The sequence below is a fragment of the Halomonas sp. GFAJ-1 genome (assembly GCF_000236625.2).
GTDB lineage: Bacteria > Pseudomonadota > Gammaproteobacteria > Pseudomonadales > Halomonadaceae > Vreelandella.
This window is the reverse complement of sequence record NZ_AHBC01000039.1, coordinates 57,405-115,075: the sequence shown is the minus strand read 5'-3', so window position 1 is coordinate 115,075 and position 57,671 is coordinate 57,405. Positions and strand designations below refer to the sequence as shown.

Below are 57,671 nucleotides of genomic sequence, written 5' to 3'. Positions count from 1 at the left end.
CTCCATGGCCGGGCGCTCGCTGGTTAGCCACTGCGAGGTGGCGTTGGCGAACGCTTTGTCCGCCAGCAGCGGCGCCACCAATTCAGCCGCAAGGTGGTTAACGCTCCAGGGCGGCTGGTGAATCGCTGCCGTTTGAATCGTCGCCTCACTTCCCAACAAGTAGCCCAGCCGCAGGCCCGGCAAGGTATAAAACTTAGTCATGGAGTGCAGCAGCATCACATGCGGATAGCGCGCCAGCAAGGGTGCCAGGGAAGCCTGTTGTGTGCTGTCGCCTGCCATATCGACAAACGCCTCATCGACCACTACATGACACCCCATTGGCACCGTGCGCTCCAGTAAGGCTTCCATTGCCGAACTCTCAATAAGCGTGGCGGTAGGGTTGTTCGGGCGGCATAAAAACAGCACTTCGATGCCGTCCAGCCCTGCCATTAGCGCGTCTACCTCAAGCGTAAAGTGCGGCGGGCGCAGCGCGATTTCGCTGACGGTAAGCCGGTGGGCGCGGCAGGCGCGGGCATATTCGCCAAAGCTTGGAGTAACAATCGCCGCATGTTTGCCCGCATGCAGCGCGGCGGCCAGAAAAATAGCCTCTGCACCTCCGTTGGTTAGCAATACCTGGTCAGGCTGAAGCTGATGATGGGCGGCGATAGCCTGCCGGGCAGTGGCGTAGTCCGGCGCGGGGTAGCGCTCAAGGCCGTCCAGCTGCTTTGTTAGCCAGCCTCGCACCCAAGCGGGTGGGCCTAGTGGATTGAGGTTGGCGCTAAAGTCTTCCACCGGGTGGTCTGCGGGCAAACCAAAATGCGCTAGCAATGTTTCAGCCTGACCGCCATGCGCGGGCCATGGCGAGCTGATAGATGAAGAGTTGGCCCATGCAAGACCAGGCGCACTCATAACAGCCCTCGAAGAGTAAGCACCAGCACAGTGACGCCAACCGCTAGCAGCATAAACAGCAGCCATGCGCCGTGCATTAAACGTACGGTGGCAGTGATATGCGCTAAGCGCAGCGGCTCAAGGGGTTCACCTAGCGTGGCGCGGTGGGACGCCACGCCCTGGTAGAAATTGGTGCCACCTAACCGCACGCCGAGCAAACGGGCCACCATGGCTTCTGGCCAACCGGCATTGGGGCTTGGGTGGCGCGGCGCATCGCGGCGGGTGCCCTGCATCGCACCCTTCCAGCGTAGGGGTAAAACACCCGAAATACTCAATAGCAGGCCAGCGACCCATAGGCACAACGCGGTTAAGCGCGCGGGAATCCAGTTAGCCACATCGTCCAGCTTGGCAGAGGCAAAGCCAAAATCGCCATAGCGTTGGTTTTTGTAGCCGACCATTGAATCCAGGGTATTCACCGCCTTGTACGCCAGCGCCAGCGGTGCCCCACCGATAAGCGCAAAAAACAGCGGCGCGGTGATGCCATCGACGGTATTTTCCGCCACGGTTTCCACTGTTCCCCGGGTGATTTCCGCTTCATCTAAGCTTTGGGTATCGCGCCCTACAATCATTCCCAGTGCTTGGCCTGCAGCGGGCAAGTCGCCTTTGCTAAGCGGCTCTACCACTGCGCGGGCCGCATCTCCCAGGCCTTTAATCGCCAGCGTCGTGGAAAGCAGCCAAAGTTCGGCAAGCAACGCCAACCCAGGGTGCAGCCTGGCTAACAATACGAGAAGTAACCAGCTAGAAAACCATACACCGCCGACCATCGAAACGGTTAAGAAGGCGCCGCTTAACCTGCGCTGCTGCGCCGTGCCTCGGTTCCAAAGCCGCTCATACCAGCTGATCGCCCGCCCCATCAGCACCACCGGGTGCGGCAACGTGCGCGGGTCGCCAACGATCAAGTCAATAACAATCGCAATGGCAACCAGCCCAACGGTTGAGAGTAATAACAGCGTTAGCACGCTGACGCCCTCTTTTGTGAAAGTGACAGCGACCCCAACGTTGCTTGGTAAACCGCCTGGCCCAGCGCTCGCCCAAGCGGGGTGCCAGATCCGGCATAAGGAGTGGCGTCGCCACGCTGGGTTGCCGCAATGGAGATGCAATCGGTAGAAGTGCCGGTAGCGGGCGTACCGCTGTAAGGATCTGTTACCCCGACCTGCCGGAGCGCCTGCACTTTTGCTTCCGTTACCGACAAACAAGCGTTGACTAACGCGCCATCGGTTAACTGAGCATCTAAGAACGCAAATGTATTGATGGTGCCAACCTTTGGCGCGGCGCGTAGCGCCAAGCGGGGGTCGTCTTGGCTTGGAACGCTAATATCAACGGCATTGCCCACCCCCGCCGTCACCAGCGCCATCACGCCATGGGGTAAGTTACCCAGCGGCAAACTAACTATACAGGCACTGTTTAGCTGAACGGCAGTCATCATGGCTACCGATGTTAGCGGTAAGCCTTGGGCCAATAACCACTGCGCTAAATCTTCGTTTGGCGAGTGGCCATCGTAGTGCTTATCAACGTGGAAATTCGCAAAATGACGCACCCTGCCAAAGCCCTCTCCCACTAACGCACTGCTAAGCACACGCAGCGGCATCGCAGAGGTGATCGCTAGGCAGTGCTCGCTGCGGGCAAGCAATAAAGGCTGGCCAAACGGCAGCGTTTCCAAACGGCTCACTGCGCCGCTTTGTTGCTAACGCCCGCATCGGCAAAAGAGGCCATTTCGCTGAGCATGGCGGCTGCCGCCTGCAGTAGCGGAAAAGCCAGCGCCGCGCCGCTCCCTTCACCAAGGCGCATGCCTAGTGAGAGCAGTGGTTTAGCGTCAAGTGCTTCTAGCGCTGTGGCGTGGCCTGGCTCGTGTGAACGGTGACCAAAGATCAGGTAATCGCGCACTAATGGGCAGAGGCGGCAAGCCGTGAGTGCTGCCACCGTGGCAATAAAGCCATCCACAATCGCGGGGGTGCGATGCGCTGCTGAGGCGAGGTAAGCGCCTGTCATTGCGGCAATCTCAAGGCCGCCCAATTTGGCGAGTACGTCTAGAGGGTCGTCGGCGTTGGCTTGGCGGGCGCTTAGCGCGCGCTCAATCACCGCGACTTTATGCGCTAACTGAGCGCTATTAATGCCGCTGCCGGCCCCGACCACGTGGGCAACGGGTGCGCCGGTCAAGGCCGATAGCATGGCACTACTGGCAGTGGTATTGGCAATCCCCATTTCGCCCACAATCATGCAGCGTGCCCCTGCCTTTTTTGCGCGCTCAACGGCCGCTATGCCATGCTCAATCGCCGCTAAGGCCTGATCGGCGTGCATGGCATCTTCCACCACCATGTTAGCCGTGCCCGCCCGCACTTTCGCCTGGGTAATGCCAGACAGCGTTAACGTAGATGCGACGCCCACATCGACGATTTCCACATCAGCGCCAATTTGTCGCGCAAATACATTAATGGCAGCGCCCCCCTGGGTAAAGTTGGCCACCATTTGCGCGGTGACTTCCTGGGGAAAGGCTGAAACACCCTCGCTGGCCACCCCGTGGTCGGCGGCAAACACCACAATGCGCGGCGGCGTCACGCTGGGTTTAGCCATGCCGGTGATGGCGCTCAATTGAATCGCCAAGGCTTCTAGCTCACCTAAGCTGCCAGGAGGCTTGGTCAGCGTATCTAGGTATGCGCGCGTGTGTTCAGCAGCATCACGGTTAATGGGTTCTATTTGCTTAACGATGGGGTGCATAGCGGCTCCAGAACAACAAAACGGCCCCAGTTACCAAAGAGTAAAAGATCAGCCGTTTAAGGACGCCGAATAGTAACAAAACTGAACCATTTTGGTGGTTTGATTGTTGAGCCTTACTGGTCGGCCTGCCATCCACCCCCTAGCGTTTTAAATAGTGTGGCTGCCGCGGCTAACTGCTCACGCCTTACATCGGCTTGTTCCAGGCGCGCGGAAAGCAAGTTACGCTCGGCATCTAAGCGTTCAAGCTGACTCACCTGGCCCTGCTCATACATCAATACGGCAAGGTCACGGGCGCGCTGTACTGCGCCCATCTGTTCTTCCACCGCTGTGGCCCGTTGGGAGGTAAACTCATAGCTGTATAGAGCGTCACGCACTTCATTAAAGGCCGTCAATACGGTTAGGCGATACTGCCCTTCAGCCTGTTCAACCCGAGCTTCAGCGCCTTCAACACCCGCACGGGTGCGGCCAAAATCAAACAGCGGGCCCATAACAGAAGCACCGCCCCCCCAAGTTCGCGCTGCATCGCTAAATAGATCACCACCACTTGCCGCACTTGTGCCAATAAAAGAGGTTAAGTTAAGCGATGGCAGGCGGTTTGCTTCAGCGACACCTACCTGGGCCGTTGCTGCGATGAGCGACGCTTCAGCCGAGCGAATATCGGGCCGACGCTGAAGTAGCTCAGAGGGCATCACTTGGGGAATTCTTTCCGGATGGGCGATTTCCGCAAGCTGGGTATCACCAGTATCCAGCGCGCTGATTAGTTCTTGGGGCGACATGCCCACTAAAACGCCTAACGCCCCGCGCAACGCCTCCACTTGCCTGGCTAATGCGGGCCGCTCTACGCGCAGTCCCTGTAGCTCGGCTTCTGCTCGCCGAACGTCCAGCTCGCTAATATCGCCATGCTCAAAACGCAGGCGCTGTAAACGATAGGTCTCTTCATAAGAGGCGATGGTTTCATCGAGTAGCTGGCGCTGCGCCTCAGCGCTCTTTAGATTGAAATACGTCGTCACCACATCGCCAATGACACCTATTTCTGCCGCATCTCGGGCAAACTGGCTTTGTTGAAGGGCTGCGGTGGCCGCCTCTCGCTCGTTAGCTAAACGCCCCCACAAATCAATCTCGTACTCTAGGCTAGCGGCTAGCGAGTATTGATTGTTAGTGGAGGTAATTAAATCTTGAATAGGTTCAAAATCAATGGGGAATGCTGCCCCAGGCGTGCGCTCTCGTGTAGCTTCCGCTTGAAAGCCTACGGTCGGAAACTGATCCGCATCTGCAAACCCTAACTGGGCGCGGGCTTCTTGAATGCGCGCCAATTGGATGGTGAGCTCTAGATTATCGTGTGTGGCCCGCGACACTAACTGGTTCAGCGCCGGGTCGTTAAACTGGCGCCACCAGTTGCGCCAATCATCCCGCTCCGTTTGGCTTAAGGTGATGTGCTCAGGCCAGGTATCGGGTAGCGCGATCTCCGGTGCCTGATACTCAGGCCCGAGCGCGCAGCCGCTTAGAATCAGCGCTAACGCCACCCCTAACCAACTGCGCTTTTGGCTACCCTTGCTGGGTGTCGCTTTTGAGATACGTTTTTGCATACTCCGCTGCACGCTCGCCATCCTTAGTGTTAATCATCGTTTTTTTGCATTGGGCTAGTTTAAACTGTGCCGTTTTCAGCGGTCACGTACAGCAAAAAACCAAACGTCTGTTCGAATGTGTTAAGAGTACCTATTATAGTGGGTAGTTTAAACAAGCCGTGGGCTGAAGACCCAGATATCATTAACCCACATTACGACATACCAATGATTAATCGCCTGCAGGGAGGCATTGAATGAGGCCCAACGTATTATGGATAGTATTAATAGCAGCGGTACTGCTTGTCGGCTGCTCCAACGATGAAGCGCCTCCAGAGCCTCCCGTGCAAGTCATTAAGCTGCTTGAAACCGATCAACAGGACTTTTTCCCTAGTCGGCGTTTTATTGGGCGCGTAGAAGCCAAAAGCACCGTTAACCTCGCCTTCCGTGTCGGCGGTCGGATAGAAACCTTTCCTGCCGTCCAAGGAACGACAATTCCCCGCGGTGAACTCATTGCTCAGCTAGACCCTACCGACTACGCATTGCAAGTACGCAGCGCTGAGGCAGAAGTGGAACAAGCGCGTAAGCACCTTAATCGACAGCGCAACCTGTATTCGCACAATGCGGTGTCTGAAACAGTGCTGGACGCAGCACGTGCCGATGCGGAGTTAGCCGAAACGCAGCTGGAAAATGCTAAGCAACAGCTGGCCTACACCACGCTAAATGCGCCTTTTGATGCGCTAGTTACTCGACGCCTGGTAGAAAACCACACGACCGTGCCACCCAACGCAGAGGTGGTACGTATTCAGGACATTTCCGAGCTACGTGTCCGTATCAATGTGCCTGAAGCGCTAATGCAGCACTTGGAGTCAGGTAGCGCCTTCAATATCGAAGCAGAAATTGCCACCTTGCCAGGCGAGCGGATTCCGCTGGTTTATCGTGAACACGTCACTGAACCTGATGTGGTCGCACAAACTTATCAAGTTGAGTTTGCCCCTGCTGACGGCGTTTCACCTATCGCTCTTCCGGGCACCACCGCCACTGTTATTATTGAGTTAGAGGAGGCGCTAACGACCTCCGTGGTCGCAGTACCGAGCAGCGCGCTGGACCACACCGAAGAGGGCGTCTTTAGAGTCTGGGTATATGATCCAGAGACAGGTACAGTTTCCCCCCAGCAAGTCGTCGTGGGTGAAGTTACCAATGACCTTGTGATTATTGTTGCAGGCCTTGCGCCGGGCGTGCCAATAGCAGCCACTGGTGTGCAGTTACTGCGCGACGGCATGCGTGTAAAACCGCTCGAAGCTGCGCTTTAGGAGGCCTTATGAATATCGCTAAGCTGTCCATTGAACGGCCTTTAAACACGTGGCTTATCGTCTTAATTTGCTTTTTTGGTGGCCTGTGGGGCTATAACACCGTCGGCAAACTCGAAGACCCCTCCTTTACCATCCCTAACGCTATTATTAATACGCCCTATCCTGGCGCTACCGCCGCCGAAGTGGAAGATGAGGTTACCGAGCGCCTTGAACGAGCTATCCAGGAAATGGAGCAGATTGACATTATCGAGTCGAAGTCACTGCCTGGACGCTCGGAAATCAAAGTAGAAGTGCACTCTAGCTACCATAGCAATCAGCTACCGCAAATTTGGGATGAGCTGCGTAATAAGATCAACGACGCCCAAGCTGACCTCCCAAGCGGTGTGCTCGGCTCACAAATAAATGACGATTTTGGTGAGGTTTACGGGCTATTTTATGCGGTAACTGCTGATGGTTTTACTACCCGCGAAATTCGCGATATATCAACCTTTTTACAGCGAGAACTGCTAGCTGTACCCGGCGTTGCTAGAGTCACCACCGCTGGCGAGCGTGAAGAAACGATTTACATCGATATATCAAATGAACGCCTCAACACCCTTGGCATTCCAATTGAACAGGTGATCAATACGATTCAAACGGAAAACTCCGTAGAACATGCAGGAAGCCTACGCATTGGCGACCGCCAAGTGCGCTTGGTGGCGCGCAGTGATATTGATAGCACCGCGTTAATGGAAGCCATACGCATAGGCCGCCCTGGTACAACAGAGCAAATCTCGTTAGTCGATATTGCCGACATTTATCGCCAACCAAGCGAACTGCCCAGGCACCTCATTCGCTACAACGGCCAAAGCGCGTTCACTATCGGCATTGCAGGTCTGGCCAACGCAAACATTATTGAAGTAGGTGAAGCCGTTGAAGCTCGCATGGAGGAGCTTAAGAGCAGAATCCCGCTTGGTGTAGAGCTTCACCCCCTTTACGAGCAGCATCATGTGGTTAACGATGCCATTAACGACTTCTTGCTCAACCTGTTGATGTCGGTGGCCATTGTCATTGGCGTGCTGTGTCTCGTCATGGGATGGCGGGTTGGCGTGGTGGTCGGCAGCACCCTGCTGCTTACCGTGCTAGGTACGCTGCTGTTTATGGGCCTGTTGGGCATCGATATGGAGCGGGTGTCACTCGGCGCGTTAATTATTGCCATGGGGATGCTGGTCGATAACTCCATCGTGGTTGCCGAGGGCATGGTCAGCAACATCAAGCGAGGCGAGCGCGCCAAAGAAGCCGCCAGCAAAGCCGCTAACCGTACTCAGCTACCGCTTTTAGGGGCAACGGTGATTGGCATTATGGCGTTTGCTGGCATAGGGCTATCAGACGACGTGACCGGTGAATTTCTTTTCTCACTGTTCATCGTTATTCTAGTTTCTCTGTTATTAAGCTGGCTACTTGCCATTACGGTTACGCCGCTATTTGGCTATTACCTACTGCGCAAAGAAGAAACAAACTCTGACAACGAAGCGAGCCAACAAGAGGACAGCAGTGACGAGGACCCTAGCAAAAGAGAGCTCTATGGCGGCTTGCTTTATCGGGCATACCGAAGGTTGCTCATACTTGCGCTGCGTTTACGCATTATCACGGTCTCTATATTGGTAGTGGTAACGGCTGTTTGTATATGGGCCTTTACGCATCTACCCCAGTCGTTCTTTCCACAGTCAACAACGCCGCTATTTTTAGTCAATGTTGAACTTCCTCAAGGCAGTGATATTCGTGCAACCGCCAATCATGCAGAAGAAATCGAAGCCTATATATTAGAGCAGGAAGGCGTCTCTTCAGTGGCTAGCTTTATTGGTCAGGGCGCAACCCGCTTCATGCTTACGTATGCCCCAGAACTGCCAAATTCCGCTTATATACAGTTGATGGTGCGTACCGAAGACATAGACGTTATACCGGATCTTGATCGCCAGTTTTACCGTGAACTCAACGAAGCGTTTCCTGATGCCCAGGTACGCACGCAGCGCTTACAGTTTGGCCCGGGCGATGGCGCGGATATCGAGGCTCGCTTTCAAGGGCCTTCGCCAAAAATATTGCGCGAGTTAGCAGCAGAGGCCGAACGTCGTATAGCTGCTAGCCCCTACCTAATCGACCCCAGGCATAATTGGCGCCAACAAGAAATGGTGGTAGTACCACACATTAACGAAGAGCGTGCTCGCATTGCGGGCGTATCTCGGGAAGATATTGCACAAGCGCTACAATTTGCCTCATCAGGTGCGCGTGCTGGCACTTACCGTGAAGGCGAACACTTACTGCCTATCGTTGTTCGGCCACCCTTACCCGAACGCGACGACGTAGCGCTACTTCAAGACCGTAATGTGTGGAGCGCCGCTCAACAGCGTTTTATCCCGCTTAGCCAAGTGGTGACCTCCTTTGAGTTACAAAGCGAAGAGGCACTGATACAGCGGCGCAACCGGATCCGCACTTTAACCGTTGGCGCAGACCCAGCAGAAGGCTACACGGCAGCGCAAGCCTTCGATGCCATTCGAGGGGAAATCGAGTCAATTGCCCTGCCACCCGGCTATCGGTTGGAGTGGGGTGGAGAGCATGAAGATTCTGGCGAAGCCCAGGAAGGGTTAGCGCGGCAGCTACCGATAAGTCTGCTAGTAATGCTACTCATCTCAATTCTGCTGTTTGGCAAACTAAAACAACCGCTTATTGTCTGGCTAGTAGTACCAATGTCAGTATGTGGCGTGGTGATCGGCCTGCTGGTCTCGGGCTTACCATTCTCTTTCACAGCGCTTTTGGGCATGCTGAGCCTATCTGGCATGCTAATGAAAAACGCCATTGTGTTAGTGGACGAAATAGATGGGCAGATCAATGAAGGCAAAGCGCGCTTCACTGCGCTGATAGATGCCAGTATCAGCCGTTTACGCCCCGTGTTCCTTGCCGCAGGCACCACTATTTTAGGTATGCTGCCACTGCTTGTAGATGCATTTTTCAACAATATGGCCGTCACTATTATGGGGGGCTTGGCGTTCGCCTCGTTACTTACCCTAGTGGCGGTTCCTACTCTTTATGCCATGCTGTTCAGCATAAAAAGCGACGAAGTAGAGAGCTAAACCACTAAGATGGCCCGCCTAAGCGACGTAAGTGGCTAGGCTGGCCTTTTGCTACCCCTGCCAACAATATGGTAATAAAACTACAATAATGGCTTTTTTTACCTTAAAATATCTCTTAAAGGCTGTTAAATATGTAAGATAACTACAAATCCAGTTTGTCGCCCCCACAGCGCAGAGGTCAATATGCCTGGTTCAACTCCACTTAGCTCAGCACCCGCCACCTTAAATGAGACCGTTGCCGAGGTTACCCAACGCATTCGTGAGCGCTCTGCCGAGCGGCGTGCCCTCTACGAGCGCCGCATGGCCGACCAGCACAAGCGCGGTGTTCACCGCTCTGAGCTCTCCTGCGGCAATCTGGCCCATGGTTTTGCTGCCTGTAGCGCCCAGGAGAAAGACTCCCTGAAGCTGATGAACAGCGCCAACCTGGGGATTATTTCTTCATACAACGACATGTTGTCGGCCCACCAGCCGTTTGAAACCTTCCCGGAAACCATCAAAGCGGCCGCCCGAGCCATGGGTTCTACTGCCCAGTTTGCCGGTGGCGTGCCCGCTATGTGCGACGGCGTAACTCAAGGCCAACCGGGCATGGAACTCTCGCTGTTTTCTCGGGACTTGATCGCCATGGCCGCGGCCGTGGGGCTTTCTCACAATATGTTCGATGCCGCCATTTATCTCGGCGTGTGCGATAAAATTGTGCCTGGCCTATTTATCAGCGCCGCCCGCTTTGGCCATCTGCCCGCCATGTTCGTACCCGCAGGCCCCATGCCCAGCGGCTTGCCCAACAAAGAGAAAGCGCGCATTCGCCAGCTCTACGCCGAAGGCAAAGTAGGCCGCGAGGAGCTGCTGCAGGCGGAGTCCGACTCCTACCACAGCCCTGGCACCTGCACCTTCTACGGCACCGCTAACTCCAACCAGCTAATGATGGAAGTGATGGGCCTGCACCTGCCGGGCACCTCGTTTGTGAACCCCGGCACGGAAATGCGCGAAGCGCTGACCCGCTACGCCACCGAGCAAACCATCCGCAACACCGAACTCGGCGGCGAGTATCGCCCGTTCTACAAGCAGATCGACGAGCGCGCCATTGTGAACGCCGTGGTTGGCCTGCTGGCATCTGGCGGCTCTACCAACCACACCCTTCACCTGATTGCCATGGCGGCAGCGGCGGGTATTACGCTCAACTGGGACGACTTCACAGACCTTTCAGCGGTAACGCCCAGCATCATGAAGGTCTACCCTAACGGTCAGGCGGATATTAACCACTTCCAGGCAGCGGGCGGCATGAGCTACCTGTTCCGCGAGCTACTGGGCGCGGGCCTGCTCCATGGCGACATCCCCACCGTGTTTGGCACCGACCTCACCGCCTACACCCAAGAGCCCTTCCTGGAAGATGGCAAAGTGGTATGGCGTGAAGGCCCGGAAAACAGCCTGGACGAAGAAGTGCTGCGCCCGGTCGCTGCGCCCTTCGCTGCCACGGGCGGCCTCACCGTGATGAAAGGCAACCTGGGCCGTGGCGTGATCAAGGTTTCGGCGGTAGCCGAAGAGCACCGCGTGGTAGAAGCGCCGGTGAAGATCTTTGAAGACCAGAACGAAATGAAAGCGGCGTTTGAGTCGGGCGACCTGGACCGCGACGTGATTGTAGTGGTTCGCTTCCAAGGCCCCAAAGCCAACGGCATGCCCGAGTTGCACAAGCTGACGCCGTTCCTGGGCGTACTTCAGGACCGTGGCTTCAAGGTCGCACTTGTTACCGATGGCCGTATGTCTGGTGCGTCGGGTAAAGTGCCCGCCTCTATCCACATGAGCCCGGAAGCGCTGGACGGCGGCCCGCTGGCCAAACTGCGCGATGGTGACGTGGTTCGCCTGGATGCCAACACCGGCACCCTGGAAGCCAAAGTGGATGCGGCGACCTGGGCCGACAGAGAGCGCGTGGTGGCGAACCTAGACCACTACCACGTTGGCCTGGGCCGTGAGCTGTTCTCGGGCTTCCGCCACCTGGCGATGCGCGGTGAAGAGGGTGCAGGCTCGTTGGGCGGCTTCGAAGCCGACGACCTCGCCCGCCAAGAAGGCCAGATTTTGCAAGAGGACGCCTGATGCGACCGGCACTGATCGGCGATATCGGCGGCACGAATGCTCGCCTGGCGTTGGTCACGCCGGGCGGAGTCACGCCCCACGATATTCTGAATCTGCCCTGCGCCGACTACCCCGGCGTCATTGAAGCGATTCAGGACTACCTTGCCCGTGTAGGCGCAACGGGCGATAACGCCCCGCAAGAAGCCTGCTTGGCATTTGCCTGCCCGGTTCACGCCGAGCGGGTAAAGATGACCAACAACCATTGGGACTTTATGAAAAGCGACGTTCAGCAGGCGCTGAATTTATCGCTATTTAAAGTCATCAATGACTTCACCGCCCAAGCGCTGGGCGTGCCCCACGTGGGCGAAGACAACCTCGTGGAAGTGCAGCCTGGGGCTGCCCAGTCACACTCGACGCGTTTGGTTATTGGCCCCGGCACCGGTCTAGGCGTGGCCGGGGTATTCCCTGGCCAGCACGCCTGGATTCCGCTGCCCACCGAAGGCGGCCACGTCACTTTTGCGCCCACCGATACCACCGAGCGGGCGCTGCTGGATGTATTTCTAAAGCGCTACCAGCGGGTGAGTGTGGAACGCATTCTGTGTGGCCATGGGTTGTTAGAGCTGTACCAAGCCCACTGCACGTTAGAAGGCCAAGTGCCGCGCTGCGAGACGCCTGCAGAAGTTACCCAAGCGGCTAACCAGGGCGACGCCATTGCCACCGCCACCCTGCTGCGCTTTCTGAAAATTCTCGGTGACGTATGCGGCGATGCCACGCTGACCATGGGCGCACGCGGCGGCGTCTACCTCTGCGGCGGCATTCTGCCCCGCCTATTGGAGTGGCTGCCCAAGTGCGAACTGCGCGCAAGCTTTGTTAACAAAGGGCGCATGGGCGCGTACAACGCCGATATCCCGGTGTGGATTGTGACCCACCCCTGGACCGGCCTGCTGGGCGCCGCCGAAGCGCTGCATAATGAAGAAGTCTTTTAACGAATTGGAACACGCCATGGCTGCTGTAACGTTCAACGTGCCGTTTGTGCTCGGCATGATGCGCCTGCATGAAGCGCAAGAGATGCACCAAGCAAGCCATCTGGCCGACTGGATTGAAGCCCGCCTTGAGCAGGGTTTGCACTGGTTCGACCATGCCGACATCTACGGCAACGGAGCATGCGAAACGCTCTTTGGCCAAGCGCTGCGCGCCCGCCCGGCACTGGCTAAGCGGCTAAATGTCGTCACCAAAGCCAGCATCGCCAACGACAACCCGACCCCCGGTTCCGGCAAGGTAAAGCACTACAATGCCAGCCCGGACTACTTAGGCCGCGCCATTGATGATGCGCTGGGCCGCTTGGGCGTTGAACGCCTTGACCACTTTCTGATTCATCGCCCGGACCTGCTGATGGATGCCGCTGCCACGGGGCGCGCGCTGGATGATGCCATCGAGGCAGGCAAAATTGGCGCGGCGGGTATTTCTAACCACCTGCCCAGCCAGTGGCGCAGGCTGCAACGCCATATGCATCATCCGCTTCAGGCCAATCAAATTGAGCTGTCGATTGCCCATAACGCACCGCTGTTTGACGGCAGCTTTGACGACCTGGGGGCCGATGGCCACGCGCCCATGACGTGGTCTCCGCTGGCGGGCGGCCAGTTGATGCAGGGCGAGGTTAGCCGCGTGCTGAACCGTTTAGCAGGCGAGCTGAACAGCACGCCCAGCGCGCTGGCGCTGGCATGGCTGCGTACGCTGCCCAGCCGCCCTGCTCCCGTAGTAGGCAGTATCAAACCAGAGCGTATTGCCGACATGCTGAATGGCCCGGAAACGCTGCCCCGAGAAGCCTGGTATGAACTATTAGAAGCCGCCCGCGGCCACTGCGTCGCTTAGGCCCGCCACCCACTCAACATTGATGCTAATAACGATAAGGAACGACCTATGACGCCGGTGATTGCGTTCGGTGAAGCGTTGATTGATATGCTCTCTAGCCGCCTGGGTGATGCCAAAGGGCCAGAGACGTTCACCCCCTACGCAGGCGGCGCGCCTGCAAATGTGGCGGTGGCCTGCGCACGGCTGAACGTACCTAGCCAGTTCTTGGGCATGGTGGGTGACGATACCTTTGGGCACTTTTTGATTAATGAGCTGAAAAGCCACGGCGTGGATACCCACGGGGTCGTGCTTACCAAAGAGGCCCGCACGGCGCTAGCGTTTGTTTCTAGAGACAGCAGCGGCGAGCGCACCTTTGATTTCTACCGCCCACCCGCGGCCGACCTACTATACCGCCTGGAGCACTTGCCCCACGGCGTGTTTGAGCAGCCTGCCATTGTTCACATGTGCAGCAACAGCCTAACCGACCCAGAGATCGCAGACACCACCCTGGCGATTGCCGCCATGGCCAAGCGGGCGGGCTGCCTAGTGAGTGTGGACGCCAACCTGCGCCACAATTTGTGGGCGGATGGTTCAGCGGACGTATGGCGGGTCACCGAGCTGATCGACAGCGCCGAGCTGGTGAAAGTATCTCTAGAAGAGCTGGACTACCTGCGGGGCGACCTCCCGCAAGACGCGTGGATTGCTCAGCGGCTCGCCGCAGGCGTCAAAGTGGTGGTGATTACCGACGGCCCGAATAATGTGGTGCTCAAAGGCATCGGCATTGACCAAACCGTGACGCCGCCCAGCGTAACGGCAGTGGATACCACCGCCGGTGGCGATGCCTTTATTGGCGGTCTGCTCGCGGAGCTCTCCCGCTACGGCCTAACAGACAACTGGCACCAGGACAGCGCGTTTCTCACCCGCGCGGTAGATATCGCCTGCCGCTGCGGCGCCCACGCGGTCACCCGCCCCGGCGCTTATGCCGCCCTGCCCACCCACGCCGATATTGAAGCCCTGCGCAGCTCGGCAGGCTAGCTCACAGCATCATCGCAAAATGCGCAGCCCTCTTCAAACGTAGGCACTAAAAAGCCCGAGCATGGTGACATGCTCGGGCAAACGTCTTGCGCACACGAACCGATATCAGTGAGGCAAGTGACGAGAGTGCTCTATACGGTGTTACAAATTAGTGGTGGAAACGCTCGGCAGCTTGGCGGGCCAGTTCGCGGATGCCGTCCCAATCTTCGGCTTCAATCATCGCTTTCGGCGTTAGCCAGGAGCCGCCGACACACATTACGTTGGGCAGCGAGAGGTAAGACTCTGCATTATCCACGGAAATGCCGCCAGTGGGGCAGAAGCGCGCTTCAGGAATCGGTGCGCCAAACGCTTTAAGCGCTTTGGCACCGCCGCTGGATTCAGCGGGAAAAAACTTGAAGCGGCGGTAGCCAAACTGCCAGCCGGTCATCAGCTCAGAAATAGTCGATACTCCCGGCAACATCGGCACCGGGCTCTCAACACCGTAGCGGTAAAGCGCTTCAGTGGCACCCGGCGTCACTACGAAATCAGCGCCTACCTGCTCGGCCTGGCGGTACTGCGCAGGCGTGAGCACCGTGCCCATCCCAATACTGGCGCCCGGCAGCGCTTCTTTCATGCGCTTGATGGCTTCTAGGGCACAGTCGGTGCGCAGGGTAATTTCCAAAACGGTCAGACCACCCTCCACCAGAGCACGGCCTAGTGGTACCGCGTCTTCAAGGCGCTCGATGGTAATCACCGGGATCACTTCTGCCTTTAAGCAGATGCTGTCTAGCTCGGCGGTGCGCGTTGAGGGTAGCTGTTTATCGATGGTCATGAGTGAGTCTCCAAGCAATTTATTATTGGCGAAGGCGTCGCATTAGGGCGCCCAATAGATCGCCAACGGGCAAGATAGAAAGGCGCGAATGGGCAGTGTACGTACATCGTCGCCACTCATGGCGTTCGCCAATACGGCACGCTTATTGTCGCCGGTGATATGTAGAATATGGCGCTTCGCCTGATGCAGGCGGGCCGCCGAAAACGTAATGCGCGGCTGCGGCTGGCTCGGGGTGCGCACGGCGACCAGCGGCTCATCGGTGGAGAGCGCCAGGCCCAGCTCTTGGCTATCTGGGAACAGCGAAGCCGTGTGACCATCGCCGCCCATACCTAAAATTACCACGCTCGCAGGCCAGGCAAGTCCTGCGGTAGCTTCTGCCACGGCTGCTACGCCCTCTTCCGGCGTACCGGCATCAGAGGTCAGCGGTACAAACGTAGCCGCCGCTGCGGGGCCTTGCAGCAGGTTGTCGCGCACGAGCTTGGCATTGCTGTCGCTGCTCTGCTCATCCACCCAGCGCTCGTCGGCCAGGGTGATATCTACCCGCGCCCACGCCAGTGGCTTTTGCGCCAGCGCCTTGAAAAACGGCACGGGCGTTGAGCCACCGGAGACCACCAGTAGCGCACGCGCTTGGTGGGAAAGATCGTCGGCCAGGGCCTGATAAACGGCTTCTGCCAGCTGCTCCGCCAGCGCTTGTCGTGTGTTGCTCATATTAATAATCCTCGTACCAGCTGCGGCCATCCTGGGTAATCATGGCAATGGAGGCAACCGGCCCCCAAGAGCCCGCCGGGTAGCGGCGCGGCGGGGTTTCGCGTGTTTTCCAACCACCAATCAGCTGGTCGCACCAGCGCCATGCGTGCTCCACTTCATCCCGGCGTACAAACAGGTACTGCTGGCCTTTCATGACTTCCAGCAACAGACGCTCGTAAGCATCGGGAATACGCGATTTGGGGAAAGCGTTGTTGAAATCCAGGTGCAGCGGCCCTGGGCGCAGGCGCATGCCTTTATCCAGGCCGCTATCCTTGGTGAGCACCTGAAGAGCAATGCCCTCTTCCGGCTGCAGGCGAATAATCAGCTTGTTAGCGGCAATATTGCGCTGATCCGGGTCGAAAATGTAATGAGGCTGCTGACGGAAGTGAATCACGATTTGCGACAGCTTCTCTGGCATCCGCTTGCCGGTACGCAGATAAAACGGCACGCCCGCCCAGCGCCAGTTGGACACTTCGGTTTTCATCGCCACGAAAGTTTCGGTTTGGCTCTGGGTGTTGGCGCCCTCTTCTCCCAAATAGCCCGGCACAGGCTGACCATCACTGGTTCCCGCAATGTACTGGCCACGCACCACGTCGCGGCCAAGCGCTTCGCCGGTAAACGGTTTGAGCGCCTTAAGCACTTTTACCTTCTCATCGCGGATAGCGTCGGCATCTAGATTCGAAGGTGGGTCCATGGCAATCAGGCACAGCAGCTGTAGTAGATGATTCTGCACCATATCGCGCAGCTGGCCCGCATCGTCGAAGTAGCCCCAACGGCCTTCGATGCCGACCTTTTCGGCTACAGTAATCTCGACGTGGGAGATATGGTTCTGGTTCCACTGCGTGCCAAACAGCGGATTGGCAAAGCGCAGGGCGATCAGGTTCTGAACCGTCTCTTTACCCAGGTAGTGGTCAATACGATAGATGCGCGATTCAGGGAAAACAGCGCCAATAGCGTCGTTGATCTGCTCGGATGAGGCCAAGTCATAACCAATCGGCTTTTCAACAATCACGCGGGTGTCGTCATCCAGGCTATTGCTTGCCTGCAAGTTGTGGCAGATATCGCCATAGATGCGCGCCGCGACGGATAGATACACTACCATGGGCTGCTTGGAGCCTTCGCGCCACTGGCGAATGGCGTCGTAGCCATCTACCGTTGCGAAATCGAGCTTCAGGTACTCCAAGCGGTTTAAGAAGCGCTCAAGACTCTCTTTATCCTGCTCGTCTTTTTTCAGGCGCTTTTGCAGTGAACCACTGACCAATTGACGAAACGCAGCAATGTCGTGCTCCTGACGCGCCAGCCCCATGATCCGCGTGTTTTCGGGCATTAAGCCCTCGCGGTCAAGATGATACAGCGCAGGGAACAGCTTGCGCATGGCAAGGTCGCCTAACGCCCCGAACAGCGCTAAATCAATCGCATGACTGGGGTCGCCCAGCGGTGCATGTGACTGGCTCATCTCAACTCCTGTTTATAATTAGGCCATCTAATGTAGTTAGATTACCTAAAATTTATCTGATTAAAGGCATTATACGCAATATATTATGTAATTTTACTACAAAATATTGTCTACTGCCGTCCTTTCCAGACACTGTTTGCCTACAAATTAGCCTCTCCTTCTACCTTTACTCTACGCCCCTGGGATACGCCACCCCTACTCCCCCTAAGGAGGAGGTGACCTTGCACCGAATTAGCGACGCTGGCAGGGAACAAAGCACGTCAGTTTAGAGCGTGCACGACAACAAATTCATAAAAACAACGTCACAATGAGGTATGCACATCATGGCAATGGTTCGTCCGTTTTTCACGCCGCTGCTCGCTGCTACGTTAGCAGCCACCGCAACACTCCCAGCCTTCGCCTTTGAGGATGACCGCTTAACCATCTGGATGGGCGACAATAAAGGCCAAGAAGGCATCCGCACGGTGGCTGAACAGTTTCTCAAAGATACCGGCATTGAAGTAGAGGTGGTGTTCCCTGACAACCTGACCGACCGCTTCCAGCAGGCAGCAGGCAGTGGTCAAGGCCCGGATATCGTGATTTGGGCCCACGACCGCATGGGTGAATGGGCGCAAAGCGGCCTTCTGAAACCTGTGGCCCCCAGCGACTCCTTCCGGGAAGCCTTTTACGACTTTACCTGGGACGCAGCGCTGTGGAATGGCGAGACCTACGGCTACCCCATCTCCGTTGAATCCCTCGGCCTGATCTACAACAAAGCGCTGGTAGAAACGCCCCCCGAAAGCTTTGCCGAACTGATGGAGCTGGATGCCACGCTGGCCCAAGAGGGCAAAAAAGCCATTCTGTTTGATTACAGCGAGCCCTATTACGGCTGGTCCCTGCTCGCGGCCAATGGCGGCTACCCGTTCAAGCAAACCGATAGCGGCTATGACGTGGGTGATATTGGCGTCAACAATGAGGGCGCACTGCAAGGCGCAGAACTGCTAGTCGAGCTGATCGAAAGCGATGTACTCCCCCGTGGCACCGACTACAACCTCATGGACACCCGCTTTAACCGGGGCGAAGTGGCGACCATGATCAGCGGCCCTTGGGCATGGCCTAACCTGGAGCGCAGCGGCATTGATTACGGCGTGGCGCTGCTGCCTAAGGTAGGCGATGAACACGCGAAACCGATGTTTGGTGTGATGACCGCCATGATCAACTCCGCCACCCCCAACGATTTTCTGGCCGTTGAGTTTTTAGAGAACTACCTGCTCAGCGAAGAGGGGATGCGTACCTTCAACAGCGACGGTTCGCTGGGTGCGGTGGCCCATATCGATTACCAAGCCGAGCTGGCGGACAACCCCAACATTGCCGCCACGCTGGAAAACGCCGAAGTAGGCATGCCAATGCCTAATATTCCTGAAATGGGAGCCTTCTGGGCGGCCATGGAGCCCGCGCTGCAGAACATTGGCAGCGGACGTCAATCGCCCCAGGAAGCGCTGGATGCCGCTGCTCGCCGGATGCGCCAGTAGCTCCTCTTTTGCCCTTGCTGCCCGGCGATGTAAGCGCCGGGCAGCCTTCAGGATGTCATCATGTATACCACCAACGCGTCTCGTGGCCTGCCCCGCCACCGCTCTCGCCATCTTACCGAACGCTACACCCGCTGGGCCCTGCGCGCCGTGATAGCGGCCCTGGTTATCGCTCTGCTCTGGCTGGTGCTGGCCTTTCATTTGAACGGGCAGTGGATGTTCGCACTGCTGTTTTTGCTCCTCGGCGGCTCGCTGGGCGTGGTGTTCACCAAGCGTTCGCTGATGAGCCACCGCTATATTTTCCCAGCCGTAGCAGGGCTGGGAGTGTTCGTCATTTTTCCGCTGATCTACACCTTTGGGATCAGCTTCAGCAACTACAGCTCCACCAACCTGCTCTCGGAAGAGCGTGTGCGCAGCCAGTTGATGAGCCAGACCTATCAGGAAGACGATGACGCTTTCGACCTCACGCTTTATGCCGAAGGCGACCTGGTGCGTTTACGGCTGGAAAACGAGCGCCAGCGCTGGATGTCGTCACCGCTGAATCTGGCCAATGTGGAGTCTCGCCAGCTAGGCCTGCAGGCGGCCAGTGACGCTCCCACCGCAGACCCGCTGCCCATGCGCGACATCGTTCAAGCGCGCAGTGCCCTGCAGGGGCTACGCCTGATCACTCCCGAAGGCACCGAGCTGCGCATGGCCGGTATACGCCAGTTTGCGCCCATGCTCGACCGCTACGAGACTCAGGAGGATGGCACGCTATACGACCGCCGAGACGACCGCCTGCTGACACCGGATCACACCATCGGCTTTTTCGTCGCCGACGATGGCCAGCGCATCACTCCGGGCTGGCCGGTCAATGTAGGATTCAGCAACTACACCAAGATTTTTACCGATCCGGATATTCGCGGCCCGTTCATGCAGATTTTCGTGTGGACCTTCGTGTTTGCCGCGCTCACCGTGGTGTTTACCTTGGCGGTTGGCTTTGTGCTGGCGTCGCTGCTGCAGTGGGATCAGCTTAGGGGGAAAGCCGTTTACCGGACGCTGCTGATTCTGCCCTATGCGGTGCCTGCGTTTATTTCTATTTTGATTTTTAAAGGCATGTTCAACCAGCACTTTGGTGAAGTGAACATGATCCTAGATACCCTCTTCGGCGTGCGACCAGAGTGGTTTACCGACCCATGGCTTGCCCGCAGCATGCTGCTGATTGTGAATACCTGGTTAGGCTACCCCTACATGCTGCTGCTCTGCATGGGCTTAATTCAGGCGATTCCCCAGGATTTATACGAAGCCTCGGCGGTGGATGGCGGCGGGCCGCTCACCAACCTGTTCAAAATCACCCTGCCGCTGATTATCAAGCCATTAACGCCGCTGCTGATTGCTGCCTTTGCGTTCAACTTCAACAACTTTGTACTGATTGCGCTGTTAACCGGCGGCAACCCAGATATTTTGGGCGCCAGCACCCCAGCGGGCACCACTGACTTACTGGTGAGCTACACCTACCGCATTGCCTTTCAGGATGCCGGGCAGAACTTTGGCCTAGCGGCCGCTATTGCCACCCTGATTTTCCTTCTGGTGGCGGGCATGTCGTTACTTAATTTGCGCCTTTCCAAAGTGAAGGTTTAGGAGGTTACTGATGGCGATGGTTCAACCCCGCTCCGTTGGCGCGCGCCGCCTGGGGGCACACCTGGCGCTGATCTGCTTTGTGTCGCTGATTGTGTTTCCGCTGCTGCTGGTCATCTCAATTTCATTCCGGGAGGGCAACTTTGCCACCGGCAGCCTCATACCAGAAAACTTCTCGCTAGAGCACTGGTCGCTGGCGCTAGGCATCCCCTGGGAGCGCGCTGATGGCACTATTGTGCAGCCGCCCTTCCCCGTACTGCTGTGGCTGTGGAACTCCATCAAGGTGGCGGTAGTATCATCGGTGCTGATTCTAATGCTCGCCACCACCAGCGCCTACGCGTTTGCCCGCATGCGCTTTAAAGGCAAGGAGCCGCTGTTAAAAGGCATGCTGATTTTTCAGATGTTTCCAGCGGTACTCTCGCTGGTGGCGCTTTACGCCCTGTTCGACCGGCTAGGGCAGTTTGTGAGCTGGCTGGGGATCAATACCCACGGTGCGCTCATTGTGGCCTCGCTCGGCGCGGTGGCGCTGCATATCTGGACGATTAAGGGCTATTTCGAATCCATCGATGGCTCACTTGAGGAGGCTGCCATGGTGGATGGTGCCAGCACTTGGCAGGCGTTTCGCTATATCTTGCTGCCGCTCTCTATCCCGATCTTAATGGTGGTGTTCATCCTGGCGTTTGTGATGAGCATTATGGAGTACCCCATGGCGTCGGTGTTGCTGGTAGATGAGCACAAACTGACACTCGCCGTGGGCGCGCAGCAGTACCTGGCCGACCACAACCAGCGTTGGGGCAATTTTGCTGCTGCTGCGGTGCTTTCTGGCCTGCCTATTACCGTGGCGTTTCTGATCTGCCAGCGCTGGATTATTGGCGGGTTAACGGCTGGGGGCGTCAAAGGGTAAGCTTAACCTACTCCCGCTTCCTCGCTTGGGCACTTTGCTCGTCACCGGCCCTATTGATGGGGCCGGTTTTTATAACCCGTTTTCCCCGCCTTTTACATACCGCCGCACAGTGGGGATATACGCACAGAGATTGGCGTTTAACTCTTTCAAAAAAGGATAAAAAGCACCCCGAGTCAAAATCCAGGGTGCTTTGTCGTGTTTAGTGTGTCGCGTTGCTTATAGCACGCTACTGGCTAACGCCGTCTACTTCAATTTGCCGAGGGCAAGCATTGCCCTGAGTATCAAACAGGTGGCAATGCTGGCCTGACAGCCCTAGGCGCACCGTTTGCCCCTCCTCCAGGTGGGTCAAACCATCTAAGCGCTGGGTTAGCGGCACGTCGATGGCTGCTACCCGCCAATGCGCCAGAGTTTCGTAACCCAGTTTCTCTGCCACCAGCAAGGTGGCATCTAATGTGGCTTCGGCTTGCTCGTTCTTCATAAAATCCTCTGCCCGCAGCCCAAGAGTGGCGCTATCACCTGCTTGCAGCTTTTGGCCATTTACCGCCACTGCCAGCGTTTCACCATTATGAAGTCGCACCACGGTTTGGCGCTCGCCGGGATCGACCACGGTGACCGGGAACGTATTGATACGCGGGGAGCCAATAAACTCCGCTACTTCCAGAGTATTGGGAAAGTGATACAGCGATAGCGGTGCGCCTACCTGGGCAATGCGCCCCTTGGAGAGCAGCACGATGCGATCCGCCAGGGTCATCGCCTCGATCTGATCATGGGTGACATAAATCATGGTGGCGTTTAAGCGCTTATGCAGCGCGGCGATCTGTACCCGCATATCCACGCGCAGCGCTGCATCGAGATTAGAGAGCGGCTCATCAAAGAGAAACACGGCAGGCTCTTTCACCAGCGTACGACCAATGGCCACCCGCTGGCGCTGGCCACCCGAGAGGTCTTTGGGCTTGCGCTCCAGAAGCTCTGTCAAATGCAGCATGTCAGCGGCGTGCTGCACGCGGCGGCGAATTTCCGCTTTGTCGGTACGCGCCAACTTCAGGCCAAACGCCATATTCTCGGCCACGCTCATATGGGGGTAGAGCGCGTAGGATTGGAACACCATGCCGATGTCCCTCTCCTGGGGCGGGATCTCGTTAATCCGCTGGCCATCTAACTGCATATCCCCTTCGGTAATATCCTCGAGCCCTGCAATCATGCGCAACAGCGTGGATTTACCGCAGCCGGAGGGGCCAACAAACACCACGAACTCGCCATCTTCAATGGTGAGGTCGATATCCCGTGAAATCTCAACGCCATCAAAGGATTTACCAATACCACTAAGGGTTAAACGTCCCATGGCGCATCCTCCTGTGTTTGCGGGCAGCGAGCAATGGCCACCCCAAAGGGCGGCAGCGTCAGCGTACCGGCCTGCCATTCACCGTTTAGCCACGCAGGCGCAGCGGCTACTGCTTCTGCGCTCTCGGGAACGGCGCGAGTGATAGGCTGGTCGCTAAAGTTGAGTGCTACCAACAAGCGCGTTTGTTGATAGGTGCGTTCAAAACAGAGCACGTCGTTGCGCACCGGGTGGTAACGCACATCACCTTTGACCAACGCGGGCTGGGTGCGGCGAAACGCTAAAAAAGCACGGTAGGCGTTTAGCAGCGAATCGGCATCCTGCTCTTGCTGATCCACCGCCAAGCTTGCGTGGGAATTGGGTACTGGTAGCCAAGGCGTTGCGCGGCTAAAGCCTGCATGGCGAGCATCTGCTTGCCAGGGGTGTGGGGTGCGGCAGCCATCACGGCCTTTATAGGCGGGCCAGAAGGTAATGCCGGCCGGGTCAACGAGCTGCTCAAAGGTGAGCTGTGCTTCCGGCAGGCCCAGCTCCTCCCCTTGATAGAGACATACGCTGCCCCGCTGGCTGAGCAGAAACACCATATACAGACGCAGCTTATCGAGCTGCCCTTCCGCCTGCCAGCGGGTTGCCAGCCGCGTCACGTCGTGGTTTCCCAGCGCCCAGCAGGGCCAGCCGTCGCCAATGCGCGCTTCCATTTCGGTGAGCGTTTCATGCAGGTAGCCGGGGTTGGCTTTATCGGTCAGCAGGTTAAACGAGTAGCACATGTGCAGGCGCTTGCCGCCCTGGGAGTACTCTGCCATTACGCCGAGGGCGTCGTCATCGCCTACTTCGCCCACGCTGGTGGTGCCAGGGTACTCATCCAGCAGCGCTCGCAGACGCTCTAGAAACACTAGGTTTTCCGGCTGGGTTTTATCGTATTGGTGAAGCTGATAGCCGTAGGGGTTGTCGGGGCGAACGCCCAGGAAGCTCTCGGTCATTTCCTGACGCGGCGGGTTATCTTTTAACTCACCGTGGGTGCAAAAATTCACCGCATCCAACCGAAAGCCATCCACGCCGCGCTCTAACCAAAAGCGCACTTCTTCCAGCATGGCGTCTACCACTGCTGGCGTGCGGAAATTCAGGTCCGGCTGGCTGGCCAGGAAATTATGCAGATAGTACTGGCAGCGGCGGGTATCCCACTGCCAAGCGCTGCCGCCAAACACCGACTGCCAGTTGGTCGGCGGCGCGCCGTCAGGCTTGGGGTCGGCCCACACGTACCAATCGGCTTTGGGGTTATCGCGGCTTTGGCGGCTCTCTTCAAACCAGGCGTGCTGGTCTGAGGAGTGGGACATCACCTGATCAATCGTCACCTTCAGCCCTCGCGCATGGGCCGCCTCGACGAGGCGGTCGAAGTCTTCCAACGTGCCGAACATCGGATCGACATCGCGGTAGTTGCTGATGTCGTAGCCAAAGTCTTTCATCGGTGAGGTGAAAAACGGCGAGAGCCAAATTGCATCGACGTTCAATGAGGCGATGTAGTCGAGCTTCTCAATCACTCCTTTTAAATCGCCAACCCCTTCCCCCGTGCCATCGCTATGGCTATCCATAAAGCTACGGGGATAAATCTGGTAGATCACGGCCCCGCGCCACCAGTCGGCCCCTTGGCTGCCAACGTAGTGAGAAGTAGACGGTGTCTGCATCATGGTGAGTCCTTATCTTTGTTATTGCCGACGGTTTTATAAACGACTGAGTATTACCGATAGAAGGCATGATGCAGGCTGCGGGGGGAGATAAAATCCTCCCCCGGGGGTGGTGCTAGGCGTAGACGCGAGGAGTAGTTGCTGAAGAACCATGGCTAGCCTCACTCCCCCTGTATATGTGCCAACAGCTGACCGGCCAGGGCAATCGCTTCATCCCGGCGGCGAATATTCTGCTTTTGGTAGAGGCTGCGGATGTGGGTTTTGATCGTGGTCGGTGCCACCGACAGCTGTTCGGCGATTTGCTCGTTAGAAAGCCCCGCGTGAATGAGCCCGAGAATTTGCCATTCGCGACGGGTCAGCGGTGACGTGCGGATCAGCTCGGGAACATCCGGCCTTGCCACGATATCGGCAATCACCGTTTCATCCAGCATCAGACGCCGAGCGCTGCCAAAATCCTTTTGTCGGCCTACCAGCGTCAACAGCCGCTCCGCCCTGGCCTGCTCTAAGGCAGGTAGTTCACCGCGGGCCATCAGCCCGGTTAGCAGCGCTCTTAACGGTTTACCCAAACGTAAAAAACTGCCGACCATGGCAGTACGTGACGCCAAGCTTAGCGCTTGCTGCAGATGATGGCGGGCCGCCTCCTCCCTGCCTTGGTGCCAGGCGGCGGCCGCTAAACACAGCTGATTGCGGTTAGCATCGGTCACTAAACCTAAACGCTGGGTGTGTACCTCAAGCGCCTCTAGCAACGTGCGGGCCTCATCAAAATGGCCCAACAGCGTTAACGCCCGGGCGTGGTTGCGCACATTGCACTGGGCAAAGTGGTTGGTGGCACCGTCGGTGATAGGGGCTGGCGCTTCCTGACGCCAGCGCTCCACTGCTTCTAGATCCTGGGTAGAGTGCCACCAGGAAAGCAGCGTGGCATGTGCATTAGCCACCCAGTCGATATGGTAATCGCCTTCAGCGAGGATTTTACGCAGCCGCCGAACATGGTCGGCACACTGAGCCTGGTCGCCTCGGCTTTGCGATACTTTCGCCAACTGGATATGGCACTGCAGCGTCCAACGCTCGCCTTGGTTATCCAGCACGGCAATGCCTTTTAAAGCGGCCTGCTCGGCTTCATCCAGGCGGTGCCACTCCCAGAGCACTTGGCTGCGAATCCGGTAGAGGAATTCCGCCACGGGCAGGTGCTCAAGCTCTGCACGCTCTAAGTGAGCGAAGGCACGCTCTTGAATATCGTAGGCAGCCTGCAAGCGCCCCTGAGCAACCAGGGTCTCTGACTGGTGGCAAAACGACCACAACAATCGCTGATGATCATTGCCCTGTCGGGCCTCTCGCTCCACTTCCCGCACCCGCAGCAACGACTCCTCCAAATGGCCTTGCACAAACCGCGCCTCGCTTAATATAGCGGTGGCCGTTAGTGGCGTTGAGGCTAAATAACGGGCAGGCATGGCCAAGGCCTGCTCGGCGAGCGGCGCGGCCCGCTCGGCATTACCTTGATTGATCGCCAGCTGGGCACGCAGAGTGGCAAATTCGGCATGCAGCCACTGCCACTCCGGGGCTTCCAGCTTTGACTCAATCCAACCAATCACCCGGGCGGTGGTATCAAACTGAAACTGAGCGTGGGACACCCAGCCATACAGCAACGCGAGCTCTGGTCGTTGTGAGAGCGAAAGCTCCCCTATCAGCCCCAGCCCCTGAGCCAAGAGCGCGTAGGCACCGCTTGCCAACAGCGCAGGCCCCTGCGACACCAGCAGGCTGGCCACATCCTCCGGCGCTTCGGCAAGAATGGCTTGGCGCAGCGCCATGACCGGGTCGTTGAGCGCCAGCCACGCCTGGCTGGCACGCCGGTGGAGCGTGCGCTGGGTCGCCAGGCTAAGCTCGTGACGTCGATGGCGCAGGTACTCACCAAACAATCGCTGAAAGCGGTACCACTGGGCGTGGGGGTCGGGGCGCTCAATAAACAGCCCCGCCTGCTCAAAAGCGTCAAACCGCTGGGTCAAACGCTCGCCTTCTAATAAGCGCGCCATTAGCTCCGGCGAGAAACGCTCAAGCACCCCCAGCTGCAGCATCAGCTCACGCTCATCTGACGGGAGCGCCTGGGCAAGCAGTTCATCAAACCAGGCGACGAAATCAGGGTGAGCACCATTTAAGCGCTCGACCAGCGCATCAAAGCCGGCGCGGGTCGTGGTGCGCTCCACCAGCCAGTTGAGCGCCATCACCCAACCGCCGCTGCGGCGTAGCGCGCGCTCCAGACTTACCCGTGTAGGTGGAAAGCTAAGCTGTTCGGCACACAGGGTGTGTGCCTCTTCACTGTCGAATGCCAGGCTATGCAGGTCGATCTCTTCCAGCTCACCGCGCAGCCGCAGGCTGGCAAGCCCCAGTGCCGGGCGTGACCGGCTGGCCAGCGTCAAGGTCAGCCAGGGCGGCTGATGGCGCAGCCAGTGGGCCAGCGCGGTGAGAATCTCGGGGTTGGCAAGATGCTCGAAGCCATCCACGACCAGTCGGCAAGGCGCGTGCTGTTCGGGTAGCTCCGTCAACCAGCGCTCCATGTGGGCAATGCATTCACTGTCATCCCCCGGCGTCAGCGTGACCAAAGGGGCCAACAGAGTGTCCATGGCCGCCTGCCAGTAGGCCAGAAAGCGGTGCGTCTGATTATCCTGCTCGTCCAGCCGCAGCCAGCTTGCCTGCTGCTCCAGGACGGGCAGCCGCTCGGCCAGCAGCGTGGTCTTGCCATAGCCCGGTGGCGCCTGAACCACCAGCAGGCGCACCTGCTCGTTCAACGCGAAGTGGTCGTTCAAACGCGGCCGCGCCACCGTACAGGGAGGTAGCGGCGGCGCCTTCAGTTTTTCCTTGAGCAGCAGCATCGGTGCCTCCCTGGGTCGAGTTTAACGAGCAAAAAGCCCGCGACGGAGCGCGGGCAATCGGCATTGGTGAAACAGGTAAGGAAACCTGCCAGGCATGGTGCGATGGGTTAGAACCAGATTTCGCTCTGCACGCCAAAGCTCCACTGGCCACCGGTAAAGCCATCGTTACCAAACGAGTCTTCCATCGTGTAGCCGTTCAGCTCGGCATCCCAGTCAGTATAGGAGGCGAACAGACGAATTTCAGGACGCTTCCAGAAGCCACCGACATCCGGCTTGAAAGTGGGCGCAATGGTCAGCTTGCCGAAATTGCCGCTGACGGCATTGCGGCCATTGAAGCCATTGGGATCCAGATCCATGTACTGGTAGCTACCCTCGTACTGCATCTCGAAGTTCTGGGTAATCTCGTTGGCCAGACGCACGTTCAGCGTGGCCCAGGAGTAGCTGTCGCCATCGGCAAACCGGTCGTCGCTGACCTCTGCCAGAATCGAGGGCGCAATGCGCCACTGCGGGGCAATGTAGGTGGTACCGTAGACCGCCAGGCGGGTCGCCGTGGCGTCGTCGGTCAGGTCGCCATTGCTACCCAGCCCTTTCACTTCCGCACCCAGCCCTTGGCCGTGCAGCAACGCCGCCTTGAAGTTACCCTCGCCCAGGCCAAAGAAGCTGTCGCCGTGGTACGCCACCATGGTATGCCAGCCACTGTCGGCAGCGGTCTGGCCTACGCCGATGTCGCGCTCGTCGTTGTCGGCGGCCGACATCACGTTCGCCATGACCTGCCAGTTACCGAAGTAGTTGTTGGAGGTCAGGATCAGGTTGTCGGTGTTGCTGCCATCGCCTTCCAGGCCGGGGTTTTCGCGGTTGATGACGTCAAAGTCACTGAAGCTACGGCCATACAGCGAGAAGTTGGACTTCCAGTTATCGGCCAGTTGAATATCGTAGATACCGCCACCGGTACCGGCCAGGAACACGACATCGCTGTCCAGCCAGTGGATATCGAAGTTATCCCGGTCGAAGCGCTTACCCGCCCAGATGGAGGCATTTTCGAAGGCCCCGGTGAAGCTGGGCAGGTCGCTGAACTCGGCATAGGCCTGACGGACGTTGAGGTTGGTATCGTCGCCGACCCAATCGTTGCTGGAGTTGGTGCCAGCGGCCAGCATGGTGGTGTAACGGGCGCGGGCGCCGTTATCGAACTGCATGCGGTAGTTGAGAATGGCTTCGGTGTAGGTATCGGGCTCGTTGCCCAGACGACCCACGGCACCGCCCAGGTTACCAGCTGGGGTCACGTAGGGGCCGCCATCGATGCTCTTGCGATCTTCGCCCAGCAGCAGGCCAGAGCGGGCGTAGACGTTGAACGAGAAGCCCTCTTCACCGCTGGCCTGGCGCTCTACTCGTGCCAAGCGCTCTTCGAGGTCGGCATCGGTGGTGGCGGCCGCTGGGGCGCTGGAAGGCGGTGGCGTGGCTCCCTGCTCGGCCAGATCGGCGCGGCGCTCTGCGGCGTCTGCGCGCTGTTCGGCCGCCGCGATGCGCGCCTCCAGCTCAGCAAAACGCTCTTCGAGGGACAGGTTGGCACTGGCCAAACCGCTCATGCCCAGGCTGGCAGCCGCCACCGCAATGGCCAACGGCGTCTTGAACGCTGTCTTGTGCATTGTATTAAATCCTATTGTTTTTAAACGCGAGGCTCTTGAAAAACGATTGTTTTTAAAGCGCTATTGTTTTGATCGTATTGCCTGCTCCAGGCACTGACTTTCCCTTCACGTACTTTCCCTTGAATGTTGCAAAGCAACTCATTTTTCGAGCCAGCAAGCAACAACCACTAAAACTTAATCGATTAAGTGTTAGTAAACCAACATGCTTTTGCTAATTATCGACCAATGTCTAACCTGCTATTTAGCCTTGGAAAAAACACCCAGCACGGGGTTAGACAAAAGTCGCTATTGAACTTCATGACAACAGACGGCTAACTGGCATCTCAACTTAATCGTTTAAGTTTGCGCTGTCAGCGCCTTGTGACTTCACTCCCATAACAATAAACGTCGAGGAATACCGTTATGAAAAAGACGCTTCTTTCATCTGCGATTGCCCTGGCCAGCCTGGCCAGCGCCAGCGGTGCGGTCCAGGCCGCCGATCTGACCATCTCCTGCGGAGCCGTGGGTGCAGAGCTGACCCTGTGCCAGGAGGGTGTCCGCGCCTGGGAAGAAAAAACCGGCCATCGGGTGGACGTCGTCTCTACGCCCAACTCATCTACCGAGCGCCTGTCACTCTACCAGCAGATTCTCTCGGCCAACTCCAGTGATATCGACGTCATGCAGATCGACGTGGTGTGGCCCGGTCTGCTGGCCAACCACCTGATCGATCTTCGCGAGGTATTGGGTGACGACGCAGACGAAGGCCACTTCGAAACGATCGTGGTCAACAACACCATCGATGACCGGCTGGTCGCCATGCCCTGGTTTACCGATGCAGGCGTGCTTTACTACCGGGAAGACCTGCTGGAAAAGCACGGTCATGACGTTCCGACCACCTGGCAGGCACTCACCGAAACGGCACGCGAGATTCAAGCGGCCGAACGTAACGAAGGCAACAGCCGCATGCAGGGCTTCGTGTTCCAAGGGCGCGCCTATGAAGGGCTGACCGTCAACGCGCTCGAGTGGGTTGCCAGCTTTGGTGGCGGCACCGTGGTCGATAACGACGGCGAAGTGACCATCAACAACGAGCGCGCCGCGCAGGCACTAGACCTTGCCGCCTCTTGGATTGGTGATATTTCCCCAGAAGGCGTGCTGAACTATACCGAAGAGGAAGCCCGCGGGGTTTTCCAGGGCGGTAACGCGGTGTTCATGCGCAACTGGCCCTACGCCTGGGCCCTGGCCCAAAGCGATGACAGCGACGTACGCGGCAAGGTGGGTGTGGTCCAACTGCCGGCCGGTGGTGATGAAGGGCAAAGTGCTGCTGGCCTGGGCGGCTGGAACCTGGCGGTCTCTCGCTATAGCGACAACCCCGAACTGGCCGCTGATCTGGTGGCCTTCCTGACCGGCGAGGAAGAGCAGAAGCGCCGCGCCATTCAGGCGTCCTACAACCCCACCCTGGATGCGCTCTACCAGGACGAGGAAGTGCTGGAAGCGGTGCCCTTCTTCGGCACACTCTACGACACGTTCACCAATGCCGTCGCGCGCCCGTCTGCGCCTACCGGTGATGCCTATGGCCGCGTCAGCAACGCCTTTTTCAGCACCACTCATGACGTGCTTTCCGGCAGCAAGGATGGCGCTCAGGGCGTTGCCGATCTGGAAGGCGAACTGCTGCGCCTGAAGCGTCGTAACTGGTAATTGCGGAGACTCCCATGCCGAGCACTTCTCACCACGACGCGCCCTCCGGGGCGCGTTCCATAGCGCCCCCAAGGCGCCAGCGCGGCACCAAGGTGCGCCGTCAACGGGTCAAGGCGGCCTGGCTGTTCCTGGCCCCCATGCTGATCGCCCTGACCCTGGTGGCTGGCTGGCCGCTCCTGCGCACGTTCTTTTTGAGCTTTACCGATGCATCGCTATCGGACCTGGGCGCGGCCAACCTGATCGGTTTCGAAAACTATCTGGTCTATGAGGACGGTCGCTGGTTCGGCGTACTGGCCGACCCCATCTGGTGGCGCTCGGTCTGGAACACGGTCTACTTCTCGGTGGTATCCGTGTCACTGGAAGTCATCTTCGGCGTTATCGTGGCGCTGATCCTGAATGCCGAATTCAAGGGCCGGGTGATCGTTCGGGCGGCGGTGCTGATCCCCTGGGCCATTCCGACCATCGTCTCTGCCCAGATGTGGGCATGGATGCTCAACGACCAGTTCGGCATCATCAATCATATGTTGATGGCCGTCGGCATCATCGACAACCCGATTGCCTGGACCGCCAGCGCCACCTACTCCATGTGGGCGGTCATCATGGTGGACGTATGGAAAACCATTCCCTTTGTCGCGCTGCTGGTACTGGCCGCGCTGCAGATGCTGCCCAAGGATTGCTACGAAGCCGCCGAAGTGGACGGCATTCATCCGGTACGCGTGTTCTTCAAGGTCACGCTGCCACTGATCACACCCGCGCTGATGGTGGCGGTGATCTTCCGCCTGCTGGATGCGCTGCGCGTGTTCGACGTGATTTACGTACTGACCTCCAACTCCACCAGCACGATGTCGATGTCAGTATACGCCCGCCAGCAGCTGGTCGAGTTTCAGGATGTCGGTTACGGCAGCGCCGCCTCCACGCTGCTGTTCCTGATCATTGCGCTGGCCACCATTGCCTACCTCTATCTGGGCCGCAACAAAATCCAACTGGGAGGTGACTGATGACCACTCGTCAGCTAGCTAAAATAGCCAAACGCGTCGGTTTCTGGGCACTGATTGCGCTCATCATGGTATACGCGGTCTTCCCCTTCTACTACGCTGTGATCACCTCGATCAAACCCTCCAGCGACCTGTTTCGCGTGGAACTGTGGCCCTCCGACTGGAACATGAACAACTACGTTCAAATTTTCAGCCAGACCAGCTTCCTGCGCGCCATCTTCAACTCGATCATTATCGCCTTCAGCGTGGTGTTCATTGCGCTGCTGCTGGGCATTACCGCGTCCTATGCGCTTGGACGAGTGCGTTTTCGCGGCCGCTCCACGGTACTGCTGGTGATCCTCGGGGTTTCCATGTTCCCCCAGGTGGCGGTGCTGTCGGGGCTCTTCGAGGTCATTCGCGCGCTGAACCTTTACAACAACCCGGCGGGCCTGATTCTCAGCTACACCATCTTCACCCTGCCGTTCACCGTCTGGGTGCTGACCACCTTCATGAAACAGCTGCCCATGGAACTGGAAGAGGCCGCGATCATGGATGGTGCCACCCCCTGGGTCACCATCACCAAAGTGTTTTTACCGCTGATGTGGCCCGCCATGGCCACCACCGGACTGCTGGCTTTCATTGCCGCCTGGAACGAGTTCCTGTTCGCACTGACCTTCACGCTCACCGATGCACAGCGCACGGTACCGGTTGCCATCGCGCTGCTGTCTGGCGGTAGTGCCTATGAGCTGCCCTGGGGGCCGATCATGGCGGCTTCTGTGGTAGTCACCGTACCGCTGGTGATTTTGGTGATTATTTTCCAGCGCCGCATTGTGTCGGGCCTGACCGCGGGTGCCGTCAAAGGCTAGTCCACGCGACAAATCTATTGATGAGCTGATGTTGATTCTTCAGCCACTGTTTTTAAGGAACAAATAATGCAAGACAAAATGATGTGGTGGCGCGGCGGCGTTATTTATCAAATCTACCCGCGCAGCTTTCTGGATAGCCGTGGCGACGGCGTTGGCGACCTGAACGGCATCACCGAGAAGCTGGACTACGTGGCATCACTCAACGTGGACGGCATCTGGCTCTCGCCCTTCTTTACCTCGCCGATGCTCGACTTTGGCTATGACGTTAGCAATTACTGCGACGTGGACCCGATGTTTGGCACGCTGGATGATTTCAAAGCGCTACTGAAAAAAGCTCATTCGCTAGGCCTGAAAGTGATGATTGATCAGGTGATCAGCCACACGTCCGATCAGCACCCCTGGTTTAAAGAGAGCCGCCAGGATCGTACCAATCCGAAAGCAGACTGGTTTGTATGGGCAGACCCGAAACCCGATGGCACACCGCCCAACAACTGGCTGTCGATTTTTGGCGGCTCCGCGTGGACCTTTGACTCCCGCCGCCAGCAGTACTACCTGCACAACTTCCTGACCAGCCAGCCGGACGTGAACTTCCACAATCTGGAAGCGCGTCAGGCGCAGCTCGACAACATGCGATTCTGGCTGGATTTGGGCGTCGACGGCTTCCGCTTGGATACGGTCAACTTCTACTTCCACGATGCCGAGCTGCGGGATAACCCGCCAGTACCGAAAGGCGAAGCTAAAACCCTGGGCGCACCAGAAGCGAACCCTTACACTTGGCAGCGCCACGTCTACGATCTCAGCCGCCCAGAGAACCTGGACTTCCTCAAAGACCTGCGCGCGCTGATGGATGAGTATCCCGGCACCACCACCGTGGGCGAAATAGGTGATGACAACCCGCTGGAGCGCATGGCGGAGTACACCGCCGGCGGCGATAAGCTGCACATGGCGTACACCTTCGATTTGCTCAACATGCCCCACTCCGCCAGCTACCTGCGCGAAGTGATTGAGCGCTTCCAACGTTTGGCGGGAGACGCCTGGCCCTGCTGGGCTACCTCCAACCACGACGTGGTGCGCAGCGCCACTCGCTGGGGCTCCGAAGAAGACCCCCACGCCTACCCGAAAGTCATGCTCGCTATGCTGTTCTCGCTGCGCGGTAGCGTGTGCCTTTATCAGGGCGAAGAGCTGGGCCTGCCGGAAGCCGATGTACCCTTTGAACGCATTCAAGACCCCTACGGCAAAGTGCTATGGCCTGAGTTTAAAGGCCGTGACGGCTGCCGCACGCCCATGCCGTGGACCGACGGCGACCAGGGCGGCTTCTCCCCAGTAGAGCCGTGGCTGCCGATGGAAACCCGCCATTTGGATTTGGCCGTTAGCCGCCAGCAAGACGACCCGAATGCCACACTCAATACCGTGCGTGCTCTGCTGGCGTTTCGCAGTAGCCACCCAGCGTTGTTTGATGGTGACTTAACGCTGGTGGATGTGGGTGAGGAACTACTTGGTTTCACCCGTCAAAAAGGCGACGAGACGCTACTGTGTGTCTTCAACCTGACAGGGCAAGAGCAGCACACTACGCTGCCGGTTAACGTTGCCAGCGACCACTCGGTTGCCAACTTTACCGCTGCGCGAGATGGCAGCAAGCTCACCCTGCCTGCGTATCAAGCCGCCTTTATGCAGGTCGCCTAAAGCCGCCCATAATAGTTAATAACGATAGCCGGCCCGCGACGCTCTTGAGGCCGGTAAGGAGTTTCCATGGCAAGTGTTACGCTTGAAAAGGTCAACAAAGTATTTGGCCGAGATCACATTATTAAAGACGTCGATCTCTCCATTGGCGACGGCGAATTTGTAGTATTTGTCGGCCCTTCCGGCTGCGGTAAATCGACTCTGCTGCGCCTGATTGCCGGACTGGAATCCATCAGCGACGGCGATCTCAACATTGGCGGCACCGTGGTCAATGATTTACCGCCACGAGAACGCGGCGTGGGGATGGTATTTCAGTCCTACGCGCTCTACCCGCACATGACTGTTTACGACAACATGGCGTTTGGCCTGAAGCTGGCCAAGACCAACAAAGAGACGGTGCATGAACGGGTAATGAGCACAGCGAAGATCCTTCAGCTAGAAGAGCTCTTACACCGTAAGCCCAAAGCGCTCTCTGGTGGCCAGCGCCAGCGGGTGGCCATGGGCCGCGCCATGGCCCGCGAGCCGCGTATTTTGCTATTTGATGAGCCACTCTCTAACCTGGATGCCTCGCTACGGGTGCAAATGCGTAACGAAATCGCCCGCCTGCATAACCGCCTTGGCTCTACCATGATTTACGTCACCCACGATCAGGTAGAAGCCATGACGCTGGCAGATAAAATCGTCGTACTTAACCGCGGCCATGTGGAGCAAGTGGGCAGCCCTCACGAGCTGTACCAACGCCCAGCCACGAAGTTTGTCGCTGGCTTTATTGGCTCACCCACCATGAACTTCTTACCCGCAAAACTACTCAGCGGCGCCGCTGACGGCTGCCGAGTTAACGTTGCAGGATTAGGTGACGTGACCCTGCCCCAAGCGGGCGACGGCTACGCGCAAGGCAGCTCGCTAACGCTTGGCGTGCGGCCCGAGCATCTGCGTTTGGAAGCGCCGCAGGGAGATAACTGCTTTGATATCGTTAACGTCGAATACCTGGGCAACGAAGTGTACGTTTATCTGGAGCCAAAAGAGGGCACAACGCTGCTGATCCACCGCAGCGAAGCGCCCAGCCAGTGGAAAGAGGGTCAGCAGGTATCACTGGTGCCAGATACCGCGCACGTGCATCTCTTTGACGAGAACGGTGCTGCGCTGATGCTCTCAGACGCTCGCTCAGCCGCTTAACTCGTCACAGAACGACCCATTACGGCCTTGGCGGTGAAGACAACCTTTCATGTGAGGGTAGTCGGCATACCACCAAGGCCGTTATTCTTGTGCGGGACCATTCAATAATTAGCCTGCGCTATAAAAAAGCCTAGGCATTGCACTTTTTCAGTCAACGCTTTTCACCTGTTTAGGAAGCTCCGTGACCGCCCCTCGCCGAATGACTCTAAAGGATCTTGCGCTCGAACTCGGCGTCTCTACCGCGACGATTTCCAACGCGTTTAACCGACCCGACCAGCTCTCCCCGCTGCTGCGTGACCGCATTCTCAAAGAAGCCAAGCGGCTGGGGTATAGCGGCCCCGATGCCAAAGCCCGCAGCCTGCGCACCGGTCGCTCCAGCATTGTGGCGGTGATTCTGGCCGAAAGCCTGACCTACAGCTTGAACGATGCCGTGGCCAGCGAGTTTCTTTCTGGTGTGGCCGAAGTGCTGGATGCTCACGGCCACACCCTGCTGCTGCTACCGGGCCGTGGCCACGCGTCCCAGCCGCCCGGCTCGGCCAACATTGCTGATGGGTTTATCGTTTACGGCCTTATGCCCAACAATAAGCTGCTGGATGAGCTTCCCTCTCAGCGTCCGCTGGTATCGGTGGATTTCGATATTGACGGCTGCCCCACGGTGCATATCGATGACCGCGACGCTAGTTACGATATGGCGATGCACGCGCTAAAACAGCGCCCAAAGCGCCCAGCGATCATCAACCTGCGCTTAACCAAAGAGCAGTGCAACGGCCGCGTGACGAAAGCGCACACGATGCTGCCGGATAGCAGCACCATCAGCCGCGCACGTTTAGACGGGTTTCACGCAGCGCTTAAAGAACATGGCTTCGATACTGGCGAGATCCCGCTGTGGAACATTGAAGAGAACGTGTTTGACGTGTGCTCACCGGTGATTACCGAGATCATCGACTTGCCCGCCGAACAGCGGCCTGACTTACTGCTGTGCATGTCGGATCGAATTGCGCTCACCGCGCTGACGCTGGCCGAGCAGCGGGGCATTCAGGTACCAGGAGAGCTGCGGATTACGGGGTTTGATGGCATTGCGGAAGGGCAATACCGCGCCCCGCGGTTAACCACCGTGCGCCAGGACAGCGCAGGTAAAGGGCGCGTGGCGGCCAACATGATCCTAGGGCGAATACCCAAAACCCAGCAGCTACTCAAAACCGAGCTGCTGCTGGGGGATACCTGCCCTTGAGGAGTGAGCCAAGCGTTATTGAGCAGCTTTCTGCATCGCGATAGCGGTATCTAACATACGGTTGGAGAAGCCCCACTCATTGTCGTACCACGCCATGATTTTCACTAAGCGACCGTTCACACGGGTGTGGTTGGCGTCGAAGGTGGACGAGTGCGCATCGTGATTGAAGTCGATAGACACCAGCGGTTGAGCATTAACGGCCAATACCGGAGAGCTGGCGGCGGCTTTCTCAACAATCGCATTAATCTCTTCCTTGGTGGTATCGCGACCCGCGTTGAACGTTAAATCCACCAGGGAAACGTTAATTACCGGCACGCGCACGGCCAAGCCATCGAACTTACCCGCCAGTTCCGGCAATACCATACCTACGGCTGCCGCCGCGCCGGTTTTGGTCGGAATCATGGAGTGGGTGGCGCTACGCGCACGGTAGGGGTCGGTATGGTAAACGTCCGACAGGTTCTGGTCGTTGGTGTAAGCGTGAACGGTGGTCATTAGGCCATTCTCGATACCGACCGCATCGTTCAGCGCTTTGGCAACAGGGGCTAAGCAGTTGGTGGTGCACGAAGCATTCGATACTACGGTGTGCTCTGCGGTCAGGATGTCGTCATTTACACCGTACACAATGGTGGCATCCGCATCAGGGCTCGGCGCTGAAATCAACACCCGCTTGGCGCCAGCCGCGATGTGCTTAGCCGCTGCATCGCGTTTGGTAAACAGACCAGTACACTCCATGACTAAATCAATGTTCATGGAGGCCCAAGGCAGGTTGGCCGGGTCACGCTCGGAGGAGATCGCAATACGGTCCCCATCCACGCTGATGCTCTCTGCATCATGCTCAACCGCAAACGGAAAGTGCCCATGAACGGTGTCGTGGCGCAGCAGATGAGAATTGAGGGAGGGGTCGCCCAGATCATTAATCGCAACGACCTGCACACGATCACGGTAGCCGTTCTCGTACAGCGCACGCAGCACATTGCGACCAATCCTTCCAAAACCGTTAATGGCAACTCTTATTGTCATGGTAGCACCTCAATCAAGCAGTGGTCGTAGATGGCGTATTCTGTAAAAAAATTACTAAAAATACGTATTTAATCACCTCTAGGCCGATTTAAACCTGCTGCAACCGCCTAAAGAGGCTAAAAACCATCCAATATGTAGTAAAATTACTATATAAAGACTATCTTAGTCCAATACTTAATCAACGATTCATCCGCCCTTTTTCCGGGCTTTGTTCAGCCCATGCTGCTCATCAGGAGTCACTACCATGTCCAACACCCCGCTCCCTGCCCCTCTCCGTCGTACCAAAATCGTCGCCACGCTTGGCCCAGCCAGTGACCGCCCCGGAGTGTTGGAAGCCATGCTAAAAGCGGGCGTGGATGTGGTGCGGCTGAACTTCTCTCACGGCTCCGCTGATGATCATCGCCGCCGTCTCACCGAGGTGCGCGAGATCGCTCAGCGCCTGGGCCGCAGCGTCGCGGCACTCGGTGACCTGCAAGGGCCTAAAATCCGTATTTCCCGCTTTACGGAAGGCGCCATCCACTTAGACATCGGCCAGGCGTTTGTGCTCGATATGTCGATGGATGCCAATAGCGGCACCGCCGAGCGTGTGGGCTGTGACTACAAAGCACTCATCGATGACGTCGCCCCTGGCGACCGTCTGCTGCTGGACGATGGTCGCGTCGTATTGGATGTCACCACTATTGTTGGGCAAGAAGTTCACACCCGAGTTCACGTGGGCGGCAAACTGTCCAACAATAAAGGTATTAATAAGCAGGGCGGCGGCCTGTCTGCACCGGCGCTCACCGATAAAGACAAGCAAGACCTGAAAACAGCGATCGACATTGGCGTGGATTATTTAGCCGTCTCTTTTCCGCGTCACGCCGCCGATATGCAAGAAGCCCGCGCGCTGCTGGGTGACGAAGGCAAAGAGATTGGCCTAGTCGCCAAGCTGGAACGCGCAGAAGCTGTGGCTAATGATGAGACGCTTGATGCCATTATTGAATCCTCAGAAGCAGTGATGGTGGCGCGTGGCGACTTGGGCGTTGAAATTGGTGATGAAGCGCTGATCGGCACGCAAAAACGCATTATCAAGCATGCTCGCTCACTGAATCGCGCGGTGATTACCGCCACACAGATGATGGAATCGATGATTGAGTCGCCGCTGCCCACCCGCGCAGAGGTCTTCGACGTGGCTAACGCCGTACTCGACGCCACCGATGCGGTCATGCTCTCTGCAGAAACGGCAGCGGGCAACTTTCCGGTGGAAACCGTGGAAGCCATGGATCGCGTTTGCTTAGGCGCTGAGCGTGAGCGGGTTGCTCAAGCCTCCGGACACCGCATTCATGAAGGCTTTGAGCGCATTGATGAAACCATCGCACTGTCCGCCATGTACGCGGCTAACCACTTAACGGGCGTACGCGCCATTGCCTGCATGACCTCCACCGGTTACACGCCGCTGATTGCCTCGCGCATTCGCTCAGGCTTACCAATTGTGGGTTTGGCTCACAGCCCCATCGCCCAGCGGCGCATGGCGCTTTATCGCGGTGTGGTCTCGATCCCGTTTGATACCACTCACATGGAGGCCGCCGACGTCAACAAAGAAGCCATTAAGCTGCTGAAGGCACATGGATTGGCACGCCCTGGCGAGCATGTCATCCTTACTCGCGGCGACCATATGAACGCCCACGGCGGCACCAACACCATGAAAGTACTGGCCGTTGACGCCGAATAATTTTTCTTCAGGAGACCCCACCATGACTGACGCCCGCCCTCCCCGCCAAGCCGTGCGCACGCTGCAACCGCGCAAGCGTATTGCGCTGATTGCCCACGATGGCAAAAAAACTGAGATGCTGGAGTGGGCGACGCGCTGGCAAGATACACTGAGCCAGCATACGTTGATTGGTACGGGCACTACCGCCGAGCGGCTTAAAACCGCCCTGGGGCTAGAAGTAGAAGGCTTAATGAGCGGCCCGCTGGGCGGCGACCAGCAGATTGGCGCGCGCATTGCCGAGCAGCAGCTCGACGTGCTGATTTTCTTCTGGGACCCCTTTGCCCCGCAGCCCCACGACCCGGATGTGAAAGCCCTGCTGCGCTTGGCGGCGCTATGGAACGTACCGGTGGCGTGTAACGCCGCAAGCGCCGACTTCCTGCTCTCCTCGCCCTATCTTAGCGAGCGCTACGACATGTCGATTCCCGATGCGGACGCCTGGGCCAAGGCACGCACGGTATAGCCTCCCTGAAACTCTATCGGGTACGCAGGTGACGCGATACCACCTGCTGCCCGCACTGGTAGGTTCCATTCATCGCACCCAGCACGCACTGCAGCGTTAACTCCGCAATTCGATCGTAATCCTGCAACGCAGAATTCACCGGTTGGGGCAGGAAATCTAACAGGCGGTGGTCACCAAAGGTGGCTAACCGCAGCGTCTCTGGCAGCCCACCCTGGGCAAGCAGCTCATCAAACACACCCTCCATAAGCGCGTAGGAGGCCGTCACCAGCGCATCAACCTCACCTACCGCCAAGGCTTGCTTAGCCAGCTCAACGCCCAGATCACGCTCGTAACGCTCGCCGCTAAAGGTGACTGCCTCAACTCCCTGACCTTCTAACGCCGCCAGGAAACCGGCGCGGCGCTCGCGGCTCACCGACAACTCTGGCATGGCATCTAACCAGGCAATGCGCCGCGTTGAACTCGTCATCACCGAACGTGTTAGCGCATAAGCCGCTTCATGATCATTGCTCACCACGCTGGCAAAGCGCTCGGGCGTCAGACCACGGTCCATGCCCACCACGCTCCACCCTTCATCGGCTAAATCCGCGTAAAAGGTGTCGTTTTCGGGCAGGCAGCTCGCGGTAATCAGCACTTCACAGCGCTGGGCGCGCAGCGCTAGGGCCAGCGTGCGCTCGCTGTCTGCGCAGTCGTCAGAACTCACCACCAGCAGCTGATAGCCGCGCTCGCGGGCGCCGCGCTCCAAGCGTTTAGCGAGGCGCGCATAGCTGATGTTTTCCAAATCCGGCACGATCAGGCCAATCAAACGGCTAGCGCCACGGCGCAGCGCAGCGGCCTGGGGGTCAATGTGGTAACGGTGCTGACGCACCACGGCCATGACTTTGTCGATGGTGGCTGAACTAATGCGCCGCTGTTCAGCTTGGCCGTTGATTACATAGCTTGCCGTGGTGCGCGAAACCCCGGCGAGCCGGGCAATATCGGCAAGTGTCATGCTGGTTTCTCCCTAAATGAAGACGGCAGTTTAGCAGCCGTTTTACCCTCTTCAGACAAAAGTCTAAAGAAACAACCCTTGTGCCTAAAAGTGAATCGATTCAGCATAGCCAACTAACCACAGGTGACACGATTCATCCAGCTAACCTTAACGATCTACGACTAACATCTTATGCGCGCACCTTCGCCGCCAATCGCAGACGTTGCTGTTGCCTGACCGCGTTTACAGGAGACCCCTATGTTGACACTCGGCCCCGATGACATCTTGCTCGACCGCCATGCGGACCACTGGCAAGCTGCGCTCGACAGCGCCGCCAACGCGCTAGCGGATGCTGGCTTGGTGGCGGCCGAGTACCGCGACGGCCTCCATGACCGTGAAGCGCAGTCGTCCACTTATCTAGGCAACGCCATTGCGATTCCACATGGCACGCCTGACAGCCGCCGCCATGTAAAGCGTACCGGGGTGCGGGTGCTGCAGTTTCCGCAAGGTGTTGAGTGGCACGATGGCAACACGGTGTACGTACTGGTCACCATTGCAGCGCAAAATGATGAGCATCTGGACATTCTGCGCCAGCTGACCCACGTTCTCGACCGCGATGGTGTAGCCACTAAGCTGGCCAGCGCCAGCTCCGCCGCTGATGTGGCTCGACTGCTATCCAAGCCGACACTGGCACCTCGCCTGGATGCCGATACGCTATGCATTAACTTTCCCGCCCGAGACCCGCAGGAACTGGCCCTAGCGGCGGCAGCGCGGCTACGCCAAAGCGGCTGTGTGGATAACGGCTTTATCAGCGCAGTTGCTGGCACCCAGCCCCAGTGGCTGGGCAAAGGCCTGTGGCTTTCAAGCCACGCCCAAGGTGTCAACCATCCTGCACTAGGTGTAGCGACGCCCGCCGACACCACGCTTGAGCATAGCGGCCACCCGGTTCATGCGCTGTTCTGCCTCGCCGCCAGCGGCGATGCCCACCGGCCGCTGCTTGAGCAGCTCATGGCGGTACTAGAGAACGGCGAAAGCGAGAGCTTTGTAGGCAAAAACAGCGCCCAGCTTCTTGCGGCATTGGCTGGAGAAACCGCCAGCACTCACACCCGGCGCGTGCGCGTATTGAACCCCCACGGCCTGCATGCTCGCCCGGCCAAACAGCTGGTACAGATCGCCCGTGCCCAGCCCATGCCCATTAATGTGCGCCTGGAAGAAGGCAGCGCCACCACCGTCTCTGCCGCCAGCCTGACCAAAGTGATTGGTTTGGGTGCGCGCCGCGGCCAGTGGCTGACTTTCTCCGCCGAGGGCGAACAAGCGAGCGCCGCGCTAGACGCCATGGCCGCCGCCGTCGAAGAGGGCTTGGGTGAAAAAGTCACGCCGTTCGACGGGGGCCGCGATGCCACGCCCGCCGCCAACGCCAGCAAGCCTGCCGTGGAGCCGCTGGCCGCCGATAAACCGCACACCGGCGTGGCAGCCTCGCCAGGGTTAGCGATTGCCCCGGTGTTTGTTATTCGCCCAATGCAGTTTGATTACCCTGAGCATGCCAGCGACCCCACCCAAGAGATCGCACGCTTAGAGGCCGCCCTCAAAGAGGGCGCTGCCCAGCTGCAGGCGCTGGTACACAACGCCCCTGGCGGCGAAGTAGCCGATATTCTCTCCATGCACGAAGAGATGCTCGACGACCCCGAACTGCACCAGGCGGCGATTGACGCCATCCGCGAAGGCCGCTCGGCGCAAGCGGGCTGGTGGGAGGCCATCGACACCGCCGCCCACGCCCAAGAGATGCTGGCCGACCGCCTGCTGGCGGAACGCGCTGCCGACCTGCGCGATGTAGGCCGCCGCGTGCTCGGCGTGCTGTGCGACGTTACCCTGCCCGAGCCGCCCGACCACCCCTATATTCTGGTGATGGACGATATCGGCCCCTCTGATGTGGCCCGCCTAGACACCTCCCGCGTGCGCGGCCTGCTGACCGTTCGCGGCGGCGCGACCGCCCACAGCGCCATCTTGGCACGTGCGCTGGGCATTCCTGCCGTGGTAGGCGCCGGTGAAGCGGTGATGGCGCTGCATAACGGCGGCATGATGATTCTGGATGGCGAGCGCGGCCGGGTGACCTCGCAGCCTTCCGAGGAGCGCCTGCGCCGCGCCGAGCAGCAGCTGCTCGACCAGCAGCAGCGTGAAGCAGATGCCTGGGAGCTGCGCTTTGAGCAAGCGCAAACCCGCGACGGCCACAAGGTGGAGGTGGCTGCCAACCTGGGCAACACTGCCCACGCCACCGATGCGGTAGAGCGCGGCGCGGAAGGGGTCGGCCTGCTGCGCACCGAGTTCCTGTTCATGGCCTACTCCAGCGCTCCGGATCTCGCCACGCAAATTGCCGAATACCGCGAAGCCACCGATGCGCTGAATGGCCGCCCGCTCGTCGCCCGCACCCTCGACGTTGGCGGCGACAAGCCGCTGCCCTACTGGCCGGTGCCCCAGGAAGACAATCCCTTCCTTGGCCTGCGCGGTATTCGCCTAGCGCTAACCCAGCCGGACGTACTGGAAACCCAGATTCGCGCACTGCTGATAGCGGCCGTGGGCAAACCGTTGCGCATCATGCTGCCGATGGTCAAAGATGTGGCCGAGTTCCGCGCCGCGAAGGCGATCTATGACCGCCTGCTGAGCGAAATCGCCCCCCAGCAGCGCGCCACCGACGTACAGCTTGGCGTGATGATTGAGGTGCCCTCAAGCGCCCTATTAGCGCCAACACTCGCCGCAGAAGTCGACTTCTTCTCCGTGGGCACCAACGACTTAACGCAATACACCCTCGCAATTGATCGTGGCCATCCGGAGCTTTCTGCCCAAGCCGATGGCCTGCACCCGGCGGTACTGCGGTTGATTCAAATGACCGTCGAAGCCGCCCACGCACAAGGCAAATGGGTTGGTGTGTGTGGTGAGCTGGCTTCTGATGCCATGGCCGTGCCGGTTCTGGTGGGCTTGGGTGTTGACGAACTCTCCGTCAGCGCACGCCAAATCCCGCTGGTCAAATCCCGCCTGCGCGAGTTTGATCTTGCCCAAGCCCAGGCGAGCGCCCAGTTAGCGCTGAGCAAAGCCACCAGCGATGAAGTCCGCGATGCTCTGGAGGCCAGCTAATGGCAAGAGTCGTCTGTATTACGCTGAACCCAGCGCTAGATCTCGCCTTCAACCTGGATGCGCTGACGCTGGGGCACGTCAACCGCCCCACCGGCGCGCAGCTGGAGGCCGCAGGTAAAGGGGTAAACGTCGCGCGGGTATTGGCAAGCCTGGGCCACGAGGTGGTCGTGAGCGGCTTTTTAGGCGAAGAGAACGACGCCCCTTTCAGCCTCGCCTTCCCCCGTTACGGCGTCGAAGATGCTTTCGTCCGGGTGCCGGGTAACACGCGCATCAACGCAAAACTGGCCGAGCAGAGCGGCCGCGTGACCGACATCAACGGCCCCGGCATGCCCATCGAAGCCACCCATCTGGATGCTTTACGCACCATGTTAAGCAGCCTGTTTGAAAGTAGCGCGCCGCCTCAATCCGTGGTGGTCGCAGGTAGCCTGCCTCCCGGCATCGACCAGTACACGTTTAGCGAGCTGCTCACCTTTCTAAAAGGTTTCGGAGTACCACTCTGGGTAGACACCAGCGGCCCGGCGCTGCTCACGGCGATTGCCGCGCAGCCTGCAGCCGTGAAGCCGAACGAAACTGAGCTGGCCGACTGGGCGGGCAGCGCGCTTGATAGCGACCAGCAGCGCCAAGCGGCTGCCGAGCGGCTGCACGCCAGCGGTATCGAACACGCGCTGATTTCAGCAGGTGCCGAGGGTGTTCTATGGGTGAGCCAGCACGGCACTTGGCAATCCACGCCACCCACCGTCATCGCCACCAATACCGTTTGCGCGGGTGACACCTTTGTGGCGGGCATGCTCCACGGGCTGCTGAGCCACCACTCGCCCGAAGACACGCTTCGCTTCGCCACGGCGCTGTCTGCCGACGCGGTACGCCATGTTGGTGTGGGCACGCCCCACGCCGATGATTTTGACTCACTCCAACAACAGACCCGGGTACGGCGTCTTGACGACACCCACACCGAGGGAGCCACGCGATGAACCTGATTCTGATTACCGCCTGCCCCAGCGGCATGGCGACCACTTTTCTAGCCGCTAAGCGCTTAGAACAAGCGGCCACACGGCTGGGCTGGCACGTCCATGTGGAGATGCACGGCGAGATTGCGCCGCTGCAAGCCGCCAGCGCCGAGCAAATTGCTAACGCCGACTTAATTGTCGTAGCCGCCGACCACGTGCCCGCTCCAGAACGTTTCGAAGGTAAGCGGCTGTTCCAGGCCCCCATTGCCAGCGCCCTGCCCGACCCCAGCGCCTTTTTAAGCCAGGCCAAGCGGGAAACGCCGATTTTCAGCGCTCCGGCAGCCACAGCGGCTACCCAGGCAAGCAGCGCGGGCGGCAAAAAAATTGTCGCCGTCACCGCCTGTCCCACCGGCGTTGCCCATACCTTTATGGCAGCAGAAGCGCTGGCGGAGGCGGGTAAAGCCATGGGACACCAGATTCGCGTGGAAACCCAGGGCTCGGTGGGCGCACAAAACAAACTGAATGAAGAAGAGATCGCCGCCGCCGACGTGGTCGTATTAGCCTGCGATATCGAAGTGGACCCCACTCGTTTTGCGGGAAAACGTATTTATCGTACGTCCACCAGTAACGCCCTGAAAAAGCCACGCCCGACGCTTGAAGCCGCCTTTACCGACGCTGTGGTGGAGCACGGCACCAGCGCCGCCAATGGCGCATCGGCCAAAAAAGGCATGAAAGAGAAAGGCGTCTACAGGCACCTGCTTACTGGTGTTTCCTTTATGCTGCCCATGGTGGTGGCAGGCGGCTTGTTAATTGCCCTCTCGTTCGTGTTCGGTATCGAAGCGTTCCAAGAAGAGGGAACGCTTGCCGCCGCGCTGATGCAAATTGGTGGTGGTACCGCGTTTGCCCTGATGATTCCCGTGCTGGCAGGTTATATCGCCTACTCCATTGCCGACCGCCCTGGTATCGCTCCCGGTATGATTGGCGGCATGCTGGCCGCCAATATTGATGCTGGCTTTATCGGCGGCATTTTGGCCGGTTTCTTGGCAGGCTACGTGGCCTTGGCCGTGACTCGGTACGTTAAGCTGCCCGCGAGCATCGAATCCCTCAAGCCCATTCTGATTATTCCCTTTGTGGCCAGCCTCGTCACAGGCCTGACCATGATCTACGTGATTGGGGAACCCGTGGCCGCCATTATGGCCGCCCTAACCGGCTTCCTCTCCTCTATGGGGTCTACCAATGCGGTGCTACTGGGGATTTTACTGGGTGCCATGATGTGCTTTGACCTAGGTGGCCCAGTGAACAAAGCGGCCTACACCTTTGGCGTGGGCCTGCTCGCATCACAAACCTATGCGCCCATGGCAGCCATTATGGCAGCGGGCATGGTACCGGCCATTGGCATGGGCATTGCGAGCTTCGTGGCGCGCAATAAGTTCTCGGCCCCCGAGCGGGAAGCCGGTAAGGCGTCTTTCGTACTGGGCCTGTGCTTTATTAGTGAAGGGGCGATTCCGTTTGCGGCAAAAGACCCGCTGCGGGTGATTCCCGCGTGTATCGCCGGTGGCGCGGTCACGGGTGCACTCTCCATGCTAGTCGGTGCCAAGCTTATGGCCCCTCATGGCGGCATCTTCGTCCTGCTGATTCCTAATGCGATCACCCCGGCCCTGCTCTACCTGGGTGCCATTGTCGTAGGCTCTCTGATTACGGGCCTTGGCTACGCGTTTATCAAACGTGGTGCCGCACAAGTGGCCGTTGCCAGCTAAACGCTGCACACTGAGGGCGAAATGTTCTTGCCCTTTTGCTTCTGCTTTTATGTTGATTGGGCGGCCATATTAGAGCCGCCCACCCCTTTAGCGTTTTATTCACTACTTTTCTTACAATTAATCGTTTCTAGGTGTTTCAAACAGCTCAACATGTAGTATTTTTACATAAATAATAGCGACGTTACGGGGAGTGTTTTCGCCCTCGCCAGTGATAACGATGTACACCAGATGCAAAAACAACAGGACCGCCCGTTATGTTTCAACTCACTCGCAGTGTCACTTGGCAGGCTCTTGAGCGCCTGCGCGACAAAACGACTCAAGACCGTATCCGAGATTATTTCACCAACGACCCACAGCGCTTTGAAAAAATGAGCCTGCGCGTCGGCGGCCTATTTCTCGATTACTCAAAGCACCACGTTTCTGACGAGGTGCTCGCTAAGCTGATTGAGCTAGCTGACCACTCTGCACTGGTACAGCGACGTGCCCAGATGTTCTCGGGGGACATTATTAACGTCACCGAAAACCGTCCCGTACTTCACACGGCTCTCCGCCATTTAGGCGATGAGCCCGTGTATGTGGATGGCGAAGACGTGATGCCCGAAATTACCCGTACCCGCGAGCAGATCAAAGCGTTCTCCGAAGCGGTGCGTAACGGCGAGTGGAAAGGCTATGACGGCCAGCGCATTAAAGACGTAGTGAATATCGGTATTGGTGGCTCTGATCTAGGCCCCAATATGGCGGTCCGTGCCCTGTTGAAATACCGCCACCCAGAGCTGCACTTCCACTTTGTTTCCAACGTGGACGGCACTCATATTCAGAAGGTGCTATCACGACTCAATCCCGCCACCACGCTCTTTATTGTTTCTACCAAAACCTTCTCCACCCAGGAAACCCTGCTAAACGCCAAGACCGCACGGCGCTGGTTCCTGGAAAACGCCGGAGAAGACGCCGACGTCGGCGCGCACTTTATTGCCGCCTCTACCAACCGCAAAGCGGCGATGGAGTTCGGCATTCGTGAAGAGAACGTGTTCGAGTTCTGGGCCTGGGTAGGCGGCCGCTACTCCATGTGGTCATCCATCGGCTTGCCCATTGCGCTCTCTATTGGCTTTGAAGGCTTTATTGAGCTGCTGGAAGGCGCTCACGAGATGGACCGGCACTTTATCGAAGCGCCCTTCGCCCAGAACATGCCGGTACTGATGGCGCTGATTGGCATTTGGTACATTAACTTTATCGGTGCCGAGACCCAGGCCATCGTGCCCTACGATCAGGCGCTGAACCAGTTGCCTTCCTTCCTGCAGCAATTGGATATGGAGTCTAACGGCAAGTCGGTGGATATTTTCGGTCATCCGGTCAATTACAAAACCGGCCCGATTGTGTGGGGCCAAACCGGCTCTAACGGCCAGCACGCGTTCTTCCAGCTGCTACACCAGGGCACCCGCTATGTGCCCATCGACTTTATCGCCTCGCTCAAGCCGGAACCCGGCGTGGAAGACCACCACTTCGCGCTGCTCACCAATATGCTGGCACAAGCCAACGCCTTTATGGAAGGCAGCCAAGGCGACAGCAAAGAGCTCAGCCAGCTCGACCCCTATAGCTGCCCAGGCAACCGCCCTTCCAGCACGCTGCTACTCGACGAGCTGACGCCGAAAAACCTCGGCGCGCTGATTGCGCTCTACGAACACAAGGTGTTCGTCCAGGGCGTGATTTGGAACATCAATTCGTTCGACCAATGGGGCGTGCAGCTGGGCAAGCGCATCGCCGGAGAGATCAGCGAGCGCATCGACGCCAACGCCGCCGACTTCGATGCTTCTACCCAGGGGCTGCTAGAGCTGGTGCGTGCTCACTTTCCCAGCACGGCGCATCAAACCCAACATGCAGAGCCAGCGAGCAGTGATAAAAAACCGGCGCGGAAGAAGCGCTAGGCTAAAAGGTAAGTAAACACAGCGCCTTGGCAGACTGCCAGGGCGCTTCTGCAATATCTCTTGTCATATTGTACGAGGTGAACGTCATGCAGCATCTTCACCAAGCCATCCAACGCTGCCCGAGAGTTGCGGTATACGGCACGTTAAAGCACGGCCATCGCAATCATCATTGGTTAAACGGCGCTGGCATTCTGGGCCAAGACCATTTAACAGAGATCACTCTTTACGACCTTGGCCCCTACCCAGGCGCTAAGCTCACGCCTTCTACAGGCGTTGTGGTGGAGGTGTATGCCATTAACGCTGATCAGCTAGCGCGGCTCGATGAGCTAGAAGATTACCTGCATCACTCTCCTGCAAAAGGGATGTACGACCGGACGGTGTTAACAACACAGTATGGCGATGCATGGTGCTATATCTACAACCCAACGGTTGATGCAACGTCGTTGATCAAGAGCGGAAAGTGGTAAAACAGTTTAAAGAAGGGCCAGCGCCTCTTCTGTACTCACAATCTCTGCATACTCCCCGTCTAAATTCGCCAGCGACATCGCATGCACCTCATAGGCAGTACGATAGGTGCCGGCGTAATCTCGCTTTGCAAACGTGAAAGTGGCTGTACTGACCGCTTGGTTGCGGTGCTGCGCAAACCTCATATACTGTATTTATGAACATATATGTTGATACTACGTACGAGGTGGCAGATGACATCACTAGATCCCTCTCGCGCGACCGTGCATAAAGGGCGCGGTGCAACCTATGACCCGCATAACCGCTTTGCCCCTACCCACAGCGTGGCGGAGGATGACGGCTGGTGGCAGGAAGAAGCCTCTAGCTCGCTGGCAACAGAAGTACGCGAGGAAGCCAGTAAAAGCGCACTCTCTTGGAACAACTCGCCAGATTTGCCTTTTGATCGTTCGCTTAACCCTTACCGTGGTTGTGAACATGGCTGTGTCTACTGCTATGCGCGCCCCTCCCACGCTTATTGGGATTTTTCGCCAGGGCTGGATTTTGAAACCAAGTTGATCGCCCGCAGCGGGCTGGTGGAACACTTAAAAGAGGAGCTTTGCCACCCTCACTACGTTTGCCGCCCGATAAACCTATCCGGCAATACCGACTGTTATCAGCCGCTAGAGGCCACCTACCAAACCACCCGCCGTTTGCTGGAATTACTGCTGGCTTGCCGCCACCCTGTCACGCTTGTGACAAAAAGCACACTGGTGCTGCGGGATTTGGATCTCTTGGCAGAAATGGCCGAGCATCGCTTAGTGCGGGTATTTGTCAGTTTAACCAGCCTGGATGCCAACCTTAAACGCACGTTAGAACCCCGCGCGGCATCGCCTCAGGCGCGTTTGAAGGTGATCCGACAGCTAAACACAGCGGGCATACCGGTGGGCACGTTGGTGTCACCGATTATTCCGGGGCTTACCGACCACGAAATTGAGCGAATTTTGGAGGCTGCAAGCCGTGCAGGGGCGCGCACCGCCACTTGGATGCTGCTGCGACTCCCCAATGAAGTCGCTCCCCTATTTGAAGCTTGGCTGGAAGCCCACTACCCCGAGCGAGCGGCTAAAGTGATGAGCCTCATTCGCCAGTGCCGAGGCGGCCAGAACTACGACGCGCAGTTTGGTAAGCGCTTTCGCGGTAAAGGGATATTTGCCGACTTGATCGCCCAGCGCTTTAACCGCGCAAGTCGCCAGTGGAACATGCAGAACCGCACCGAACAGGGATTAAACACTCGGGATTTTTGCCCACCCCGGGCACAGGGGGATTTATTCATTTAAGCTAGGCAGCACACTGATTAGTTGCCGCCAAGGAAACCGAATGCCCCCGCTCAGCAAAACCAAGTCGAGTTTTTACCGCCGCTTATATGTGGCACATTTAATTGCGCAAGGTGTCGCGAGCGTGCCCGCCCTTATTGAAGCCACCGGCATGCCAAGGCGTACCGCGCAAGATACCATCACCTCCCTGGCAGAACTGGATATCGAGTGTGTGTTCGAGAAAGGCGAAGGCGAACGGCATAATATTGGCCACTACACCATAAAACACTGGGGCGCCATTGACTCGCATTGGGTAGCCGTTAATGCGGAGCGTTTGGGGCAAGCGCTGGGCTATCGTTAACCTCGTCAGTTTCCGCCCACGCTAGCCTTGCCGCATTGAGTGTAACGCTAAGCGAGCTGGCTGCCATGGCCAGCACGGCCACCAACGGCGGTATCGCCATCACCACCACTAACCCCAGGGCTAAAGTGTTGTAAAGCGCTGAAAACGCAAGATTTTGCACCATTGCCCGACGTGTACGCTTGGCAATGCTTAGTAGCCGCACCACGCCACCCACTCCTGGCGTTAGCAACTGCGCAGCGGCCCCCTCCCGAGCAGCCTCGCTTGCCTGCATAGGGGCAACACCAACTCCTGCGGCAGCCAAACTGAGTGTATCGTTAACACCATCTCCCACGTAGAGCGTAAGGGATGGTAGCGCAGTTAGGAGTTTTGCTTTAGCTTCCGGTGAGCGCTGCGCGTAGCACGCTTCTTTGGGTAGCCCTACCTGCTGACCCAGCCAAGTCACGGGACCTTGGCGGTCACCGCTGATCATCGCCAGCCCATAACCTGAAATTTGTAACTGCTGTATGGTTGCTTGGGCATCAGATACCGGCTGATCAGCTAGGTATAGCGTGGCAAGCCAGCCTTGACTGTCAGCCACTACCACTTGAGAGGCAAAGTCGTAAGTGGGGTCTTGGGCGCGCTCAGGCAAGTCTTGGCCTTGCTGTTCAAGCTGCCCCCCCACCCATGAGGCGCTGCCTAAAGACCACTGCTCACCGTTAGTAAACGTCATTCGCTGACCTTTACCAGGGTACTCTTCTAGCTCCTCTAACTGCGCAACCTTATCGTTTGCATGGCTTTCAGGATTAGTTGCCCAACGCAGCAGGCCGTAAGCGAGTGGATGCTCACTTTGCCTAACGGCGGAACATAACATCTGCTGAAAGTCGGCTTGGTCTTTGGGGTGACGCAGGACAGCATGCAGCACGCTATGCTGACCACGGGTTAGCGTGCCGGTTTTATCAAAAGCGATGGCACGCACGTTGGCGAGAATTTCCAGAGCCGCGGGGTCGCGTAGGGCAACACCTTGCTGCATCGCTTGGCCACTGCCGGCTAGGCTTGCCAGCGGCACCGCAAGGCCTACCGCGCAGGGGCAGGCTACCACTAATACAGAAAGCGCACGCACGGTGGCTTCTTCCCACCCCACCCCAAATAGCAACGCAGCAGGCAGCGTCAAAACCCCAAGCACCAGCGCGGCAGGGCTTAACCAAGCGGCAAACCGTTCGGCTAAGGTTTGTAGTTCGCCCTTTTGGGCCTGAAAGCGGCGCATTTGTTCGCACAGCTTATCTACCCGCCGCTGTCCAACCGGTGCAGTGACCCGAAGTTTAAGGGGAGCTGACCCACTTAAGTAACGGCAGCCCGCATACACCTGCTGGCCCGTAGCAAAGAAGCGCGGCACGCTTTCGCCGGAGAGTGTCGCAGTATCTATCCAACCAGATGTTTCCAGCGTACCGTCCAGGGGAATTGCCTCACCTGGGAGCACGTCTATTTGTGCGTCCAGGGCAATTTCTTCAACGGGTAACCTTACCGGCTGACGATCCTGCCAAACAGTCACCTCCACGCTGGGTAGCGCTAGCGCATCGAATGCCTTTAACCCCCGTTGCCGGCAAAAAGTCTCTACTAGGCGACCAACCAAAAGCAGCACAATCAGCATCACGGCGGTATCAAAATAGACCTCCACTGAGCCACGCCATAAAAGCCCAGTTGAAACCACTACCGCCCCCACAACCCCTAAACTGACCAGCACATCCATACCTGGGCGCTTGGCAAGCAGCGTGCGCCAACCGGCTCGGTAGAATGGCAGACCAGCATAAAGCACCACGGGCAGCGCAAACGCCCCAGAGATCCACGCCACTACACTCTCTATCTGAACAGTGGGCAGCGCACCGGCGTATATCAGCAGTGAAGCCAGCATGGTCCACATGCCAAACACGGAGCCAACGATTAAACGAAGCGTCAGGTAGCGGCTCTCTTGCTCAAGGCGCGCATGGGCATCACCAACCGCCTCCAGCGCGGTTAACCGATAGCCAATTTTTGCCACGTGAGGCGCGAGCACCGCTAGCCGAATAGTGTCGGGCACTCCTTTAATCCACACCGTGGCAGTTGGGTAGTGAACGCTAACCTCTGAAACACCCACCAGGCGTTTTAGCACCCCCTCTACAGCCAGTGCACAGCTGGTACACCACATGCCGTGGAGGGTATAGAGTGGCGCTTCAATGACCTCTTCGCACCGAGGCTGCTCTTTATGCATGGCGCAGCCAAATCCCTAGAGACAAGGGGGCACCCCAATGATAGGCAGCGCGACAAACACAACGCTAAGTGCTGAAAACAGGTATAGCCCCGCAGAAACTGCCGCATTAAATCGCGCTCGCCCATGGTGTTGCTTCACTGCTTGCCAACACCCCCAGGTGAGGGCCACCAGCACGGCAGTGGTCAATAGACTGATCAGCAGTAGCCCTCCATTCAGCAGGGTAAATACCCCCTGGTCCGGCGCGGGCGGCGCAGCTTCACAGGCTACTGCGTGCCCTCCATAAACCGCGACAAACCAGATACACCACAGCGTCAAACCAATCACAAAGTGAAGGGGATGGGTTAAACGCAAACGCTCCATTAGAGTTGTCATAGTGCTTAGCCCCCTATCACACGGGGCAGAACAGCAAGCGCCCCTGCTAACACCCAGAAGGTAACCACGTTATAGCGCCATAGCTGTATCACCACCGCAGGCTCAAAAGGCGCATGAACACCCACATAGCCATAACCCACGCGCAACCCTTGCATCACGGTAAGAATAACCGCTAAGCCGCCGTGAAACAGGACGTAGATAAGACCGACCAGCATGATCGCATCGTGGGTGGTTTGGGTTGGCGATAGGTCGGCGCTGTACAGCGCCCAACCCGTCAAGGCTACCTGCAAGGCACCTAGTGCGCCTGCCAAGTAAAAGCCTGAACCCAAACCAGCATCACGCTGCTGCCGAAGCCCGCGTATTAGTTTTACCATCACGCCATAGCCCGCCAGCACTGCAATACCAGCGCCAGCCAAAATACCTAATGAGAGCGGCGGTACCGCTGGCATGCTCCACTCGGGCGACACTGTCCAGAGATAAAACCAGCCAAATAAATAGGAGAGGAAAAAGGAGCCGTTGGCAATCAAAAAGGTGGCCATCGCCCAGACCCCAGGCCCATCCATGGTACGAGAGTGAAGCGGCGGGTCGCCTGGCGCCACGCCCGCTTCTGGTGCGGCTTTGGGGTGCGCGCCATTTTCCCACGACCAGCGCAGCAGAAACACACCCGCAATCAGCGCAAAGATACCTGCTAACGCGTACACGCGGACTAAGAGGCTAATACATACCACTGCCAGCGCTGCTGCTGCGAATAGCGGCCACCAAGAGTTGCCCGGCAGGTGAATAATTTCACGCACTTTGCCCGTAATGGGGTCGGTACCCCACATTTCCCGCCGACCATGGGAAGCAACCGCCAGAGAGTGTTTACCTTCGGCCATGGTGTAGGGAAGGTTAGGGTCATCCCAAAGGGGGTGACGCGTTTTGATGTTGGGCAGGCTGACAAAATTATAGGCACTTGGTGGCATTGTATTAGCCCACTCAAGCGTGTCGGCACTCCATGGGTTATGCTTGGCAGGCTTACCAAAACGGAAGTGCAGCGCGATATCCAGCAGCACCATGGCAATACCAGCTGACATCACAAAGCTACTAACCGATGAGAGCAGGTTATAAATATCCCATCCCATTCCCGTATCGTAGGTATAAATACGGCGCGGCATGCCCAATAGCCCTGTCCAGTGCATAATCAGGAAAGTACCGTTGAAACCCAGGAAAGTGAGCCAGAACCCCCAGCGGCCTAAATTTTCTGATGGCATACGCCCAGAAAAGAGCGGCAGCCAATAATAAAGCCCAGCAATTAACGGGAAGAACATGCCCCCCACTAGAACGTAGTGCATGTGGGCCACCACAAAGTGGGTATCGTGCACTTGCCAGTTAAACGGAACCAACGCCAGCATAACGCCCGTCAAACCGCCGCAAACAAAGATAATCAAGAAGCCCATTACCCAAAGCATTGGCAGTTTCATTTTGGGCTTGCCTAACCACAGCGTCGCCAGCCAAACAAATACTTGAATGGCGGTGGGCACCGCCACCAACATACTGGCGGCAGAGAAAAATGCCTGTGCAAGCTGGGGTATGCCCACAGTGAACATGTGATGCACCCATAACCCGAAGCTAATAAACCCTGTCACGATAATCGCGAATACCACCCAGCCATAGCCAACAATCGGCCGCCCGGCAAATACCGGGATGAGCGTGGAAACAATGCCCGCCGCGGGCAGGAAGATGATGTAAACCTCAGGGTGGCCAAAAAGCCAGAACAGGTGTTGCCATAAGATAGGATCACCGCCGGCCGCCACTTCAAAAAATGGCATGCCCACGGCACGCTCAAGTTCAAGCAATACACTGGCTAAGATTAACGGTGGAAACCCCACCACAATCATTAACGCCATAGCGAGGATATACCAAGCAAATAGCGGCATTTTATGCAGCGCCATCCCCTGGGTTCGGGTACGCAGGATAGAAACGACAATTTCAACCCCTGCCGACAGCGCAGAGATCTCTACAAAGGTGATGCCCAACAGCCAGAAGTCTGAGCCTAAGCCTGGGGAAAATTCGCTGCTACTCAACGGGGTGTACATAAACCAGCCGCTGGACGGCGCCATCTCCAAAACAAGGCTAGACATAAGGATGATGCCGCCAAACAGGTAGCACCAATAGCCTAACGAGGTCAGCCTTGGGCAGACCAAATCTCGCGCGCCGATCATCTTGGGAATCATATAAATCGCCAGCCCTTCCAACATGGGGATAGCGAACAGGAACATCATCACCGTGCCATGCATGGTGGTAACTTGGTTATAGATGTCCGGCGACATGAAGTCTTGATCAGGCATCGCAAGCTGGGTGCGTATAAGCATGGCAAGAATGCCACCCATCAAGAAAAACACCATCCCCGTGACCATAAAACGTAGGCCCAAGGTGGTGTGATTCACAATCGTTAGTGCTTTAAGCCCTTTTGGATTGCCCCAAATGTCGTGTAGGTCATCGTGTAGCTGCTGGGGGTCATGCTCAATGGCTTTATCGTTGACTGTGCTCATGGGCTCAAGGTCTCCAACCAAGCACCAAGGGCATCCAAGGTGTCCGTTTCTATATCGTCATGGGATGGCATCCTATTCCCAGGCTTTAGCGATTGGTGATATTTTAACCACCGACTCACTGCGCCCTCCTCCATAGCCATAACGCCCGCCCCCACCGTCGCGCGGCTGCCCATATCAGATAAGTTCGGTCCCGTCGTAGCACTACTGATGCCAGCTATCTGATGGCAGCTGGCACAATGGGTCATAAAAGCATCGCGCGCGTCATCGTGGCTGGCGTCGGCGGTGGCCACCGCACTAAGCTGCTCTTCTTGGCGCTCCGCTAACCAAGCGTCGTACTCCTCTCTAGGAAGTGCTTCAACAAATAGGTGCATATGCGCATGTCCAACGCCACAAAACTCCGCACACTGAGCGCCAAAAACAGCGGGGATATTGGCTTCTAGACGGATTCTATTCACCCTACCGGGGATCATGTCCACCTTGCCGCCCAGGCGTGGTATCCAGAAGGCGTGAATCACGTCCGCACCGGTCACATGGAAATCAACCGGCTCGCCTACGGGCATGACCAGATGGTTCGCGGTTACCACCTCCCCACCTTCAGCGTTGGGATAGCGCACTTCGAACCACCACTGGTGACCAATCACTTCAATGACTTCCGCTGAATCGTCAATCGCCAGCATGCGCTGCCCGGCAGGTACGCCAAACGCCAACAGTGCGATAATGCTGGTCACGGGCAGCACGATACCACCGCCTAGAATCCAGCGGCGAGCAATGCGCCGCTCCTCAACCGGGGTACGCGTTACCTCCCGGGGCTTAAAAGCGTAAAGCCATAGCGCCGTCACGGCGACAAGCACAACCGTTCCGAAACTCAGCATGATCCACCAAATCAGCGCCACATCACGTGCAGCTTGCCCAGCGGGGTCTAGAATAGATTTATCACCTGCACAACCAGCGGTTAAGCCAGCAGCGGCGAGCACTGTCACTAACGCTATTTGGTTGACCCGTTGGCGCGATACGCGTTGAATATTCCGTGAGGCCGTGTAGCAGTTGCGTTCCCTCATTTGCTATTTCCCTTTGTCTGCCCACAGGAAGTGACCATGGCACCAACTCCCCAACGATCGATAAAAAGCCGAGCTTCTCTGGCTGGCCACCCATTGCATCCTGTAATGATCCACTTTCCTGTAGCCGCCTTGATGGCACTGGTAGCAAGCGACCTGGCTTACTGGTACACCAACGACCCCTTTTGGCTGCGTAGCGGCCTTTGGCTGGCGGGCGTAGGCGCTTTTGGTGGCTGGATAGCGTCTATCGCAGGAATCATTGACCTGGTAACCGTTGCCCGCATCCGCCGACTTATCACCGGCTGGAGCCATGCGATTGTGGCGGTTGTAATGCTCTCGCTGGCGTCGTTTAACTGGCTGCTGCGGCTTAATGAACCCAGCGCCATTCTGCCCTGGGGCCTGGCCGTATCGCTGCTCACTGCCGCACTTATTGCGCTGGCTGGCTGGTTGGGAGGCCAACTGGTGTACGAGCACGCAGTAGGCGTGGATGTTGATTAGCAGCCAAGAAGGCGCACTAAGACTTTTCATAAACACTTAACTCCAGTCCAAGGGCTTGGCCAACACAAACCCCAGTACTGCTAAAATACCCGCCACCGCTAGCAACAATGCAAGCAGCGTGGCGGATTTCACACCTTTATGGATTCCCAGCTCCAAGCGTAAAATTAGCCAGCCAAAG

The 57,671-nt window shown here is 57.8% G+C and carries 45 protein-coding genes (2 of these 45 cut by a window edge); 25 read left to right on the top strand and 20 right to left on the bottom strand.

Annotated features, from left to right (window positions below; all coding sequences use genetic code 11):
- The 5 genes from cobD to MOY_RS11090 all read right to left on the bottom strand — a co-directional run.
- Nucleotides 1-888: the 5' portion of a threonine-phosphate decarboxylase CobD gene (gene cobD / locus MOY_RS11110; protein ID WP_009099702.1), read on the bottom strand. 264 nt of this gene lie to the left of the window's left edge; the window shows 888 of its 1,152 coding nt (coding positions 1-888); the start codon lies at nt 886-888; its stop codon lies beyond the left edge, outside the window.
- Nucleotides 885-1,886 carry an adenosylcobinamide-phosphate synthase CbiB gene (gene cbiB / locus MOY_RS11105; RefSeq protein WP_009099698.1) on the bottom strand — a complete coding sequence of 334 codons (1,002 nt, stop codon included), beginning with the start codon at nt 1,884-1,886 and terminating at the stop codon, nt 885-887. The genes cobD and cbiB overlap by 4 nt, the downstream gene beginning before the upstream one ends.
- Nucleotides 1,880-2,596, bottom strand: coding sequence for an adenosylcobinamide amidohydrolase (locus tag MOY_RS11100; protein WP_009099696.1), 717 nt, complete (start codon nt 2,594-2,596; stop codon nt 1,880-1,882). Before MOY_RS11100 ends, cbiB begins: the two co-directional genes overlap by 7 nt.
- The gene (cobT, locus tag MOY_RS11095) at nt 2,593-3,642 is read right to left on the bottom strand and encodes a nicotinate-nucleotide--dimethylbenzimidazole phosphoribosyltransferase (RefSeq protein WP_009099693.1); all 1,050 of its coding nucleotides are present in this window, start codon (nt 3,640-3,642) and stop codon (nt 2,593-2,595) included. The genes MOY_RS11100 and cobT overlap by 4 nt, the downstream gene beginning before the upstream one ends.
- A 113-nt stretch (nt 3,643-3,755) precedes the next feature.
- On the bottom strand, nt 3,756-5,240 hold the full coding sequence (locus tag MOY_RS11090; RefSeq protein ID WP_235803694.1) for an efflux transporter outer membrane subunit: 1,485 nt from the start codon (nt 5,238-5,240) through the stop codon (nt 3,756-3,758).
- 221 nt (nt 5,241-5,461) lie between these two features.
- On the opposite strand from MOY_RS11090, the gene MOY_RS11085 reads away from it, so the two are divergent.
- From MOY_RS11085 to MOY_RS11060, 6 genes are all read left to right on the top strand, one after another.
- Nucleotides 5,462-6,517, top strand: a complete 1,056-nt coding sequence (locus MOY_RS11085; protein ID WP_009099689.1) for an efflux RND transporter periplasmic adaptor subunit — start codon at nt 5,462-5,464, stop codon at nt 6,515-6,517.
- 8 nt (nt 6,518-6,525) lie between these two features.
- Nucleotides 6,526-9,624, top strand: coding sequence for an efflux RND transporter permease subunit (locus tag MOY_RS11080; protein ID WP_009099687.1), 3,099 nt, complete (start codon nt 6,526-6,528; stop codon nt 9,622-9,624).
- A gap of 183 nt (nt 9,625-9,807) precedes the next feature.
- On the top strand, nt 9,808-11,712 hold the full coding sequence (edd, locus tag MOY_RS11075) for a phosphogluconate dehydratase (RefSeq protein WP_009099685.1): 1,905 nt from the start codon (nt 9,808-9,810) through the stop codon (nt 11,710-11,712).
- Nucleotides 11,712-12,677 carry a glucokinase gene (gene glk / locus MOY_RS11070; protein ID WP_009099683.1) on the top strand — a complete coding sequence of 322 codons (966 nt, stop codon included), beginning with the start codon at nt 11,712-11,714 and terminating at the stop codon, nt 12,675-12,677. Before edd ends, glk begins: the two co-directional genes overlap by 1 nt.
- A 16-nt stretch (nt 12,678-12,693) precedes the next feature.
- Complete coding sequence (locus MOY_RS11065) at nt 12,694-13,563, top strand: aldo/keto reductase (RefSeq protein ID WP_009099681.1); 870 nt, start codon at nt 12,694-12,696, stop codon at nt 13,561-13,563.
- Nucleotides 13,564-13,611: 48 nt separating this feature from the next.
- Nucleotides 13,612-14,577, top strand: coding sequence for a carbohydrate kinase family protein (locus tag MOY_RS11060; RefSeq protein WP_009099679.1), 966 nt, complete (start codon nt 13,612-13,614; stop codon nt 14,575-14,577).
- 148 nt (nt 14,578-14,725) lie between these two features.
- Here the strand turns inward: MOY_RS11060 and MOY_RS11055 are convergent, their stop codons facing one another.
- From MOY_RS11055 to zwf, 3 genes are read right to left on the bottom strand one after another with little or no spacing between them, the layout of a single operon-like run.
- Entirely contained in the window at nt 14,726-15,388 is a 663-nt protein-coding gene (locus tag MOY_RS11055; RefSeq protein WP_009099676.1) for a bifunctional 4-hydroxy-2-oxoglutarate aldolase/2-dehydro-3-deoxy-phosphogluconate aldolase, read from the bottom strand.
- 42 nt (nt 15,389-15,430) lie between these two features.
- A complete protein-coding gene (gene pgl / locus MOY_RS11050; RefSeq protein ID WP_009099674.1) occupies nt 15,431-16,096 on the bottom strand; it encodes a 6-phosphogluconolactonase in 666 nt (221 codons plus the stop codon).
- 1 nt (nt 16,097) lies between these two features.
- Nucleotides 16,098-17,591 carry a glucose-6-phosphate dehydrogenase gene (gene zwf / locus MOY_RS11045; RefSeq protein ID WP_009099672.1) on the bottom strand — a complete coding sequence of 498 codons (1,494 nt, stop codon included), beginning with the start codon at nt 17,589-17,591 and terminating at the stop codon, nt 16,098-16,100.
- Between the two features lie 323 nt (nt 17,592-17,914).
- On the opposite strand from zwf, the gene malE reads away from it, so the two are divergent.
- From malE to malG, 3 genes are read left to right on the top strand one after another with little or no spacing between them, the layout of a single operon-like run.
- On the top strand, nt 17,915-19,102 hold the full coding sequence (gene malE / locus MOY_RS11040) for a maltose/maltodextrin ABC transporter substrate-binding protein MalE (protein ID WP_009099670.1): 1,188 nt from the start codon (nt 17,915-17,917) through the stop codon (nt 19,100-19,102).
- Between the two features lie 60 nt (nt 19,103-19,162).
- On the top strand, nt 19,163-20,719 hold the full coding sequence (gene malF, locus MOY_RS11035; protein ID WP_009099668.1) for a maltose ABC transporter permease MalF: 1,557 nt from the start codon (nt 19,163-19,165) through the stop codon (nt 20,717-20,719).
- Nucleotides 20,720-20,729: 10 nt separating this feature from the next.
- Nucleotides 20,730-21,620: a maltose ABC transporter permease MalG gene (malG, locus tag MOY_RS11030; RefSeq protein ID WP_009099655.1), complete on the top strand. Its 891-nt coding sequence runs from the start codon at nt 20,730-20,732 to the stop codon at nt 21,618-21,620.
- Between the two features lie 226 nt (nt 21,621-21,846).
- On the opposite strand, the gene ugpC is transcribed toward malG, so the two are convergent.
- From ugpC to MOY_RS11010, 4 genes are all read right to left on the bottom strand, one after another.
- Nucleotides 21,847-22,962 (bottom strand): sn-glycerol-3-phosphate ABC transporter ATP-binding protein UgpC, encoded by a 1,116-nt coding sequence (gene ugpC, locus MOY_RS11025; RefSeq protein WP_009099653.1) that lies wholly within the window; start codon nt 22,960-22,962, stop codon nt 21,847-21,849.
- Entirely contained in the window at nt 22,950-24,641 is a 1,692-nt protein-coding gene (locus MOY_RS11020; RefSeq protein ID WP_035540600.1) for an alpha-glucosidase, read from the bottom strand. Before MOY_RS11020 ends, ugpC begins: the two co-directional genes overlap by 13 nt.
- 158 nt (nt 24,642-24,799) lie before the next feature.
- Entirely contained in the window at nt 24,800-27,502 is a 2,703-nt protein-coding gene (gene malT / locus MOY_RS11015) for an HTH-type transcriptional regulator MalT (RefSeq protein WP_009099649.1), read from the bottom strand.
- Nucleotides 27,503-27,609: 107 nt separating this feature from the next.
- Nucleotides 27,610-29,145, bottom strand: coding sequence for a carbohydrate porin (locus tag MOY_RS11010; RefSeq protein WP_009099647.1), 1,536 nt, complete (start codon nt 29,143-29,145; stop codon nt 27,610-27,612).
- Between the two features lie 402 nt (nt 29,146-29,547).
- Between MOY_RS11010 and MOY_RS11005 the strand changes: the two genes are divergently transcribed.
- The 6 genes from MOY_RS11005 to MOY_RS10980 all read left to right on the top strand — a co-directional run bounded on the left by MOY_RS11005 (nt 29,548) and on the right by MOY_RS10980 (nt 36,746).
- On the top strand, nt 29,548-30,819 hold the full coding sequence (locus MOY_RS11005) for an ABC transporter substrate-binding protein (protein WP_009099646.1): 1,272 nt from the start codon (nt 29,548-29,550) through the stop codon (nt 30,817-30,819).
- Nucleotides 30,820-30,833: 14 nt separating this feature from the next.
- Nucleotides 30,834-31,817, top strand: coding sequence for a carbohydrate ABC transporter permease (locus tag MOY_RS11000; protein ID WP_009099644.1), 984 nt, complete (start codon nt 30,834-30,836; stop codon nt 31,815-31,817).
- Nucleotides 31,817-32,659 (top strand): carbohydrate ABC transporter permease, encoded by an 843-nt coding sequence (locus MOY_RS10995; protein ID WP_009099642.1) that lies wholly within the window; start codon nt 31,817-31,819, stop codon nt 32,657-32,659. Before MOY_RS11000 ends, MOY_RS10995 begins: the two co-directional genes overlap by 1 nt.
- 66 nt (nt 32,660-32,725) lie before the next feature.
- A complete protein-coding gene (locus MOY_RS10990) occupies nt 32,726-34,342 on the top strand; it encodes an alpha-glucosidase family protein (protein WP_009099641.1) in 1,617 nt (538 codons plus the stop codon).
- Nucleotides 34,343-34,408: 66 nt separating this feature from the next.
- A complete protein-coding gene (locus MOY_RS10985; RefSeq protein WP_009099639.1) occupies nt 34,409-35,515 on the top strand; it encodes an ABC transporter ATP-binding protein in 1,107 nt (368 codons plus the stop codon).
- 199 nt (nt 35,516-35,714) lie between these two features.
- Nucleotides 35,715-36,746 carry a LacI family DNA-binding transcriptional regulator gene (locus tag MOY_RS10980; RefSeq protein ID WP_035540598.1) on the top strand — a complete coding sequence of 344 codons (1,032 nt, stop codon included), beginning with the start codon at nt 35,715-35,717 and terminating at the stop codon, nt 36,744-36,746.
- Between the two features lie 15 nt (nt 36,747-36,761).
- On the opposite strand, the gene gap is transcribed toward MOY_RS10980, so the two are convergent.
- Nucleotides 36,762-37,766 (bottom strand): type I glyceraldehyde-3-phosphate dehydrogenase, encoded by a 1,005-nt coding sequence (gene gap / locus MOY_RS10975; protein ID WP_009099628.1) that lies wholly within the window; start codon nt 37,764-37,766, stop codon nt 36,762-36,764.
- 244 nt (nt 37,767-38,010) lie between these two features.
- On the opposite strand from gap, the gene pyk reads away from it, so the two are divergent.
- Together pyk and MOY_RS10965 are read left to right on the top strand one after the other, a co-directional pair.
- Nucleotides 38,011-39,477: a pyruvate kinase gene (pyk, locus tag MOY_RS10970; RefSeq protein WP_009099625.1), complete on the top strand. Its 1,467-nt coding sequence runs from the start codon at nt 38,011-38,013 to the stop codon at nt 39,475-39,477.
- Nucleotides 39,478-39,499: 22 nt separating this feature from the next.
- Complete coding sequence (locus MOY_RS10965; protein ID WP_009099623.1) at nt 39,500-39,976, top strand: methylglyoxal synthase; 477 nt, start codon at nt 39,500-39,502, stop codon at nt 39,974-39,976.
- Between the two features lie 13 nt (nt 39,977-39,989).
- On the opposite strand, the gene cra is transcribed toward MOY_RS10965, so the two are convergent.
- Complete coding sequence (gene cra, locus MOY_RS10960) at nt 39,990-40,964, bottom strand: catabolite repressor/activator (RefSeq protein WP_009099622.1); 975 nt, start codon at nt 40,962-40,964, stop codon at nt 39,990-39,992.
- A gap of 237 nt (nt 40,965-41,201) precedes the next feature.
- Here cra and ptsP point away from each other — a divergent pair, with 237 nt between their 5' ends.
- From ptsP to MOY_RS10935, 5 genes are all read left to right on the top strand, one after another.
- Nucleotides 41,202-44,072 carry a phosphoenolpyruvate--protein phosphotransferase gene (gene ptsP / locus MOY_RS10955; protein WP_009099620.1) on the top strand — a complete coding sequence of 957 codons (2,871 nt, stop codon included), beginning with the start codon at nt 41,202-41,204 and terminating at the stop codon, nt 44,070-44,072.
- Entirely contained in the window at nt 44,072-45,043 is a 972-nt protein-coding gene (gene pfkB / locus MOY_RS10950) for a 1-phosphofructokinase (protein ID WP_009099618.1), read from the top strand. The genes ptsP and pfkB overlap by 1 nt, the downstream gene beginning before the upstream one ends.
- Nucleotides 45,040-46,776 carry a PTS fructose-like transporter subunit IIB gene (locus MOY_RS10945; protein ID WP_009099615.1) on the top strand — a complete coding sequence of 579 codons (1,737 nt, stop codon included), beginning with the start codon at nt 45,040-45,042 and terminating at the stop codon, nt 46,774-46,776. Before pfkB ends, MOY_RS10945 begins: the two co-directional genes overlap by 4 nt.
- A gap of 254 nt (nt 46,777-47,030) precedes the next feature.
- A complete protein-coding gene (gene pgi, locus MOY_RS10940; RefSeq protein WP_009099612.1) occupies nt 47,031-48,698 on the top strand; it encodes a glucose-6-phosphate isomerase in 1,668 nt (555 codons plus the stop codon).
- Nucleotides 48,699-48,784: 86 nt separating this feature from the next.
- Entirely contained in the window at nt 48,785-49,165 is a 381-nt protein-coding gene (locus MOY_RS10935) for a gamma-glutamylcyclotransferase family protein (RefSeq protein WP_009099610.1), read from the top strand.
- A 6-nt stretch (nt 49,166-49,171) separates the two neighbouring features.
- Here the strand turns inward: MOY_RS10935 and MOY_RS17370 are convergent, their stop codons facing one another.
- Nucleotides 49,172-49,348 (bottom strand): hypothetical protein, encoded by a 177-nt coding sequence (locus MOY_RS17370; RefSeq protein ID WP_009099607.1) that lies wholly within the window; start codon nt 49,346-49,348, stop codon nt 49,172-49,174.
- A 48-nt stretch (nt 49,349-49,396) separates the two neighbouring features.
- Here MOY_RS17370 and MOY_RS10930 point away from each other — a divergent pair, with 48 nt between their 5' ends.
- Together MOY_RS10930 and MOY_RS10925 are read left to right on the top strand one after the other, a co-directional pair.
- Nucleotides 49,397-50,476, top strand: a complete 1,080-nt coding sequence (locus MOY_RS10930; protein ID WP_009099605.1) for a PA0069 family radical SAM protein — start codon at nt 49,397-49,399, stop codon at nt 50,474-50,476.
- A 40-nt stretch (nt 50,477-50,516) separates the two neighbouring features.
- Nucleotides 50,517-50,813 (top strand): winged helix-turn-helix domain-containing protein, encoded by a 297-nt coding sequence (locus MOY_RS10925; protein WP_009099604.1) that lies wholly within the window; start codon nt 50,517-50,519, stop codon nt 50,811-50,813.
- Here the strand turns inward: MOY_RS10925 and MOY_RS10920 are convergent.
- Genes MOY_RS10920 through coxB form a run of 4 tightly spaced genes read right to left on the bottom strand, consistent with a single transcriptional unit; the run spans nt 50,773 to nt 56,998 of the window.
- Nucleotides 50,773-53,037 (bottom strand): heavy metal translocating P-type ATPase, encoded by a 2,265-nt coding sequence (locus tag MOY_RS10920; protein WP_009099602.1) that lies wholly within the window; start codon nt 53,035-53,037, stop codon nt 50,773-50,775. The genes MOY_RS10925 and MOY_RS10920 overlap by 41 nt on opposite strands.
- Before the next feature lie 15 nt (nt 53,038-53,052).
- Complete coding sequence (locus MOY_RS10915; protein ID WP_035540596.1) at nt 53,053-53,409, bottom strand: hypothetical protein; 357 nt, start codon at nt 53,407-53,409, stop codon at nt 53,053-53,055.
- A 5-nt stretch (nt 53,410-53,414) separates the two neighbouring features.
- Complete coding sequence (gene ctaD / locus MOY_RS10910; protein ID WP_009099598.1) at nt 53,415-55,940, bottom strand: cytochrome c oxidase subunit I; 2,526 nt, start codon at nt 55,938-55,940, stop codon at nt 53,415-53,417.
- Complete coding sequence (gene coxB / locus MOY_RS10905) at nt 55,937-56,998, bottom strand: cytochrome c oxidase subunit II (RefSeq protein ID WP_009099597.1); 1,062 nt, start codon at nt 56,996-56,998, stop codon at nt 55,937-55,939. The genes ctaD and coxB overlap by 4 nt, the downstream gene beginning before the upstream one ends.
- Nucleotides 56,999-57,034: 36 nt before the next feature.
- On the opposite strand from coxB, the gene MOY_RS10900 reads away from it, so the two are divergent.
- Complete coding sequence (locus tag MOY_RS10900) at nt 57,035-57,493, top strand: DUF2231 domain-containing protein (protein ID WP_009099596.1); 459 nt, start codon at nt 57,035-57,037, stop codon at nt 57,491-57,493.
- Between the two features lie 36 nt (nt 57,494-57,529).
- Here MOY_RS10900 and MOY_RS10895 read toward each other — a convergent pair whose 3' ends face one another.
- Nucleotides 57,530-57,671, bottom strand: the 3' end of a protein-coding gene (locus MOY_RS10895) for a CopD family protein (protein WP_009099595.1). 284 nt of this gene lie beyond the right edge of the window; 142 of the gene's 426 nt are visible here — the last part of the coding sequence; its start codon lies off the right edge, out of view; the stop codon is at nt 57,530-57,532.

What these genes read in the sequence shown, in the direction of transcription:
- MOY_RS11085 (WP_009099689.1), top strand. Translation starts at nt 5,462, where the DNA reads ATGAGGCCCAACGTATTATGGATAGTATTAATAGCAGCGGTACTGCTT.
- MOY_RS11055 (WP_009099676.1), bottom strand. Translation starts at nt 15,388, where the DNA reads ATGACCATCGATAAACAGCTACCCTCAACGCGCACCGCCGAGCTAGAC.
- gap (WP_009099628.1), bottom strand. Translation starts at nt 37,766, where the DNA reads ATGACAATAAGAGTTGCCATTAACGGTTTTGGAAGGATTGGTCGCAAT.
- malF (WP_009099668.1), top strand. Translation starts at nt 19,163, where the DNA reads ATGTATACCACCAACGCGTCTCGTGGCCTGCCCCGCCACCGCTCTCGC.
- ctaD (WP_009099598.1), bottom strand. Translation starts at nt 55,940, where the DNA reads ATGAGCACAGTCAACGATAAAGCCATTGAGCATGACCCCCAGCAGCTA.
- MOY_RS10965 (WP_009099623.1), top strand. Translation starts at nt 39,500, where the DNA reads ATGACTGACGCCCGCCCTCCCCGCCAAGCCGTGCGCACGCTGCAACCG.
- ptsP (WP_009099620.1), top strand. Translation starts at nt 41,202, where the DNA reads ATGTTGACACTCGGCCCCGATGACATCTTGCTCGACCGCCATGCGGAC.
- pfkB (WP_009099618.1), top strand. Translation starts at nt 44,072, where the DNA reads ATGGCAAGAGTCGTCTGTATTACGCTGAACCCAGCGCTAGATCTCGCC.
- glk (WP_009099683.1), top strand. Translation starts at nt 11,712, where the DNA reads ATGCGACCGGCACTGATCGGCGATATCGGCGGCACGAATGCTCGCCTG.
- MOY_RS11080 (WP_009099687.1), top strand. Translation starts at nt 6,526, where the DNA reads ATGAATATCGCTAAGCTGTCCATTGAACGGCCTTTAAACACGTGGCTT.
- malG (WP_009099655.1), top strand. Translation starts at nt 20,730, where the DNA reads ATGGCGATGGTTCAACCCCGCTCCGTTGGCGCGCGCCGCCTGGGGGCA.
- MOY_RS11000 (WP_009099644.1), top strand. Translation starts at nt 30,834, where the DNA reads ATGCCGAGCACTTCTCACCACGACGCGCCCTCCGGGGCGCGTTCCATA.
- pgi (WP_009099612.1), top strand. Translation starts at nt 47,031, where the DNA reads ATGTTTCAACTCACTCGCAGTGTCACTTGGCAGGCTCTTGAGCGCCTG.
- MOY_RS10945 (WP_009099615.1), top strand. Translation starts at nt 45,040, where the DNA reads ATGAACCTGATTCTGATTACCGCCTGCCCCAGCGGCATGGCGACCACT.
- coxB (WP_009099597.1), bottom strand. Translation starts at nt 56,998, where the DNA reads ATGAGGGAACGCAACTGCTACACGGCCTCACGGAATATTCAACGCGTA.
- MOY_RS10995 (WP_009099642.1), top strand. Translation starts at nt 31,817, where the DNA reads ATGACCACTCGTCAGCTAGCTAAAATAGCCAAACGCGTCGGTTTCTGG.
- cra (WP_009099622.1), bottom strand. Translation starts at nt 40,964, where the DNA reads ATGACACTTGCCGATATTGCCCGGCTCGCCGGGGTTTCGCGCACCACG.
- MOY_RS10925 (WP_009099604.1), top strand. Translation starts at nt 50,517, where the DNA reads ATGCCCCCGCTCAGCAAAACCAAGTCGAGTTTTTACCGCCGCTTATAT.
- malT (WP_009099649.1), bottom strand. Translation starts at nt 27,502, where the DNA reads ATGCTGCTGCTCAAGGAAAAACTGAAGGCGCCGCCGCTACCTCCCTGT.
- ugpC (WP_009099653.1), bottom strand. Translation starts at nt 22,962, where the DNA reads ATGGGACGTTTAACCCTTAGTGGTATTGGTAAATCCTTTGATGGCGTT.
- MOY_RS10930 (WP_009099605.1), top strand. Translation starts at nt 49,397, where the DNA reads ATGACATCACTAGATCCCTCTCGCGCGACCGTGCATAAAGGGCGCGGT.
- MOY_RS11010 (WP_009099647.1), bottom strand. Translation starts at nt 29,145, where the DNA reads ATGCACAAGACAGCGTTCAAGACGCCGTTGGCCATTGCGGTGGCGGCT.
- MOY_RS17370 (WP_009099607.1), bottom strand. Translation starts at nt 49,348, where the DNA reads ATGAGGTTTGCGCAGCACCGCAACCAAGCGGTCAGTACAGCCACTTTC.
- MOY_RS10980 (WP_035540598.1), top strand. Translation starts at nt 35,715, where the DNA reads ATGACTCTAAAGGATCTTGCGCTCGAACTCGGCGTCTCTACCGCGACG.
- MOY_RS10915 (WP_035540596.1), bottom strand. Translation starts at nt 53,409, where the DNA reads ATGACAACTCTAATGGAGCGTTTGCGTTTAACCCATCCCCTTCACTTT.
- MOY_RS10985 (WP_009099639.1), top strand. Translation starts at nt 34,409, where the DNA reads ATGGCAAGTGTTACGCTTGAAAAGGTCAACAAAGTATTTGGCCGAGAT.
- MOY_RS10920 (WP_009099602.1), bottom strand. Translation starts at nt 53,037, where the DNA reads ATGCATAAAGAGCAGCCTCGGTGCGAAGAGGTCATTGAAGCGCCACTC.
- MOY_RS10900 (WP_009099596.1), top strand. Translation starts at nt 57,035, where the DNA reads ATGGCACCAACTCCCCAACGATCGATAAAAAGCCGAGCTTCTCTGGCT.
- MOY_RS11065 (WP_009099681.1), top strand. Translation starts at nt 12,694, where the DNA reads ATGGCTGCTGTAACGTTCAACGTGCCGTTTGTGCTCGGCATGATGCGC.
- MOY_RS10935 (WP_009099610.1), top strand. Translation starts at nt 48,785, where the DNA reads ATGCAGCATCTTCACCAAGCCATCCAACGCTGCCCGAGAGTTGCGGTA.
- MOY_RS11060 (WP_009099679.1), top strand. Translation starts at nt 13,612, where the DNA reads ATGACGCCGGTGATTGCGTTCGGTGAAGCGTTGATTGATATGCTCTCT.
- MOY_RS11020 (WP_035540600.1), bottom strand. Translation starts at nt 24,641, where the DNA reads ATGATGCAGACACCGTCTACTTCTCACTACGTTGGCAGCCAAGGGGCC.
- pyk (WP_009099625.1), top strand. Translation starts at nt 38,011, where the DNA reads ATGTCCAACACCCCGCTCCCTGCCCCTCTCCGTCGTACCAAAATCGTC.
- malE (WP_009099670.1), top strand. Translation starts at nt 17,915, where the DNA reads ATGGCAATGGTTCGTCCGTTTTTCACGCCGCTGCTCGCTGCTACGTTA.
- pgl (WP_009099674.1), bottom strand. Translation starts at nt 16,096, where the DNA reads ATGAGCAACACACGACAAGCGCTGGCGGAGCAGCTGGCAGAAGCCGTT.
- zwf (WP_009099672.1), bottom strand. Translation starts at nt 17,591, where the DNA reads ATGAGCCAGTCACATGCACCGCTGGGCGACCCCAGTCATGCGATTGAT.
- MOY_RS11005 (WP_009099646.1), top strand. Translation starts at nt 29,548, where the DNA reads ATGAAAAAGACGCTTCTTTCATCTGCGATTGCCCTGGCCAGCCTGGCC.
- MOY_RS10990 (WP_009099641.1), top strand. Translation starts at nt 32,726, where the DNA reads ATGCAAGACAAAATGATGTGGTGGCGCGGCGGCGTTATTTATCAAATC.
- edd (WP_009099685.1), top strand. Translation starts at nt 9,808, where the DNA reads ATGCCTGGTTCAACTCCACTTAGCTCAGCACCCGCCACCTTAAATGAG.
- cobT (WP_009099693.1), bottom strand. Translation starts at nt 3,642, where the DNA reads ATGCACCCCATCGTTAAGCAAATAGAACCCATTAACCGTGATGCTGCT.